The sequence below is a fragment of the Streptomyces mutabilis genome (genome assembly GCF_046628145.1).
GTDB classification, from domain to species: domain Bacteria; phylum Actinomycetota; class Actinomycetes; order Streptomycetales; family Streptomycetaceae; genus Streptomyces; species Streptomyces mutabilis.
This window is the reverse complement of record NZ_CP176874.1, coordinates 4,918,493-4,975,729: the sequence shown is the minus strand read 5'-3', so window position 1 is coordinate 4,975,729 and position 57,237 is coordinate 4,918,493. Positions and strand designations below refer to the sequence as shown.

The 57,237-nt window shown below is 71.5% G+C and carries 48 protein-coding genes (2 of these 48 only partly in view); 21 read left to right on the top strand and 27 right to left on the bottom strand.

The window, feature by feature from the left end; translation table 11 throughout:
• From ACLIN4_RS22545 to ACLIN4_RS22535, 3 genes are all read left to right on the top strand, one after another.
• Window positions 1–90: the final stretch of a hypothetical protein gene (locus ACLIN4_RS22545; protein WP_107476151.1), read on the top strand. 102 nt of this gene lie to the left of the window's left edge; only the last 90 of its 192 coding nucleotides appear in the window; its start codon lies beyond the left edge, outside the window; the stop codon is at window positions 88–90.
• An 86-nt stretch (window positions 91–176) separates the two neighbouring features.
• On the top strand, window positions 177–686 hold the full coding sequence (locus ACLIN4_RS22540; protein ID WP_043380475.1) for a SigE family RNA polymerase sigma factor: 510 nt from the start codon (window positions 177–179) through the stop codon (window positions 684–686).
• Window positions 687–771: 85 nt separating this feature from the next.
• Complete coding sequence (locus ACLIN4_RS22535; RefSeq protein ID WP_107476152.1) at window positions 772–2,043, top strand: hypothetical protein; 1,272 nt, start codon at window positions 772–774, stop codon at window positions 2,041–2,043.
• Between the two features lie 113 nt (window positions 2,044–2,156).
• Here ACLIN4_RS22535 and ACLIN4_RS22530 read toward each other — a convergent pair whose 3' ends face one another.
• From ACLIN4_RS22530 to ACLIN4_RS22500, 7 genes are all read right to left on the bottom strand, one after another.
• Entirely contained in the window at window positions 2,157–3,731 is a 1,575-nt protein-coding gene (locus ACLIN4_RS22530; RefSeq protein ID WP_289904342.1) for a CBM35 domain-containing protein, read from the bottom strand.
• 204 nt (window positions 3,732–3,935) lie between these two features.
• A complete protein-coding gene (locus tag ACLIN4_RS22525) occupies window positions 3,936–5,279 on the bottom strand; it encodes an Nramp family divalent metal transporter (RefSeq protein ID WP_289904343.1) in 1,344 nt (447 codons plus the stop codon).
• 67 nt (window positions 5,280–5,346) lie between these two features.
• Entirely contained in the window at window positions 5,347–5,925 is a 579-nt protein-coding gene (locus ACLIN4_RS22520) for a hypothetical protein (protein WP_289904344.1), read from the bottom strand.
• A gap of 87 nt (window positions 5,926–6,012) precedes the next feature.
• The gene (locus ACLIN4_RS22515) at window positions 6,013–7,500 is read right to left on the bottom strand and encodes a GntP family permease (RefSeq protein ID WP_107476156.1); all 1,488 of its coding nucleotides are present in this window, start codon (window positions 7,498–7,500) and stop codon (window positions 6,013–6,015) included.
• Between the two features lie 135 nt (window positions 7,501–7,635).
• The gene (locus tag ACLIN4_RS22510) at window positions 7,636–8,046 is read right to left on the bottom strand and encodes a RidA family protein (protein WP_052839635.1); all 411 of its coding nucleotides are present in this window, start codon (window positions 8,044–8,046) and stop codon (window positions 7,636–7,638) included.
• Window positions 8,043–8,807 carry an IclR family transcriptional regulator gene (locus tag ACLIN4_RS22505; RefSeq protein ID WP_107476157.1) on the bottom strand — a complete coding sequence of 255 codons (765 nt, stop codon included), beginning with the start codon at window positions 8,805–8,807 and terminating at the stop codon, window positions 8,043–8,045. The genes ACLIN4_RS22510 and ACLIN4_RS22505 overlap by 4 nt, the downstream gene beginning before the upstream one ends.
• Window positions 8,804–9,871 carry a sugar kinase gene (locus tag ACLIN4_RS22500; protein ID WP_290013606.1) on the bottom strand — a complete coding sequence of 356 codons (1,068 nt, stop codon included), beginning with the start codon at window positions 9,869–9,871 and terminating at the stop codon, window positions 8,804–8,806. Before ACLIN4_RS22500 ends, ACLIN4_RS22505 begins: the two co-directional genes overlap by 4 nt.
• A gap of 136 nt (window positions 9,872–10,007) precedes the next feature.
• On the opposite strand from ACLIN4_RS22500, the gene ACLIN4_RS22495 reads away from it, so the two are divergent.
• The 4 genes from ACLIN4_RS22495 to ACLIN4_RS22480 all read left to right on the top strand — a co-directional run bounded on the left by ACLIN4_RS22495 (window position 10,008) and on the right by ACLIN4_RS22480 (window position 14,734).
• Complete coding sequence (locus tag ACLIN4_RS22495) at window positions 10,008–11,291, top strand: amino acid deaminase (protein ID WP_107476159.1); 1,284 nt, start codon at window positions 10,008–10,010, stop codon at window positions 11,289–11,291.
• Window positions 11,292–11,312: 21 nt separating this feature from the next.
• Window positions 11,313–12,923, top strand: a complete 1,611-nt coding sequence (locus ACLIN4_RS22490) for an N-acyl-D-amino-acid deacylase family protein (RefSeq protein ID WP_289904351.1) — start codon at window positions 11,313–11,315, stop codon at window positions 12,921–12,923.
• Window positions 12,924–13,021: 98 nt separating this feature from the next.
• Entirely contained in the window at window positions 13,022–14,233 is a 1,212-nt protein-coding gene (locus ACLIN4_RS22485) for a pyridoxal phosphate-dependent aminotransferase (RefSeq protein ID WP_100047378.1), read from the top strand.
• A gap of 78 nt (window positions 14,234–14,311) precedes the next feature.
• Entirely contained in the window at window positions 14,312–14,734 is a 423-nt protein-coding gene (locus ACLIN4_RS22480; RefSeq protein ID WP_107476160.1) for a hypothetical protein, read from the top strand.
• Window positions 14,735–14,870: 136 nt separating this feature from the next.
• On the opposite strand, the gene ACLIN4_RS22475 is transcribed toward ACLIN4_RS22480, so the two are convergent.
• Window positions 14,871–16,622: an Ig-like domain repeat protein gene (locus tag ACLIN4_RS22475; RefSeq protein WP_307652190.1), complete on the bottom strand. Its 1,752-nt coding sequence runs from the start codon at window positions 16,620–16,622 to the stop codon at window positions 14,871–14,873.
• A gap of 248 nt (window positions 16,623–16,870) precedes the next feature.
• On the opposite strand from ACLIN4_RS22475, the gene ACLIN4_RS22470 reads away from it, so the two are divergent.
• Genes ACLIN4_RS22470 through ACLIN4_RS22455 form a run of 4 tightly spaced genes read left to right on the top strand, consistent with a single transcriptional unit; the run spans window position 16,871 to window position 21,333 of the window.
• Window positions 16,871–17,950, top strand: coding sequence for a substrate-binding domain-containing protein (locus ACLIN4_RS22470; protein ID WP_107476161.1), 1,080 nt, complete (start codon window positions 16,871–16,873; stop codon window positions 17,948–17,950).
• Window positions 17,947–19,167, top strand: coding sequence for a toxic anion resistance protein (locus ACLIN4_RS22465; protein WP_290013610.1), 1,221 nt, complete (start codon window positions 17,947–17,949; stop codon window positions 19,165–19,167). Before ACLIN4_RS22470 ends, ACLIN4_RS22465 begins: the two co-directional genes overlap by 4 nt.
• A complete protein-coding gene (locus ACLIN4_RS22460) occupies window positions 19,164–20,723 on the top strand; it encodes a vWA domain-containing protein (protein ID WP_290013611.1) in 1,560 nt (519 codons plus the stop codon). The genes ACLIN4_RS22465 and ACLIN4_RS22460 overlap by 4 nt, the downstream gene beginning before the upstream one ends.
• The gene (locus ACLIN4_RS22455) at window positions 20,710–21,333 is read left to right on the top strand and encodes a hypothetical protein (protein WP_179342242.1); all 624 of its coding nucleotides are present in this window, start codon (window positions 20,710–20,712) and stop codon (window positions 21,331–21,333) included. Before ACLIN4_RS22460 ends, ACLIN4_RS22455 begins: the two co-directional genes overlap by 14 nt.
• A gap of 195 nt (window positions 21,334–21,528) precedes the next feature.
• Here ACLIN4_RS22455 and ACLIN4_RS22450 read toward each other — a convergent pair whose 3' ends face one another.
• Window positions 21,529–23,358: a phosphoenolpyruvate carboxykinase (GTP) gene (locus ACLIN4_RS22450; RefSeq protein WP_290013613.1), complete on the bottom strand. Its 1,830-nt coding sequence runs from the start codon at window positions 23,356–23,358 to the stop codon at window positions 21,529–21,531.
• A 297-nt stretch (window positions 23,359–23,655) separates the two neighbouring features.
• Between ACLIN4_RS22450 and trhA the strand changes: the two genes are divergently transcribed.
• Window positions 23,656–24,360: a PAQR family membrane homeostasis protein TrhA gene (gene trhA, locus ACLIN4_RS22445; protein WP_107476166.1), complete on the top strand. Its 705-nt coding sequence runs from the start codon at window positions 23,656–23,658 to the stop codon at window positions 24,358–24,360.
• A 71-nt stretch (window positions 24,361–24,431) separates the two neighbouring features.
• Window positions 24,432–25,163 (top strand): Mut7-C RNAse domain-containing protein, encoded by a 732-nt coding sequence (locus tag ACLIN4_RS22440; RefSeq protein ID WP_382022280.1) that lies wholly within the window; start codon window positions 24,432–24,434, stop codon window positions 25,161–25,163.
• Here ACLIN4_RS22440 and ACLIN4_RS22435 read toward each other — a convergent pair.
• From ACLIN4_RS22435 to ACLIN4_RS22415, 5 genes are all read right to left on the bottom strand, one after another.
• Window positions 25,160–27,532 (bottom strand): galactose oxidase-like domain-containing protein, encoded by a 2,373-nt coding sequence (locus ACLIN4_RS22435; RefSeq protein WP_411576147.1) that lies wholly within the window; start codon window positions 27,530–27,532, stop codon window positions 25,160–25,162. The two genes, ACLIN4_RS22440 and ACLIN4_RS22435, sit on opposite strands and share 4 nt — an antisense overlap.
• A 62-nt stretch (window positions 27,533–27,594) precedes the next feature.
• Window positions 27,595–28,824: a glycosyltransferase gene (locus ACLIN4_RS22430; protein ID WP_411576146.1), complete on the bottom strand. Its 1,230-nt coding sequence runs from the start codon at window positions 28,822–28,824 to the stop codon at window positions 27,595–27,597.
• Window positions 28,821–30,470, bottom strand: coding sequence for an ArnT family glycosyltransferase (locus ACLIN4_RS22425; protein WP_289904374.1), 1,650 nt, complete (start codon window positions 30,468–30,470; stop codon window positions 28,821–28,823). Before ACLIN4_RS22425 ends, ACLIN4_RS22430 begins: the two co-directional genes overlap by 4 nt.
• Window positions 30,467–31,729: a glycosyltransferase gene (locus tag ACLIN4_RS22420; RefSeq protein ID WP_107476172.1), complete on the bottom strand. Its 1,263-nt coding sequence runs from the start codon at window positions 31,727–31,729 to the stop codon at window positions 30,467–30,469. The genes ACLIN4_RS22425 and ACLIN4_RS22420 overlap by 4 nt, the downstream gene beginning before the upstream one ends.
• Before the next feature lie 207 nt (window positions 31,730–31,936).
• A complete protein-coding gene (locus tag ACLIN4_RS22415; protein ID WP_382022286.1) occupies window positions 31,937–33,967 on the bottom strand; it encodes a thioredoxin domain-containing protein in 2,031 nt (676 codons plus the stop codon).
• 206 nt (window positions 33,968–34,173) lie between these two features.
• Here ACLIN4_RS22415 and ACLIN4_RS22410 point away from each other — a divergent pair, with 206 nt between their 5' ends.
• A complete protein-coding gene (locus ACLIN4_RS22410; RefSeq protein WP_107476173.1) occupies window positions 34,174–34,722 on the top strand; it encodes a DUF1062 domain-containing protein in 549 nt (182 codons plus the stop codon).
• Between the two features lie 73 nt (window positions 34,723–34,795).
• Here ACLIN4_RS22410 and ACLIN4_RS22405 read toward each other — a convergent pair whose 3' ends face one another.
• From ACLIN4_RS22405 to ACLIN4_RS22390, 4 genes are all read right to left on the bottom strand, one after another.
• Window positions 34,796–35,299, bottom strand: coding sequence for a nucleoside deaminase (locus ACLIN4_RS22405; protein ID WP_290013616.1), 504 nt, complete (start codon window positions 35,297–35,299; stop codon window positions 34,796–34,798).
• 244 nt (window positions 35,300–35,543) lie between these two features.
• Window positions 35,544–36,353, bottom strand: a complete 810-nt coding sequence (gene xdhC / locus ACLIN4_RS22400; RefSeq protein WP_289904377.1) for a xanthine dehydrogenase accessory protein XdhC — start codon at window positions 36,351–36,353, stop codon at window positions 35,544–35,546.
• Window position 36,354: 1 nt separating this feature from the next.
• Window positions 36,355–38,775 carry a xanthine dehydrogenase molybdopterin binding subunit gene (gene xdhB, locus ACLIN4_RS22395; RefSeq protein WP_381911713.1) on the bottom strand — a complete coding sequence of 807 codons (2,421 nt, stop codon included), beginning with the start codon at window positions 38,773–38,775 and terminating at the stop codon, window positions 36,355–36,357.
• On the bottom strand, window positions 38,772–40,247 hold the full coding sequence (locus tag ACLIN4_RS22390) for a xanthine dehydrogenase small subunit (protein ID WP_381938939.1): 1,476 nt from the start codon (window positions 40,245–40,247) through the stop codon (window positions 38,772–38,774). Before ACLIN4_RS22390 ends, xdhB begins: the two co-directional genes overlap by 4 nt.
• 543 nt (window positions 40,248–40,790) lie before the next feature.
• Here ACLIN4_RS22390 and ACLIN4_RS22385 point away from each other — a divergent pair.
• Window positions 40,791–44,000, top strand: coding sequence for a tetratricopeptide repeat protein (locus ACLIN4_RS22385; protein WP_269956358.1), 3,210 nt, complete (start codon window positions 40,791–40,793; stop codon window positions 43,998–44,000).
• Between the two features lie 41 nt (window positions 44,001–44,041).
• On the opposite strand, the gene ACLIN4_RS22380 is transcribed toward ACLIN4_RS22385, so the two are convergent.
• Window positions 44,042–44,284 carry a hypothetical protein gene (locus ACLIN4_RS22380; protein ID WP_071528875.1) on the bottom strand — a complete coding sequence of 81 codons (243 nt, stop codon included), beginning with the start codon at window positions 44,282–44,284 and terminating at the stop codon, window positions 44,042–44,044.
• Entirely contained in the window at window positions 44,277–45,137 is an 861-nt protein-coding gene (mca, locus tag ACLIN4_RS22375) for a mycothiol conjugate amidase Mca (RefSeq protein ID WP_179342246.1), read from the bottom strand. Before mca ends, ACLIN4_RS22380 begins: the two co-directional genes overlap by 8 nt.
• A 200-nt stretch (window positions 45,138–45,337) precedes the next feature.
• Between mca and ACLIN4_RS22370 the strand changes: the two genes are divergently transcribed.
• Window positions 45,338–45,736 (top strand): DUF4307 domain-containing protein, encoded by a 399-nt coding sequence (locus ACLIN4_RS22370; RefSeq protein ID WP_043380552.1) that lies wholly within the window; start codon window positions 45,338–45,340, stop codon window positions 45,734–45,736.
• Window positions 45,737–45,916: 180 nt separating this feature from the next.
• On the top strand, window positions 45,917–46,414 hold the full coding sequence (greA, locus tag ACLIN4_RS22365; protein ID WP_100045974.1) for a transcription elongation factor GreA: 498 nt from the start codon (window positions 45,917–45,919) through the stop codon (window positions 46,412–46,414).
• An 88-nt stretch (window positions 46,415–46,502) separates the two neighbouring features.
• Here the strand turns inward: greA and ACLIN4_RS22360 are convergent, their stop codons facing one another.
• The 3 genes from ACLIN4_RS22360 to ilvA form a co-directional block, all read right to left on the bottom strand.
• Window positions 46,503–47,369 (bottom strand): ABC transporter permease, encoded by an 867-nt coding sequence (locus ACLIN4_RS22360; protein WP_289904391.1) that lies wholly within the window; start codon window positions 47,367–47,369, stop codon window positions 46,503–46,505.
• Window positions 47,366–48,373 carry an ATP-binding cassette domain-containing protein gene (locus ACLIN4_RS22355; RefSeq protein WP_107476182.1) on the bottom strand — a complete coding sequence of 336 codons (1,008 nt, stop codon included), beginning with the start codon at window positions 48,371–48,373 and terminating at the stop codon, window positions 47,366–47,368. The genes ACLIN4_RS22360 and ACLIN4_RS22355 overlap by 4 nt, the downstream gene beginning before the upstream one ends.
• Window positions 48,374–48,576: 203 nt before the next feature.
• Window positions 48,577–49,806 (bottom strand): threonine ammonia-lyase, encoded by a 1,230-nt coding sequence (ilvA, locus tag ACLIN4_RS22350; protein WP_100045976.1) that lies wholly within the window; start codon window positions 49,804–49,806, stop codon window positions 48,577–48,579.
• 162 nt (window positions 49,807–49,968) lie between these two features.
• On the opposite strand from ilvA, the gene ACLIN4_RS22345 reads away from it, so the two are divergent.
• The 3 genes from ACLIN4_RS22345 to ACLIN4_RS22335 all read left to right on the top strand — a co-directional run bounded on the left by ACLIN4_RS22345 (window position 49,969) and on the right by ACLIN4_RS22335 (window position 51,671).
• Window positions 49,969–50,478, top strand: coding sequence for a MarR family winged helix-turn-helix transcriptional regulator (locus ACLIN4_RS22345; RefSeq protein ID WP_179342243.1), 510 nt, complete (start codon window positions 49,969–49,971; stop codon window positions 50,476–50,478).
• A gap of 283 nt (window positions 50,479–50,761) precedes the next feature.
• Complete coding sequence (locus ACLIN4_RS22340) at window positions 50,762–51,265, top strand: sigma factor-like helix-turn-helix DNA-binding protein (protein WP_100045977.1); 504 nt, start codon at window positions 50,762–50,764, stop codon at window positions 51,263–51,265.
• A gap of 148 nt (window positions 51,266–51,413) precedes the next feature.
• Window positions 51,414–51,671 (top strand): hypothetical protein, encoded by a 258-nt coding sequence (locus tag ACLIN4_RS22335; RefSeq protein ID WP_289904395.1) that lies wholly within the window; start codon window positions 51,414–51,416, stop codon window positions 51,669–51,671.
• A 10-nt stretch (window positions 51,672–51,681) separates the two neighbouring features.
• Here ACLIN4_RS22335 and ACLIN4_RS22330 read toward each other — a convergent pair whose 3' ends face one another.
• A complete protein-coding gene (locus tag ACLIN4_RS22330; protein WP_269956363.1) occupies window positions 51,682–52,836 on the bottom strand; it encodes a cystathionine gamma-synthase in 1,155 nt (384 codons plus the stop codon).
• 96 nt (window positions 52,837–52,932) lie between these two features.
• On the opposite strand from ACLIN4_RS22330, the gene ACLIN4_RS22325 reads away from it, so the two are divergent.
• Entirely contained in the window at window positions 52,933–54,051 is a 1,119-nt protein-coding gene (locus ACLIN4_RS22325) for a hypothetical protein (RefSeq protein ID WP_107479862.1), read from the top strand.
• An 80-nt stretch (window positions 54,052–54,131) separates the two neighbouring features.
• Here the strand turns inward: ACLIN4_RS22325 and msrA are convergent, their stop codons facing one another.
• From msrA to ACLIN4_RS22310, 3 genes are all read right to left on the bottom strand, one after another.
• Window positions 54,132–54,644, bottom strand: a complete 513-nt coding sequence (gene msrA, locus ACLIN4_RS22320) for a peptide-methionine (S)-S-oxide reductase MsrA (RefSeq protein WP_100045980.1) — start codon at window positions 54,642–54,644, stop codon at window positions 54,132–54,134.
• Window positions 54,645–54,926: 282 nt separating this feature from the next.
• Window positions 54,927–55,616 (bottom strand): hypothetical protein, encoded by a 690-nt coding sequence (locus ACLIN4_RS22315; RefSeq protein WP_307652196.1) that lies wholly within the window; start codon window positions 55,614–55,616, stop codon window positions 54,927–54,929.
• 57 nt (window positions 55,617–55,673) lie between these two features.
• Window positions 55,674–57,237 carry the 3' portion of a restriction endonuclease gene (locus ACLIN4_RS22310; RefSeq protein ID WP_411576774.1) on the bottom strand. The gene runs 497 nt beyond the window's last position, so only the last 1,564 of its 2,061 coding nucleotides appear in the window; its start codon lies off the right edge, out of view — the gene reads right to left on this strand; it ends in the stop codon at window positions 55,674–55,676.

The following is a 57,237-nucleotide window of genomic DNA, read 5'->3' as shown; positions in this document are numbered from 1 at the left end:
GAGGAGGACGCCCCCCTCACCGACAGCCGGGACGCGCTGCGGCGCATGATCCTCGACATCAAGGCGGGGAAGGCCGACCACCTGCTGTGAGACTCGTGTGAAACATTTCCCGGGCCCCACCGCATCAATGAGGTGAAGGCAGTACGCGGCAGTGGTGGGCACGGGGGAGCGGGGACATGAGGCAAGCGCGGGCGGACGAATACGCCGAGTTCGCGGTGGCCCGGGCCGGGCATCTGTACCGGTCCGCGTGTCTGCTCACCGCCGGGGACACGCATCTGGCCGAGGATCTCGTGCAGGAGACCTTCGGACGGCTGTACGTGCGGTGGGGACGCGTCTCCCGGGTGGGGAATCCCGCCGGGTACGCGCAGACCGTGCTCACCCGGACCTTCCTCGCCCACCAGCGGCGGCGCAGCAGCCGGGAGCGGGCGACGGACGTGTTTCCCGACCTGCCCGGCTCCGGGGACGGGGACGCCTCGCTGCGGCTGACGCTGTTGGACGCGCTCGCGCGGCTGCCCGCCAAGGACCGGGCCGTCGTCGTCCTGCGGTACTGGGAGGACCGGTCCGTCGAGGAGACCGCCGACGTCATGAACGTCAGCTCGGCGGCCGTGCGGACGCGGTGTTCCCGTGCCCTGGGGCGGCTGCGTGAGCTGCTCGGCGAGGATCTCGCGGAGTACGCCAGACCCTGACGGTCGCCCCACCCCCGTTCACACGTCCACTCCCCCATTCACTTCGGCTCTCACTTTTCTCACCTTGCGGAAAGGGTGGTTCGCCATGCCCGGAGAACAGCACCAGACTCCCTTCGAGGAGCGGCTCTCCGCCCTCCTTCACGACACCGGCGGCGGCTTCGACGCCGACCGTACGGCTCTCGTCACCGGTGGGCGCACCCGTGGACGGCGGGCGCTGACCCGGCGCCGGGCCGGGGTGGTCGGCGGGGCGGTGGCCGGTGTCGCGCTGGTCGGGGTGGGCGGGGCGATGCTCCTGCCGCAGGGGAAGTCCGACGGCCCCGACGTCTCCGCCGCGTCGTCCAGCACTTCCTCCCGGCCGTCCGCCCCCGCCTCGACGCCCCCTCCGGAGCCCGTCTCCGGCGACACCATCCTCGGTGAGTTCAAGAAGCTGCTTCCGGAGGGGAAGTTCAGCGAGGAGGACGCCCGCGGATCGGCTGACGCGCCGTACGCGTACCTCGTGTACGACGACGGCGAGGGCGCCGCCGCGATGAACGTGAGCTTCCAGCGGGTCGAGCCGGGCAGCCCGCACGTCCGGGAGCTGACGCGGTGCCCCGACAGGACGTTCACCCCGTACGACGACTGCTCCTCCACCCGGCTGCCCGACGGCTCGCTGCTGCGGCTGCTCAAGGGCTACGAGTATCCCGACAAGCGCGTCGACACGAAGTACTGGTCGGCCGACCTGGTCACGACCGAGGGGCAGCACGTCAGCGTCGGCGAGTGGAACGCCCCGGCGCAGAAGGGCGCACCGGTCTCCCGTGCCGAGCCCCCGCTGTCTGCCGAGGAGCTGAAGGAGGTCGTCACGGCCGAGGTGTGGCGCAAGGTGGTGGACGCGATGCCCGCGTCGCCGACGCCCCCGGCCGCCGCCCCGTCCGACACCGTGCCGCCGGCCGTCTCCGGCAAGGACATCACCGAGACGCTGACAGGGCTGCTGCCCGAGGGGCTGGACGTGGTGCGCAAGGGCGGCCAGGAGACCGAGTACACGTACGTCGTGGTCGACGACGGGCGGGGCGAGAGCATGGTCCAGGTCAACGTCCAGTACGGCATGGCCGATGTCGCCCACCAGCTCTACGCCGACGGCGAGACGCTTCCCGACGGCACCCGCGTCGCCATGCAGGAGGGGAACGGGGACGACCGTGTCGCCGGGGTCCTGATGTGGACCGCCGACACGCTGCGGCCCGGCGAGGCCGGCTTCCGTGTGGTGATCAGCGCCTTCAACAACGGTGCCCCGCATGCCGAGCCGTCCCGCGGCACTCCCGCGCTGACCACGGATCAGCTGCGGGAGATGGCACTCAGCCCGGAGTGGGACGAGCTCCGGTAGAGGGCCGGCCCCCCGGCCCGGTCCGCCGCCCGCTGTGGCGCGGCGGACCGGGCCAGGGCGCGGGGCGGACGGCGGCACCTAGGCCGACGGGCCTCCTGCCCGGCGGACGGGGCCTAGCGGGTCACGGTCACCCCGCCGAAGGCCACCACCAGACGTCCGTCCGCGGCGAAGGACCAGCGCAGGGCCCCGGCGTAGGAGGAGCAGCGGGAACCGTTCGAGCCCGACCAGAACTGGTTCGAGCCGTCGGCGTCGCCGATGATCCGGTCGTTCGAACCGCTGTCGCAGGAGGTGTTGTTCCGGAACACCGAGTCACCGTCGTCGAAGTTGAAGTTCCGCTGCTCGTTCCCGATGCTGATGTTGTCCGACACCCGCATCGTGCCGGGGTTGCTGTTGTAGGTGAAACCGTGCTTGCCGTTCTGGTAGGCGATGCTGCGTCGGACGACGTGGTCGACCGCGATGTCCTCGCCGCCGAGTTTGTAGCCGTTGCGGTCGCCGTTGCCGGCCTGGGAGCCGTCGCTGAGTGTGCCGTTGTCGAGTGCGAGGGAGTCCTCGATGGTCACCGCGCCGATCGCGCCGGTGTCGGACTTGGTGTAGAGGTCCCAGCCGTCGTCGATGTTGTTGTGGGCCACGGTGTGGCGGAAGACGTTCCCGGGGCCGGAGGTGAGCTTCGCGGCGAACCCGTCGGCGTCCTCGCCGTCGGAGTCGGCGTTGTCGTGCGAGACGGCGCTCAGGATGAGGTTGTTCGAGGGCCAATCGGCCTTGGGCGTGCTGGAGAGCATCCGTGAGAGCTGCAGGCCGGTGTCGCGGTTGTAGCGGGTCACCGTGCGTTCGAAGATGTTGTTGCTGCCGCCGACGAAGATCCCGTTGTCGCCCGCGCGCTCGACGACGACGCCCTTGATGTGCCAGTACGAGCCGTTCACCGCGAGCCCGCGGTTGGCCGAGTTCTCGCTCTGTGCCGAGAAGTTCAGCACCGGCGTCTCACCCGGGTAGGCGGCCAGTGTCTTGCGGGCGGACGAGCTGCCGTCGTTGCCCTGGGGGATGGTGACCGTCTGGGCGTGGCGGTAGGTGCCGCCACGCAGGTAGATCGTGCCGCCGGGGGCGACTCGGGTGATCGCCGACGTGAGTGTGGTGGGGTCGGACTCCGTGCCGGTGGCACCGTCGGTGCCGTTCGGGGACACGTAGAGCGTGCCGGTGACGGGTGGCGGGGTGGTGGTGCCGCCGTCCGTCTCCACTTCCACGTAGTCGACGTTCGGCAGACCGGCCGACGTGGTCGGGGTGAGCCGGACCGTGTTGGCGCCCGCCCTCAGCGTCACCGTCAGCGTTCGGGTCGCCCAGGTGCTCCAGGCACCGGTGCCGTCGAAGGGGGCCGATGCCGCGGTGGAGCCGTTCACGAGGATGTTCGCGGGACGTGCCGTGCCGGTTCCGTTGGCATAGCGGATCCGCAGGGTGGCCGTGCCCGCCGCCGGGGCGTTCACGGTGAACTGGGCGTGTGCCCCGGTGGCGTTGGTGCCGTTGCAGAAGCCGGTGCCCGAGTACCCGGACCAGTCGGAGTCGATCGTGCCCGTGCAGCTCGCGGGGGAGGATTCGGCTTCGTACCGTTCGGTGGCGGCCTGTGCGGGGTTGCCGGACAGGGTGACGAGCGTGCCGGCCAGCAGGCCGACGCAGGCGATGAGGGGTCTGCGTTGCATCGGTCGGTCTCCAATTCGTCGGTGGAGCCACGGGTGGGCCGCGCCGAAGGACGGAGGGAAGCGTTCGGCCCACGGGACGGAGAAAGCGCTTTCCCGCAAGCTAAGGCCGTGTTGCGGACACGTCAATGACTGTGTACGTGATTGGTGTTCAGAATCTTGAACTGCGTGGGACCGGGTCTCCCCCGGTCCCACGGCCCGTCGACCTCAGAAGAAGTCCGCCCACGGCTGGTCCCAGATCTCCTTCACGCACAGCACCAGGAACAGCAGGCCGGCGACCGCGAGCACGCTGTTGCTGAGCCAGCCGTTGCGCCACTCGGCGGGCGTGCGGGAGGAGTTGAGGAGCCAGATCAGGGTCAGGGCGAGGAAGGGCATGAAGGCCGCGCCCAGGACGCCGTAGATGATCACGAGACGGAAGGGCTCGCCCTGGAAGAGCAGGATGACGGGCGGGAAGGTCAGCCAGAGGAGGTACACGCGGAAGGGCCATGAGCGTTCGTGCTCGCCGGAGACGATCTCCCTGGCCTTGTCGGCCGTCCCGACGGCCGCGCCCGCCCTCCTCTCCCGCAGCCGGGCCACGAAGTCCGCGAACATCAGGCTCACGCCGTGCCACACGCCGATGAGGGAGGTGAAGGACGTGGCGAAGAAGCCGATCAGGAAGAACTTCGCCGTCGCCGTGCCGTACTCGTCCTCCAGGATGTCGCCGAGCTGCACCAGCCCCTTGCCGCCGCCGGAGAGCGCGATGTTCGCGGCGTGCAGCAGCTCGGCGCCGACGAAGAGCATCGCGACGACGAAGACGCCGGTCGTGATGTAGGCGACCCGGTTGTCGAGCCGCATCACCTTCATCCAGCCGGTGTCGGCCCAGCCCTTGGCGTTGACCCAGTAGCCGTAGGCGGCCAGCGTGATCGTGCCGCCGACGCCGCCGATCAGACCGAGGGTGTTGAGGACGGAGTCCTCGCCGTCGGGGATGACGGGGAGGAGACCGGCGAAGGCGTCGCCCAGGTTGGGGGCGACCCGGATCGCCAGGTAGACCGTCACCACGAACATGACGCCCACCAGGACCGTCATGACCTTCTCGAAGACGGCGTACTTGTTGAACCAGACGAAGACCAGGCCGACCACACCGCAGGCCACGCCCCACCATTCGAGGTCCATCACGCCGGGGAACAGGGCCTGCAGCGGCAGGGCGCTGGACGACATCGCCGCCGCCCCGTAGGAGAAGCCCCAGACAACGACGTAGACCGCGAAGAACCAGGTCGTCCAGCGGCCGAGGCTCGCCCAGCCGTCGAAGAGGGTGCGGCCGGTGGAGAGGTGCCAGCGGCCCGCCGCCTCGGCCAGGGAGATCTTGACCAGGCAGCCGAGGACCGCCGCCCACAGCAGGGTGTAGCCGAAGTTGCTGCCCGCGATCAGCGTGGCCACGAGGTCGCCGGCGCCGACCCCGGTCGCGGCGACGACGATGCCGGGGCCGATGTAGCGCCAACTGGATTTGCGGGGTGCCGAGTCGGTGTCGCGTAGTGCACCGGTGTCACTGGTGTTTCCCGTGGTGTCCGCCATGCGGATCAACCAAGCCCAAAGCCGCCGGTGCGACAAGAGGGCGTGCCGGGATCTTCACGCGAGGTACCTACTCGGCGTCGGCCGGCTCCTTGTCCTCGGCCGGCGTCTTCTCCTCGGACGGCTCGGGCTTCTCCTCGTCGTCCTCGAAGTACGCGTCGAGGACCTCGTCCAGGGCGGCTTCCCACTCCTTGAAGCGGCTCCTGGAGGTCGCCTCGATCTCGATCGGGTACCAGCGGCGGTCCGGGGTGTGCACCGTGACGGTGAACCGCTTGCCGAAGCGGCCCGTCTCCGTCTCGACGGCGCCCACCTCGTCCCAGCGGAACTCGCAGCTCTGGTCGTCGAGGGAGAGTCGTACGCCCTTGTGGTCGGCCACGATCCGGGCACGGCGGTCGGCGGCCTCGAAGACGGGGCCGTCGGGGGCCTCGTCCTCTTCCTCCTCCGGTTCCCCGGCCTGCTGGTCGGCGGAGTCCGCGGCCGTGGCCTCGTCCGCGTCACGGACGGCCTCGGTCTCCTCCTCCGTCTCGTCCTCCGCCGGTCTCGCGCCCTCGGGCTCACCGGTCACGGGCGCGGTGAGCCCGGGGATGAAGGCCGGGTCGAATCCGGCGCCTTCCAGGGGCTGGCTGGTCGATCCTCTGCGCTGCTCCACAGCGGGCAGTATGGTCGACGAACCTGTGCCGGACACAGCCAGCCCCGTCATCGTTATCAGACGACTATCAGGCGACCGCTCGCGTATCTACACGAACAGGCTCAGTACCGCCGCGACCACGAACCCGGCGGCCGACAGGACGCTCTCCAGCACGGTCCACGTCTTGAGCGTGTCCCGTTCGCTGATGCCGAAGTACTTGGCGACCATCCAGAAGCCGCCGTCGTTGACGTGCGAGGCGAAGATGGAGCCCGCTGAGATGGCCATGATGACCAGGGCGACGAACGCCTGCGAGTGGTCCCCCTCGGCGAGCAGCGGCGCCACGATGCCCGCCGTCGTCACGATGGCCACCGTCGCCGAGCCCTGCGCGACCCGCAGCACCAGGGAGATCAGGTAGGAGAGGACGATCACCGGCAGGCCGACGTCGTTGAAGGTGTCGGACAGGGCCTGGGCGACACCGCTGGCCTTGAGGACGGCGCCGAAGACACCGCCCGCGCCGACCACCAGCAGGATGTTGCCGACCGGCTTCAGCGAGGCCGTCGAGACGGTCTCCAGGGACTTGCGGGACCAGCCGCGCCGGATGCCGAGCAGGTAGTAGGCGAGGAACAGGGCGATCGTCAGGGCGACGAACGGGTTGCCGAAGAACTCGATCACCGAGCGCAGCGTGGACTCGTCCAGGGCGATGGAGGAGAAGGTCGCGGCGAGGATCAGGACCAGCGGGGTGCCGATGATGCCGAGGACGGTGCCGAGCGCGACCGGGGTCTCGCGCGGCTCGACGCCGGACGCCCGCTGCTCCTCGATGACGGCCTGCTTGGCCTCCTCGGCGGCCTCGACCATGTCCTGCGGCACGGGCACGAAGATGCGGCGGCCGATCCAGGCGGAGAACGCCCAGGCGGCGAGCACGGCGGGGACGCCGCAGACGATGCCCATGAGGATCACCCAGCCGAGGTCCACCTTCAGCAGTCCGGCAGCGGCCACGGGACCGGGGTGCGGCGGCAGGAAGGCGTGGGTCATCGACAGACCGGCCAGCAGCGGCAGGCAGTAGAGCAGGACCGACTTGCCGGAGCGCTTGGCGGCGGCGTAGACGATGGGCGCCAGGACGAAGATGCCGACGTCGAAGAAGACGGGGATGCCGAAGATGAGGCCGGTGAGGCCCATGGCGAGGGGGGCGCGCTTCTCGCCGAAGAGGCCCAGCAGGCGGGAGGCCAGTACCTGGGCGCCGCCGCTGACTTCGAGGATCGCGCCGAGCATGGTGCCCAGGCCGATGATGATGGCGACGTGGCCGAGGATGCCGCCCATGCCGGACTCGATGGTGGAGACGGCGTCGGACTTCTGGACGGTGCCGAAGAGTTCGGTGACCGAGAGGCCGGCGAGCAGGCCGACGGCTATGGATACGGCGAGCAGGGCGACGAAGGGCTGCAGCCGCACCTTGATGATCAGGTAGAGCAGGAGCGCGATGCCGATCGCGGCGACGGTCAGCAGGCCCGCCGTGCCGTCGATCAGGGTGAGCAGGCCGCCGGTGTGCGGCGGTGTCTCCGGGGCGGAGGAGGCGGCGAGCTGGAGGGGCATAGGGGACATTCGGGGGTCCTCTGCGTAAACACATACAGCTTTCGGGCACGGCGGGGCGCGGCACGGCGCCCCCGGGGGGTGAGGGGCGCCGTGCCGTGCGACAGACAGGCGGAACGGAAAAGAGACCGGGGACCGGGGAAGGGGTCAGCCGAGGACGGCCAGCGCGTCGATCTCGATGAGGAGTCCGGCGGGCAGACCGACGTAGACGGTCGTGCGCGCGGCGGGCGGCTGGGTGAGGCCCTGCTCCTCGAAGTAGGCGTTGTAGATCTCGTTCATCTCGGCGAAGTGGTCCACGTCCGTGAGGTAGACGCGGATCATCATCACGTCGTCCCAGGAGGCGCCGCCCTCCTCCAGGATCGCCTTGACGTTGGCGAGGGTCTGGAGGGTCTGCTCGCGCAGGGTCGGTCCGGCCGGGGTGGGGGCCTTGCCCTCCTCGTGGGGGAGGAAGCCGACCTGGCCGGCGACCTGGAGGATGTTGCCCTTCTTGACGCCGTGGGAGAACTTCGCCGGGGGGACGGTGTGGGTCGCGGGGGTGAGGGCGATCTTGTCGGTCATGCGGTGACTTCCTTGACTGGGGTCCTGCCGGAGTACTCGCCGCTGATCGCGTCCGCCGTACGGCGCACCAGCGGGAGCAGGGTGAGGAGTTCGTCGGCGGTGACGACGACGTTCGGCGCGGAGACCGACATCGCGGCGACCACCCTGCCGTCGGCGCCCCGGATGGGCGCGGCGACGCAGTTGATGGACTCCTCGTGGCCACCGAGGTCGGTGGCCCAGCCCTGTTCGCGCACCTTGGCCAGCTCCTTGAGGAAACCGTCGGCGTTCGGTGTCGAACGGGGCGTGTACATGGGGTAGTCGAGCTTCTCGACGACTGCTCGGCGCTCGTTCTCGGGGAGGTCGGCGAGCAGGAGTTTCGCCACGGCCGCCACCGTGATGGCGACGGGCTTGCCGATCCGCGAGTACATGCGGACCGGGTAGCGGCTCTCCACCTTGTCGATGTAGAGGACCTCGTTCTCCTCGTAGACGGCGAGGTGGACGGTGTGTCCGCAGTGCTCGTTGAGGCGTACGAGGTGGGGGTGGGCGATCTCGCGGACGTCCAGGTTCTCCATCGCCTCCTGGGCGAGGGCGATGAGGCGGGCGCCGAGGCGGTAGCGCTGGTCCTCCTGGCGGTAGACGAAGCCGTGTTCGTGGAGGGTGCGCAGCAGGCGCAGGGCCGTGGACTTGTGCACGCCGAGGCGGTCGGCGACCCGGCCCAGGTCGGCGGGGCCCTCGGCGAGCAGCGGCAGGATGCTCAGCGCGCGGTCGACGGTCTGGCTCATGGGGTGCGTACCTCCTCCTCGGCCCGTTCCTCGGCCTGTGTCCAGCCGGGGCCGAGTCGAAGTGTCCCCCACGCGTCGTCGTCGAGGGCGGCCAGGCGGTCGGCGTGGTCGCGGGCCGGGGGCGCGGCGAGGTCGCCGGGGACGGTGAGGGCGGCCGCGGCCGTCAGGTGGCCGTGGCGCAGGCGCTCGCGCACGGGCAGTCCGCGCAGGGTGGCGGAGAGGAACCCGGCGGCGAAGGCGTCGCCCGCGCCGACTGCTGCGACGACGTCGACGGCGAGGGCGGGGACGGAGGTGACCTCGGTGGCCTCGGCACCGTCCGCGCCGACGGTCCGCTGGAAGGCGGTGGCGCCGGCCGCGCCCTGCTTGACGACGAGCAGTTCCGGCTCGGGCAGCGCGGCGCGCACGGCTTCGGGGCCGCCGAGCCCCCAGGCCTCGTCCTCGCCGACGAAGACGATGTCGGCGCCCCGGGCCAGGTCGAGCAGCACCCGCGCGCCGTCGGCCTCCCCGCGCCACAGGCCGGGGCGGTGGTTGACGTCGAAGGAGACGAGGGGGCGTCCGGGGCGGCGGGCGGTCAGCTCGCGCATCAGCTCCAGGCAGTCAGCGGAGAGCGCGGGCGTGATGCCGGACAGGTGGAGCACGCGCCCGGAGCGGACGGCGTCGAGGTCCATGTTCCGGACGGACATCGCGGAGGCGGCGGAGCCCGCGCGGTAGTACGCGACCTCGTGGGCGTCGGTGGCGCGGTCCCCGGCGGTGCGGAAGTAGACGCCGGTGGGGCGGTCGGGGTCGCGGCGCACGGCGCAGACGTCGACTCCGTAGGCGCCGATCGCCTCGACGAGGTGGTCGCCGAAGCCGTCCGCGCCGACCCGGCTGATCCAGCGGGCGGTGTGCCCGGCGGCGGCGAGGACGCAGGCGACGTTGGACTCGGCGCCGCCGATGGCGCGGTCGAAGGAGGGGACGTCGGCGAGGCGGCCGGGTCCGGAGGGCAGGAAGGTGACCATGGACTCGCCGAGCGCGACGACGTCCACGACGTCGGGGGTGGTGCTGCGGGGTCCTTCGACGGTCACGATGGTCTCGGCTCCTGGTCGTGTCTCGCGGGCGGGGGCTCCGTTGACCCCGCGTTCGCCGAGATGTTAGACAGCAGTAAGCGATATACGCAACGATCGTTGCAGGTGTTGCAACGCATCAGATCAGGGAGGCTCCATGGCCCTCGACTCCGGCACCGATGCCCTCGCCAAGCTGGCCGAGGAGCACGTCGACCACCGCTTCAAGGGCCTCCCGCCCAACGCGTACGGCCTCACCGTCGCCGAGCTGGCCGGACAGCGCCGCAACCTCTTCACCGGCGGTTTCACCACCCCCGTGCTGGCCCTGTCCGCCGAGCGCCTGGAGCACAACCTGAAGCTCATGGAGACGTACTCCGCCCGGCACGGCCTCGCCTTCGCGCCGCACGGCAAGACCTCCATGGCCCCGCAGCTCTTCCACCGACAGATCGAGCACGGCGCCTGGGGCATCACCCTCGCGGTGCCGCACCAGGTGCGGGTGGCGCGGGCCTTCGGCGTCCAGCGGGTCTTCCTGGCCAACGAGCTGGTCGACGCCGCCGCTCTGCGCTGGATCTCCGCCGAGCTGGACGCCGACCCGGACTTCCGCTTCGTCTGCTACGTCGACTCCGTGCGCGGCGTCGGGCTGATGGACGCGGCGCTGACCGAGGCGGGCGCCGGCCGCCCGGTGGACGTCGTGGTCGAGCTGGCCGCCGGTGAGGGCGCCCGGACCGGCGTGCGCACCGAGGCGGAGTGCGCCGCGGTCGCGGACGCGGTGGCCGGCACGCGGACGCTGCGGCTGGCCGGGGTCGCCGGGTACGAGGGCGAGGTGCCGGACGCCGACCCGGAGAAGGTGCACGCCTGGCTGCGGCGGCTGGTGGCGCTCGCCGTCGACTTCGACAAGGCCGGGCGGTTCGACGGGCTGGAGGAGATCGTGGTGAGCGCGGGCGGCAGCGCCTGGTTCGACGCGGTGGCCGACGTGTTCGCCGAGGTCCCCGCCCTGTCCCTGCCGGTGCTGAAGCTGCTGCGCTCGGGCGCCTACGTCTCCCACGACGACGGCCACTACCGCGAGCTGACCCCCTTCAACCGGGTCCCCGAGGAGGGCGCCCTGGAGCCCGCCTTCCGCCTGTGGAGCCAGGTCGTCTCCCGCCCCTCCCCCGAGCAGGCGTTCACCAACGCGGGCAAGCGGGACGCGGCCTACGACCTCCACCTGCCCTTCGCCCAGGTCGTCCGCCGCGACGGCGCCGAGCGCCCCGCCACCGGCATCGAGGTGACCGGCCTGTCCGACCAGCACGCCTGGCTGCGCACGACCGCAGAGGCGGACCTGGAGGTGGGCGACTGGCTCGGCACGGGCCTGTCCCACCCCTGCACGTCCTTCGACAAGTGGCAGCTCATCCCGGTCGCCGAGGCGGACGGGACAGTCGTCGACTACATCCGCACGTTCTTCTAGAGGAGCCGGGAGAAGCTGGACATGGAAGAGCTGGTCATCAGGGACGCGGACGTCGTCGACGGCTCTGGCGCCGACGCGTACCGCGCGGACGTCGTGGTCGACGGCGGCCGGATCGTCTCGATCGTCAAGGAGGCGGCGGCCGCCGGCTGCCAGCGCCCCGAGGCACGCCGCGAGCTGGACGCCGAGGGCCTGGTCCTGGCCCCCGGCTTCATCGACATGCACGCCCACAGCGACCTGGCGCTGCTGCGGGACCCCGACCACAGCGCCAAGGCCGCGCAGGGCGTCACCCTGGAGGTCATCGGTCAGGACGGGCTGTCGTACGCGCCGGTCGACGACCGCACCCTGGCCGAGGTGCGCCGCGCCATCGCCGGGTGGAACGGCCCCGGCGACGACGTCGACTTCGACTGGCGGTCGGTCGGCGAGTACCTGGACCGGCTCGACGCGGGCATCGCCGTCAACGCCGCCTACCTGATCCCGCAGGGCACGGTGCGCGCCCTCGCCGTCGGCTGGGACGACCGGGAGGCGACCGACGCCGAGCTGGAGCACATGCGGCGGCTGGTCGCCGAGGGCATGGAGCAGGGCGCGGTCGGCATGTCGTCCGGGCTGACGTACACGCCGGGCATGTATGCGAAGGACGCGGAGCTGACCGAGCTGTGCCGGGTGGTGGCGTCGTACGGCGGCTACTACTGCCCGCACCACCGCTCGTACGGGGCCGGGGCGCTTCAGGCGTACGAGGAGATGGTGGAGCTGACCCGCGAGGCGGACTGCCCGCTCCACCTCGCCCACGCCACCATGAACTTCGGCGTCAACAAGGGCCGGGCGCCCGAGCTGCTGACCCTGCTCGACGACGCGCTCGCCGCCGGCGCCGACATCACGCTCGACACCTACCCGTACACCCCCGGCTGCACCACCCTCGTGGCACTGCTGCCGAGCTGGGCGAGCGAGGGCGGCCCGGACCGGATCATGGAGCGGCTGGCGGACGACGACACCGCCGAGCGCATCCGGCACCACATGGAGGAGATCGGCTCCGACGGCTCCCACGGCGTGCCCATGGAGTGGGAGACGATCGAGATCTCCGGCACGGGCGACCCGGCCCTCGCGGAGTACGTCGGCCGTACGGTCCTGGAGTCGGCGCGGCTGCGCGGCGAGAGTCCGTGGACGGTCGCCCGGCACCTGCTGCTGGCCGACCGGCTGGCGCCGACCATCCTCCAGCACGTCGGCCACGAGGAGAACGTCCGCGCGATCATGCGGCACCGCGTGCACACCGGCGGCTCGGACGGCATCCTCCAGGGCGCCAAGCCGCACCCGCGCGCCTACGGCACCTTCCCGCACTACCTGGGGCACTACGTGCGCGAGCTGGGCGTGCTCTCGCTGGAGGAGTGCGTCGCCCACCTCACCTCGCGCCCGGCGGCCCGGCTGCGGCTGCCGGACCGGGGGCTGGTGCGCGAGGGGTACCGGGCCGACCTGGTGCTCTTCGACCCGGCGACGGTCGCGGCGGGCAGCACGTACGAGAGCCCGCGCGTGCTGCCGACGGGCATCCCGTACGTGCTGGTCGACGGGCGGTTCGTGATGGAGGACGGACGGCGCACGGACGTACTGGCGGGGCGGTCGGTGCGGCGCGCTCCGCGGTGACCCGCCCGGGGGCGAGTGACGAAACCCACCCAAACCACACGTCTCAAGTGGCGGATAACACGACCCGGGGAACGTAACCGGGTCGTAAGCTCACGGACATGCAGGTGATCCAGTCGACCAAGCTCGCCAACGTCTGTTACGAGATCCGGGGCCCGGTGCTCGAGGAGGCGATGCGGCTGGAAGCGGCCGGGCACCGCATCCTGAAGCTGAACACCGGCAACCCGGCCGCCTTCGGCTTCGAGTGCCCGCCGGAGATCCTGGAGGACATCCTCCGCAACGTCTCGTCGGCCCACGGCTACGGCGACGCGAAGGGCCTGCTGGCCGCGCGCCGGGCCGTGGTCATGCACAACCAGACCCTCGGCATCGAGACCGACGTCGAGCACGTCTACATCGGCAACGGCGTCTCCGAGCTGATCGTGATGGCGATGCAGGGCCTGCTGGACGACGGCGACGAGGTCTTGGTGCCGGCGCCCGACTACCCCCTGTGGACGGCCGCCGTCTCGCTGTCCGGCGGCACGGCGGTGCACTACCGCTGCGACGAGCAGTCCGACTGGATGCCCGACCTCGCCGACGTCGAGCGGAAGATCACCGACCGCACCAAGGCGCTCGTGATCATCAACCCGAACAACCCGACGGGCGCCGTCTACGACGAGGCGGTGCTGCGCGGCCTGACCGACATCGCCCGCCGCCACAACCTGCTGGTCTGCTCCGACGAGATCTACGACAAGATCCTGTACGACGAGGCCACGCACACCCCGACCGCCGCGATCGCCCCCGACCTGCTCACCCTCACCTTCAACGGCATGTCGAAGGCGTACCGGGTGGCCGGCTACCGCGTCGGCTGGATGTCGATCTCCGGGCCGCGCGCGCACGCGGAGTCCTACATCGAGGGCCTGACGATCCTGGCCAACATGCGGCTGTGCGCCAACATGCCGGGCCAGCACGGTGTGGTCGCCGCGCTCAGCGGGCGGCAGACCATCAACGAGCTGGTACTGCCGGGCGGGCGGCTGCGGGAGCAGCGGGACGCCGCGCACGAGGCGCTGACCAGCATCCCGGGCGTGACCTGCGTCAAGCCGAAGGGTGCGCTGTACCTCTTCCCCCGGCTCGACCCCAAGGTGTTCAAGATCAAGGACGACCGGCGGATGGTCCTGGACCTGCTGCGCCAGGAGAAGATCATGGTCGTCCAGGGGACCGGATTCAACTGGCCGGAGCCCGACCACTTCCGGGTGGTGACCCTGCCGACGGCCGGGGACCTGCGCGAGGCGATCGGGCGGATCGGCAACTTCCTGGACGGGTACGGCCAGCCGTGATCCACTCCCCCGACCGCTATCAACTTTAGATTGAATCTAATGTAGGATGGTTTCCTGAAGCACTCAGGAGGCCATCCCATGTACGAACCGATCCGCACCAAGTCGGTCCACAGCACGATGGCCGGCAACACCTCGGACTTCCCACACCGGTCCCGGGAGGAAGAGCTGGACATCCAGCTCGCGGGCCACCTCGCCGCACTGCTCGCCGTCACGGACGAGCTGCGCGCGCAGGCACCCGACACCGACCTGGACACCGCCGCCGACCGGCTCGCCGAGCAGGTGTCCCGGCTGCGGGGAGGACAGGCGCCGGTCCGTGTGCCGGTGACCGCGGTCCGCCCCTCGCCGCACCTGGCGGCCCTGCACCGGCGGGCGCACACCCTGGCGGGCCGCGCCCTGGTGGTGGCGGCCTCCCGCGCCGACACGGCGGTCGCGATCCTGACCGCCGAGCGCATGGACGCGCACGCCGCCGCCCTCGAGCCGCGCGAACTCGCGTCCCGCTGAGCCTCCGGGCTCCCCCCTGACGGCCCCGGCCCGCGCGCACCCGCAGCGACGCGCGGGCCGGGCGCCATTCACCCCGCAGGACGGACGGGGCACCCCGGGCAGGCCGCCCGGAGTGCCCCGTCCCGCTGTGCGGTGATCAGCGGGTCACGCGGACCGTCGCCGACGCGGTCGCCCCGGTGTGCAGGTCGTCGCCGGACCAGCTGACCGTGTAGGTCGTGTCCCGGCGGGTGCGCGGCAGGTCGTCGATCGTGAAGGTGCCGTCGGCGGCGACCGTCACCGACGACAGGGTGCCGGTGCCGAGCCGGTCGGTGCGCTCCACCTTCAGCACGGCCCGCTCGGGCAGCGCCTTCCCCTGCGCGGTGAACGTGCCGGTGATGTGGACGCCGGTGCTCATCGACGCCTCCGCCGGAGCCGTCAGCGCGATCGAGCTGACCGCCTTGCCGACGGACACCGTGTGGGTCACGTCGGTGGCCGGGCGGCGGGTGAGGTCGCCGAGGAACGACACGGTGTACGCGGCCTCGCCGATCAGGTCCGGCTCGTCGAGCACGGTGAAGGTGCCGTCCGCCTTGACGGTGGCGGTGCCCAGCTCGTGCGTACCGGCCGCGTCGGTGCGGGTCGCCGTGACCTTCAGCGGTTCCGCGGGCGCCGGGCCGTCCAGCTCCAGCCGGCCCCGCACCGCCAGCGCCTCGCCCGCGACCGCCTGGGCGGGGCTGTGGGTCAGGGCGCCGGTGAAGCGGGTGTCGTACTGGACGGCCGGCGGCTGGACGACATGCAGCCAGTACTGGTTCCCCGCGGTGTTGGTGGTGACCGCGAACAGCCGGGAGCCGTCGGCGGACCACTCCAGCCCGCGCGGCGCCACCCGGTCGCCGTCGAGGCTGCCCTCGAAGACGAACTCCAGCGGCGCGGTCGCGTCCCCGGGATCGGCGGGCGACAGTAGCAGGTCGGGCGTCGCGCCGGAGGCCGAGGCGCCGCGCGCGAGGTACTTGCCGTCACCGCTGAAGGCGACGGCGGACGCGGAGGAGCCGGCCGGCAGCGCCGGGTAGCCGGTCGGGGCGTCGGACAGGTCGGCGGTGTTCAGCAGCCGGGTCCCGGCGGCCGCGTCGGCGACGGCGACCTTGCTGCCGTCCGCGGAGAACGCCATGTCCTTGAGGTTCAGGGCGCCCTTGCCCTCACCGTCGGCGAAGCGGCGTCCGGCCGTGCGCACCAGGGTCGTGCCGCTCGCGTCGAACACCGAGACGAACGGGTCCGGCGCCTTGGCGTTCGCGGGCTGGCCCATCATCAGCCGGTCGCCGGGGCCCGCCTCCAGCTGGAGCCTGCCGTGGTCCTGCCATCCGCTGCGCTGCCAGGTGTTGTCGGTCTGGCTGTAGTCCAGGTACGTCAGCGTCGTGTCGCACTCCGCGGCGTAGCTGGCGTACGGCGCGGTGTGGTACGCCCTGCCTCCCGCGAAGGCCAGGCTGCGCCCGCAGATGTCCGTGCTCGCCACCCCGGCGGTGAGCGGCAGGTACGTGGTGGTGTCGTACCGCAGGATTCCGTCCCGGCCGCCGACGTGGAGCACGCTGCCGTCCGCGTTCAGCGCGAGACCGGAGACGTGGCGCGCGGTGGTGATCGTGGTGACGCGTTCGCCGGAGAAGTCGTAGACGGCGATGAGCCCCTTGTTGTCGTAGTAACCCAGGTTGCTGTCGGCGACGTACACGCGCTGGTGCGCGGAGTCGACCGTCAGCGCCGAGAACGAGGAGATCGGCAGCTTGGCCACGACGTCGGAGGCCGCGGCGTGCGCGGCGGGCGCGGCGGCGACGGTCAGGCCGCCGGCGGCGAGCGCGGCGGCCAGCAGCGTGGCCGCGAGCCGTCCGGTACGTCTGGCCGATCCGGTGCCTCGATCTGTATTCAACTGTGCCCCCCACAGGCTGTGTCGGCGGCCCTGGCGGAACGGCGTTCCCCTCTCCCCACTGGACGGGGAACGGCCGTTCGGGCCGTGCAAGATCGGGAGCGTACACCGCCGTGTGCCGCCTCGCGGTGGAGTTCCCGCGGCGGGTCGGTGCGGAGTGGCTTGTTCCCGTTGCATACCGGTATGGCGCGGCCACCTCCCGTTCACCCGGGGCGCCGGGGAACGTAGGGTTCCGCAGGGATGCTCCACGGGTGAGACGAATCGTGGGAATAGTCCTCGCGGTCCTGCTGATCGGCGGAGTGGTGGCGGCCGTCGTCGCGGGCCGGGAACCGGAGGACGAGAGCACGGCAACGAAGACCGTGCGCGCGGTGATCGGGTCGGAGAAGGCAGCGTTCTTCGCCGACCGCGAGGTGGTGGACGCCCTGGCCGCCAAGGGCTACACCGTACGGGCGGAGGCCTCCGGGTCATGGGCGATGGAGGAGCTGGACCTCAAGGGCTACGACCTCGCCTTCCCGTCCAGCCAGGCCCCGGCCGACGAGCTCGCCGACAAGCACGGCGCGCGCAAGCCGCTGCCCCGGCCCTTCTACTCGCCGCTGGTCGTGGTGGCCCACCGCAGCGCCGCCCAGGTGCTCGCGGCCAACGGGCTCGCCACGCTCGACCGCAGCCGGGGCGGCACCCTGAAGATGGGCGCCTTCCTGGACGCGGCCCGTGCCGACCGGACCTGGCAGCAGCTCGAGGGCGCCGAGAAGCACGGCGAGCTGACCGGGACGCTGTACGTCTCCACCACCGACCCGGTCAGTTCCAACTCCGGCGCTCTCTACCTGGCCGCCGCCTCCTACGTGGCGAACGGCAACCGGGTGGTCGCGAGCCAGGCCGACCTGGACCGCAGCGCGCCGCTGACGCGCAAGCTGGTGCAGGTGCAGGGCGCCCAGAAGTCCAGCTCGGACGCGGCGTTCCGGGACTTCACGAGCGGTGTCGGCGAGCCGCTGGTGCTGGTGTACGAGTCGCAGGTCGCCGCGCTGCTCAAGGAGGGTGTCGGGAGCGTCGGCGACCTCACCGTCCTGTACCCGGACACCACCGCCACCAGCGACCACACCGTCGTACCGCTCACCGGCGAGGGCCGCGCGCTGGGCGAACTCCTCGCCACCGACCCGGAGCTGCGGCGCCTGGCCGTGGCGCACGGCTTCCGGCCGCAGGGCGCGACCGCCGAGTTCGCCGAGGCGACCGAAGCCGACACCGCGTATCTCAACCAGCAGCTGACCGGCGTCCGGCAGGCGCCCGTGCCCACCTCCGAGGTGCTGCGCGAGATGGCCCGCCGGGCGCGCGGATGACAGCGGACGACAGGGGGACCGTCCAAGTGACCGACACCGGCAACGACTTCACACTCACCCTCACCCCGCCCGAACCCGTGGCGCCCGTGCCCCGGGAGAGGGCCGGCGGACTCGTCCCCGTCGACGAGGAGACCCGCGCCGACACGGCACGCAGGGCCGCCGCCTATGTCGAGGACCTCGCCGCGCTCGACGCCCGCTCGCCGGAGTTCGCCGGCAAGGTCGGCGAGATCACCGGGCTCGGCGCCGCCGAGATGCGCACCGCCGCCGCGCAGTCCAACCGGATGCTGGAGCGGACCGTGCGCAGCCTGCCCGACCGGGGCGACGACGCCCAGGCGCGGGTCGCGGGCTCCCTGGTGGAGCTGCGGCGCGTGGTGGAGGACCTGGACCCGCGCGAGCTGCCCGCGAGCAAGGGCCGCAAGCTCCTGTCCCGGCTGCCCGGCGGCAACCGGCTGCGCGACCACGTCGCCAAGTACGCCTCCGCCCAGGGCACCCTCAACAGGATCGTGGGCTCGCTGCGCGGCGGCCAGGACGAACTGCGCCGCGACAACGCGGCGTTGCAGACCGAGCGGGTCCGCCTGTGGGAGACCATGGGCAAGCTCCAGGAGTACGTCGTGCTCACCGAGGCCCTGGACACGGCCGTCGAGCGGCACGTCGCCGGTCTCGAGGCGGCCGACCCGCAGGCCGCCGACGCGCTGCGCGCCGACGTCCTCTTCCCGGTCCGGCAGAAGCACCAGGACCTGCTCACCCAGCTCGCGGTGTGCGCGCAGGGCTACCTCGCCATGGACGTCGTACGCCGCAACAACGAGGAGCTGATCAAGGGCGTCGACCGGGCGGCCACGACCACGGTGTCCGCGCTGCGGATCTCCGTGATGCTGGTCTCCGCGCTGGACCACCAGAAGAAGGTCGTCGAGCAGGTCAACGCGCTGCGCGGCACGACCGAGGAACTGATCCGGGGCAACGCGGAGATGCTGGCCACGCAGAGCGGGGAGATCCAGCGCATCGCCGCCGACCCGGCGGTGGGCGCGGAGACCCTGCGCACCGCCTTCCAGCAGATCTACCGCACCCTCGACGCCATCGACACCTACAAGGCGCAGGCGACGGAGGCGATGGCGGCGACCGTGGAGTCGCTCACGGGAGAGCTGCGGCACGCGAGCGCGTACCTGGAACGCAGCCGCGCGCAGGGGCGGCTGGAGTCCCGCGAAGGGGGCCTCGCATGAGACGCCGCGCCCTGGCGGGGTGCCTCGCCGCACTCGCCCTCCTCACCGCCTGCACCTCGCAGGAGGACGACCGCACGGACGGTCCGCCGGCCCCCGGAGCGTCCGGCCCCGCCGAGCCCGGCACCCTGCGGGTCCTGGCCTCCAGCGAGCTGACCGACATGGCCCCGATCCTGGAGCAGGTCCGCGAGGACACCGGCGTCACCGTCCGCCTCACCCCCATCGGCACCCTCGACGCCGTGGACCTGCTGGCGAAGGGCGGGACGGACGGCCGGTACGACGCGGTGTGGCTGTCGTCCAACGACTCGCTGCGCCTGCGCCCCGAGGCGGCGGAGCGGGTCGTCTCCGAGACGCCGGTGATGTCCAGCCCCGTCGCCATCGGCGTGAAGGACGCCACCGTGCGGAAACTGGGGTGGCGGCCCGGGCAGGTCACCTGGTCCGACGTGGAGCGGGCCGTCACCGCCGGCAGGCTCACCTACGGCATGACCGACCCCGCCCGCTCCAACTCCGGCTTCGCCACCCTGGTCTCGGTCGCCTCCGCGCTCTCCGGCGCCCAGTCCGCGCTCACGGACGCGGACGTGGCGAAGGCGACGCCCCGGCTGAAGGAGTTCTTCGCCGGGCAGAAGCTGACCTCGGGCTCGTCGGGCTGGCTGGCGTCGGCCTACGAGCGGCGCGGGACCGTGGACGCGCTGCTCAACTACGAGTCCGTCCTCAAGGGCATCGACGGCCTCACCGTCATCCGCCCCGCCGACGGCGTGCTCACCGCCGACTACCCGCTCTCCACGCTCGCCTCGACGAACGCCGCGACCCGCGAGGACGTCCGCCGCGTCGCCGAGGCGCTGCGCAGCCCGGAGACGCAGCGGGAGATCACGGCCCTCACCGACCGCCGCCCGGTCCTCGCCTCCGTGCCGCCCGCCGCCGGCCTGGACACGAGCCGACGCCGCGAACTGCCCTCCCCCGGCAGCCGGTCCGTCGCCGACGGCCTGCTGGACTCCTACGAGAACGACCTGCGCCGCCCGTCCAGGACGGTGTACGTCCTGGACACCTCCGGCTCGATGGCGGGCGAGCGGCTGAGCCGCCTGAAGCAGGCGCTCACCGCGCTCACCGGCGACTTCCGCGACCGCGAGGAGGTGACGCTGATGCCCTTCGGGTCGGACGTGAAGCGGGTCTCCACCCACGTCGTGGACCCCGCCGACCCGCGTTCCGGGCTGGACGGCATCCGCCGGGACACCGAGCGCCTGACCGCCCAGGGCGACACCGCGATCTTCACCTCGCTGGAGAAGGCGTACGACCACCTCGGCGGCGGCGGGGACACGTTCACGTCGATCGTGCTGATGACGGACGGCGAGAACACCACCGGCGCCGACGCGGCCGACTTCGACCGGTTCTACGGCTCGCTGGCCGAGGCCCGGCAGGAGATCCCGGTCTTCCCGATCCTCTTCGGCGACTCCGACCGCGCCGAGCTGGCACACATCGCGGAACTGACCGGCGGCCGTCTCTTCGACGCCCGGCAGGGCTCACTGGACGGCGCCTTCGAGGAGATCCGTGGCTACCAGTAGGGGCGGGGGCGTCTGGGCGTATCTGGAGTCCCGCAAGAACCTGACCGGCAGCGCCTGCGGACTGGCGGGCGTGGTGCTGACCCTCACGGGGGTGGCGGGGCCGTACTGGCCCGTGGTGGTGGCCGGCCTGTACGGGGCCGGCGCGCTGCTCGCCCCGCCGGAGCGGCCCGCGCCGCCCGACTTCCCCGACCCGTCGGCGCAGCTGTCGGCCCAGCTGGAGGAGGTGCGCGGCGACTTCGGGCGGCTGCGCGCCTACCTGGCCGACGTCGAGCTGCCGCCGGCCGCCGGGGAGCGGCTGGGCGATCTGACCGGCCTGCTGGGGGCGCTGCTGGAGCCGGGCTGGGTCGCCGAGGTGCTGGCGGCCGACCCGGACGGCGTGCACGCGGTGTCGCGGGCGGTGCGGCAGGACGTGCCCGAGGCCGTGGACGCGTATGTCCGGGCCCGCTGGTGGACGCGGCTGGCGCCGGGGCAGGAGCCGCCGGAACGGCACCTGGAACGGCAGCTCACGCTGCTCCACGAGGAGGCGGAGCGGCTGGCGGCGCAGCTGCGGGAGACCGAGGCGCGGCGGCAGGAGTCCCACACGCGGTACCTGGAGGACCGCTCGGGCTGACGGGCGCCGGGACGGAAGGCGCAAGAGTCAGGGCCGGGTCCTCCGCACGCCGTTGTGCGGTGACCCGGCCCGGGGCGGGACCTCCCCGTGCTCCGGGACATCGAGCTACTGGAGCGTGAGAAGGTCCCTCGCGGCCGGCCTTCGTGACGACTTCGCGGGTCAGGGCTAGCCGGACCGGCCGCGAAACCAGGGGGATCAGCCCAGGCGCTGCACCAGCGCGCGGTACTGGTCCCACAGCTCGGCGGGCGTGTGGTCGCCGAAGGTGTTCAGGTGCTCGGGGACGAGCGCCGCCTCCTCGCGCCACACCTCCTTGTCGACGCTGAGCAGGAAGTCCAGGTCGGCGTCGGCGAGGTCGAGGCCGTCGGTGTCCAGGGACTCCTTGGTCGGCAGCACGCCGATCGGGGTCTCGACACCGTCCGCCTTGCCCTCCAGGCGCTCCACGATCCACTTCAGGACGCGGCCGTTCTCACCGAAGCCCGGCCAGACGAACTTGCCCTCGTCGTCCTTGCGGAACCAGTTGACGTAGTAGATCTTGGGCAGCTTGGACTGGTCCTTGTCCTTGGCCACGTCGATCCAGTGACCCATGTAGTCGCCCATGTTGTAGCCGCAGAACGGCAGCATGGCGAACGGGTCGCGGCGCAGCTCGCCGACCTTGCCCTCGGCGGCGGCGGTCTTCTCGGAGGCCACGTTGGCGCCGAGGAAGACGCCGTGGTTCCAGTCGAAGGACTCGGTGACCAGCGGCACGGCGGTGGCGCGGCGCCCGCCGAAGAGGATCGCCGAGATCGGCACGCCCTTGGGGTCCTCCCACTCCGGCGCGATGATCGGGCACTGCGCGGCGGGGGTGGTGAAGCGGGCGTTGGGGTGGGCGGCCGGGGTGCCGGACTCGGGCGTCCAGTCGTTGCCCTTCCAGTCCGTGAGGTGGGCCGGAATCTCCTCGGTCATGCCCTCCCACCACACGTCGCCGTCGTCGGTGAGGGCGACGTTGGTGAAGACGGAGTTGCCCCACAGGGTCTTCATCGCGTTGGCGTTGGTGTGCTCACCGGTGCCGGGCGCGACGCCGAAGAAGCCGGCCTCGGGGTTGATGGCGTACAGGCGGCCGTCCTCGCCGAAGCGCATCCAGGCGATGTCGTCGCCGATGGTCTCCACGGTCCAGCCGGAGATCGTGGGCTCCAGCATGGCGAGGTTGGTCTTGCCGCAGGCCGACGGGAAGGCGGCGGCGACGTACTTGGGCTCGCCGGTGGGCGGGGTCAGCTTCAGCACGAGCATGTGCTCGGCGAGCCAGCCCTCGTCGCGGGCCATCACGGAGGCGATGCGCAGGGCGTAGCACTTCTTGCCGAGCAGGGCGTTGCCGCCGTAGCCGGAGCCGTAGGACCAGATCTCGCGGTCCTCGGGGAAGTGCGAGATGTACTTGGTGCTGTTGCACGGCCACGGAACGTCCTCCTGGCCCTCCTCCAAGGGGGCGCCGAGGGTGTGCACGGCCTTGACGAAGAAGCCCTTGTCGCCCAGCTCGTCCAGGACCGGCTGTCCCATGCGGGTCATGGTGCGCATGGAGACGGCGACGTACGCGGAGTCGGTGATCTCGACGCCCAGCGCGGAGAGCGGGGAGCCGAGGGGGCCCATGCAGAAGGGCACGACGTACATGGTCCGGCCGCGCATGGAGCCGCGGAACAGGCCGCCCTCGCCGCCCGTGCCACGGAAGATCTCCCGCATCTCGGCGGGGTCCTTCCAGTGGTTGGTGGGGCCGGCGTCCTCCTCCTTCGCGGAGCAGATGAAGGTCCGGTCCTCGACGCGCGCGACGTCGGAGGGGTCGGAGGCCGCGTAGTACGAGTTGGGGCGCTTGATCGGGTCGAGCTTGCGGAAGGTGCCCTTCTCGACGAGCTCCCCGCACAGGCGCTCGTACTCGGCCTCGGATCCGTCACACCAGACCACTTCGTCCGGCTGGGTCAGTTCGGCGATCTCGTTCACCCACGAGATCAGCTCCTGGTGGTCGGTGGGGACGGGGGGAGCAGCGATGTCGCGCGCCACGATTGCTCCTAAATGAGGGGTTTTTTTGTTGGGGGCCCCGTGGGGGCTGCGACCCGGATGCGTGACGTTGTCCTCTTGGGCGCTCATCCGGTGTCGACCGCACTCATTTGATCATCCGACGTGAGCGCCCATCTGTCCAGAGGGCGTCACACCTGAGCGGCGTGAGGATCGCCACGTGTCCGCGTCGGTGATTTTTGAGGGATGCGCGGCCGGGTACCCCGTGAGACGATGACCACTCAGGATCGACGAGCCTCCGTACTGATACGTAACTTACGGTCCCGTAGGTACGATGCGCCCATGACTGCGTCCGTCCCCGACGCGCACGAGGACACACCGGCCGCCGGCCGCGGTCCCGTGGCGCTCTCCCTTCCGCATCCGGTCAAGCCCAAGCTGCGGGGCTGGCTGCACCTCGGCATGTTCCCGGCCGTGCTCATCGCCGGCCTGGTGCTCACCGCCCTCGCCGAGACCACCGAGGCGCGTGTCGCCTGCGGGATCTACGTCCTGACCGCCTGCCTGCTGTTCGGCGTCAGCGCCCTCTACCACCGGGGCAACTGGAGTCCGCGCATGGACGGCGTGCTGCGCCGTCTCGACCACGCCAACATCTTCCTGATCATCGCGGGCACCTACACCCCGCTCACGATGCTGCTGCTGCCCGACTCCAAGGGGCAGTGGCTACTGTGGGGCATCTGGGCCGCCGCCGCGGCGGGCATCGTCTTCCGCGTCTTCTGGGTCGGCGCCCCGCGCTGGCTGTACACCCCCTGCTACCTCGCCATGGGCTGGGCGGCCGTCTTCTACCTCCCCGAGTTCATGCGGACCGGCGGCATCGCCGTGCTGGTCCTGGTGATCGTCGGCGGCCTGCTCTACAGCGCGGGCGGAGTGATCTACGGCATCAAGCGCCCCAACCCCTCACCCCGCTGGTTCGGCTTCCACGAGGTCTTCCACTCCTTCACCCTGGCCGCCTTCATCGCGCACTACGTGGGGATCTCGCTGGTCGCCTACTAGGACCCGCGGCAGCACACGGGGCGTACGGAAAAGCCCAGGCCGCGCCCCTCGCCCCGTGGCATCCTGACCGCGTGAACGGACCCGAGATCCACGTCGAATTCGCGCCCGAGCTGCACCTGTTCGTCCCGCGGGCCCGCCCGACCGGCGCCACCCGCGCCGTCACCGACGGTGTCTCCACACTCGGGCACGTCGTCGAGTCCCTCGGCGTCCCGCTGACCGAGGTCGGCGCGCTCCTCGTGGACGGCCGCGAGGTGCCGCGCGGACACGTGCCCACGGGCGGCGAGTCGGTGAGCGTGCGGGCCGTCGAGCGCCCGCAGCGGGTGCCGGGCGCTCCCCTGCGCTTCCTGCTCGACGTGCACCTGGGCACCCTCGCCCGCCGGCTGCGGCTGCTCGGCGTGGACACCGCCTACGAGTCCACCGACCTCGGCGACCCGGCGCTCGCCGCGCTGTCGGCCGCCGAGAAGCGGGTCCTGCTCAGCCGCGACCGGGGCCTGCTGCGCCGCCGCGAGCTGTGGGCCGGCGCCTACGTCTACAGCACCCGCCCCGACGACCAGCTCCGCGAGGTGCTGGACCGGTTCCGGCCCGGGCTGCGCCCCTGGACGAGGTGCACCGCCTGCAACGGCCTGCTGAAGCAGACCACCAAGGAGGAGGTGGCGGACCAGCTCAAGGGCGGCACCCAGCGGTCGTACGACGTGTTCGCGCAGTGCCGGGACTGCGGGCGGGCGTACTGGAAGGGCGCGCACCACGAGCAGCTGGTGGCCATCGTGGAGCGCGCCCTCACCGAGTCCGGGCAGGAGCGTTAGCGCTTCCCGCGCACGTCCCCCTTCCCGCAGGCGACGCCGTCGCGGTTGCGGTCCAGCTTCAGCGGGTCGTCCTTGCCGTTGACCTCCAGGCGGCCGTAGTCGTGCTCCTTCAGCCAGGTGCAGCGGTCGGCCGTCGTCGCCTCCACCTCGGCCGGGAACGCGGTCGGCACGCACACGTTGGCGGAGCCGTAGTGCCGGTCGCAGCCGGAGACCGTGGGGCTGACCGGCTGCGAGGCGCGCTTCTCGCCCGCCTCGGTCACCTCGCCCCGCGGGGCGTCGGCGAAGGAGTGGACGTGCGCGGAGGCGTCCTTGGTGCTGAGCGCCTGCGGGCCGTCGAGGTGCACCCACTTCGCCACCGAGGGCACGCCGTTGGCGTCGACCGCGAAGAGCATGTACCAGCCGGGCGGTGCCAGGTTGGGGTTGCTGGTGACGTTGAGGTCGACGTTGTCGCCGTCGACGGACAGCGGCAGGTCGACGAAGCGCTGGTTCGGGTCGGAGGAGTGGGTGACCGCGGCCGGGCGGATCAGCTCGGCCTTGGCGATGGGCCGGTCGACGGTGATCCGCTGGGTGTCGCCGTAGTTCCACTCGGTGTCGATGACCGAGGTGATCGTCGGGCGCTCGCCCTTGAGCAGGTAGGGCGGGGTGTAGATCGACACGTCGTGGTTCCAGGAGCCGTTGCCCGGGTTGTCGCCGGTCGTCATCACGCGGCCGTCGGGCAGCAGGAACGCCGAGGAGTGGTAGCCGCGGGCCTCGGGGTCGACGGCCACCGGGTCGAAGGTCTCGGTCGCCGGGTCGAAGATCGACGTCTCGAAGACCGGGTTGGCCCGGTTGTGCAGCGCGCCGCCGGTCTCCAGCACCTTGCCGTCGGGCAGCAGCACCGCGGAGACGTACATCTTGCCCTGGTCACCGGTCTGCGGGACCGGTCCGTTGCCGAGGTCGACGGTGCCCTGCGGGAGGGGCGGACCGGCGACGTACGTCGGGTCGGGCTGCTTGAGGTCGATGATGTCGGTGAGGCGGTTGGCGTCCGGGTTGGAGTCGATGTTGCCGCCGCCGATGGTCAGCACCTTCTGGTCCTGCGCCGGGGGCAGCAGCACGCTCATCGACTGGTCCCGCTCGTCCTTGCGCTGGAGGCCGGGCACCTCGGTGATGGTGTTGGCCCCGTAGTCGTAGATCGCGGAGCCGGTGCCCGGGATGTTGTTGCCGAAGACGTGGCTGCCCGAGTAGAAGAGGCGGCCGTCCTGCATGAGGATCATCGACGGGTACAGGCCCCAGTACGACCAGGTCTGGTTGACCTGCCAGGTCGGCAGCCACTTCTGCTGCTCGTCCGACCACAGCTCCGCCGTCACCGAGCCGGTGGAGTCCTCGCGCAGGCCGCCGAAGGAGATGACGTCGCCGTTGCCGAGGATGGTCGCCGACGGGTACCAGTGGCCGTCGTTCATGTCGTTGGTCTTGAGGTAGGTCTCGGTCTCCGGGTCGAAGACGTACGAGTCCTTGTAGCCCTGGTAGCCGATCGTGCCGTCCGCCGAGGGGTAGCCCAGGTTGCCGCTCATGACGAGCACGCGGCCGTCCTTGAGCTGGACGTGCCCGGCGCAGAACATGTCCTTCGGCGTCGGGATCGTCTTGTAGTCGCCGGTCTGCGGGTCGTAGACGGCGGAGGTGAAGGTGCCCGCCTCGAACATCTCCGGGTCGTTGCCGGAGCCCGCGATCAGCAGCACCTTGCCGTTGTGCAGGACGACCGAGTGCATGGAGCGGACCGGGTTCTCCGTGGGCAGCACGTCCCAGCGGCCGTTCGCGCACTCCTCGGCGGTGCCCGTGCACTCCGGGTCCGGGATCGGGTCGGCGACCTGCTCCATCGTGTAGTCGTCGGTGGTCGCCGAGCCGGTGCCGTAGACGGAGACGCCCCAGCTGATGCGGTCGGTGCCGGCCGGGACCTCGGGGGTGCGGACGCTCGCCTGAGTCCAGTCGGCCGCCAGGTCCAGGGTCTTCAGGTCGGTCCAGTACTGCCAGCCCGCGGTGGCGTCGTGCCGGAAGAGGGTGAGGGAGGCGTCCGGCGTCGTCGTCCTGTACCAGAGCGACAGGTCGTACTGCTTGCCCTCCGTCACCACCGGCGCGCACTCGGCGGACTCCGTGATCAGAGCCTTGCGGTCGCCGTCGACGCGGCGGGTCAGCTCGACCTTCATGGCCCTGTCGCCGGAGTGGGCGTCGGCGACCGTCTCGAAGGTGAAGTCGTTGTCGCCCCAGCCGGACTTCTCCCAGCAGTACGGCATGTCGCCCGTGCCGGCGGTCTCGAAGCCGGGGTTGGTGATCAGGTTGGCGGCGGAGGCGGGCTCCGGCGCGGTCAGGAGGAGGCCCCCGGTGAGGGCGGACACCGCCAGGAGCGCGGACGTTCTCCGTCGGGAAATCGCGCGAAGGCTTCTTCGCGGTCTGCTTCTCATGCCTCACTCCTTGCTGTGCGGGCCGTACGGCGTCGGCGCGGGAGGTACACGAGCGCCTCCGTCCCGGCGAAGCGCAGGACGAAGGTGATGACGAGGGCCAGCGCGGTGGCCGGCAGCACGGCCAGCCCGAACTGGCCGACGAGCAGGGCGATCAGCGGGATGCGCAGCACCAGGTCGGCGTTGGCGATCAGCGCGAACCTGACGGTCCGGTCGGCCCAGTGCCGGTGCCGGCGCCGGTCGCGGAAGAGCAGCCGCTCCAGGAGCAGGAAGTTCCAGGCCACGCCGAACTGGTTGGCGGCGATCTCGGCGGGCAGGTAGTGCAGGCCCGCCTCGGTGAGCGCCCACAGGGCGGCCAGGTTCGGCACGAAGCCGCTCAGCCCGATCAGCCCGAAGACGACCATGCGGGCCAGCGGCGAGGCGGTGCGCAGTCCGGCCAGGTGGCGCAGGAAGCGCATGCCCTCCTGGGCCGTGGACTTGGACTCGCCGGCGAACCGCTCCTCGAAGACGAAGGGCACTTCGGTGACGGCCTGGGGGCGGCTGCGGACGGCCAGCTCCAGGAGGATCTTGTAGCCCAGCGGCTTGAGCACGTCGGCGGTGACCTCGCTGCGGCGGATGGCGAAGAAGCCGCTCATCGGGTCGCTGATGCCGTGCAGGCGGCGCGGGAAGAGCGCCTTGGTCAGCCAGGTCGCCGCGCGGGAGACGGCGATCCGGTAGCTGCCCGCGAGCCCGGCGCGGCTGCCGCCCTTGACGTAGCGGGAGGCGACGACGAGCCCGGCTCCGGTCCGTTCGCCGGTGGCGACCAGTTCCGGCACCAGGGAGGGCGGGTGCTGGCAGTCGCCGTCCATGACGACGATCCAGTCCGACCCGGCCGCGCGCATGCCCTCGACGACCGCGCCGCCGAGCCCGCCGGAGGGTTCGTCGCGGTGCAGGACGGTGACCGGGAAGGGGCAGTCGGGCGCCGCCGCGCGGATCACGTCCGGGGTGTCGTCGGTGGAGTCGTCCACGAAGACGACCTCGCAGGGCAGCCGCGCGGGCACGGACTCGGTGACGAGGCAGAGCAGCCGCCGTACGTTGCCGGACTCGTTGAAGGTCGGTACGACGATGGTGACGGCGCCCGGCTCGGGGACCTCCGAGGCGCCTACGGCCGGATCGCCCAGCTCGCCGGGGACGGAGGCGCCTACGGCCGGATCGCCCAGCTCGCCGGGGACGGTGGACTCGTGACTCATCGGGCGGCTCCGGAGGGCTGGACGCGGCGGATCTCGATACGGTCCGCACCGGTGCCGAAGACGGCGACCGGGGCCGAGTGGTTCATGGCCGCCTTCACGTTGGGCAGGTCGACCGCGTCGCGCCGCACCGTCGGGGAGGCGACCACGTAGTCGATGTCCCGCCAGCCGCCCGGCATCGTCTCGGTGACGGCCGGGTCGAGGTCGGCCTTGTAGAACCAGATGACGCCGAGCCCCGGTTCGTACCCGGCGTGCACCAGGTCCAGCCAGAGCGCGTCGTCCACGAGGACGCGGGTGTCCTCCGGGTTCGGCACCTCGGTCGCCATCCAGTCCGCGGCGGCCTCGTAGGGGGCGTTGGCGTCGGCGGTGACGGCGGTGCGGTCGCCGTCGTACCAGCGGGGTACGACGTAGGCGCCGGCGGCGAGCACCAGGACGCCGGCGAGGGCGTACCGGCCCAGGGTGACGCCCCGTTTCTCGGCCTCGGTGCGCCATCTGCGCAGGATGGCGTGGGCGACGCTCGCCGCGCCGCCGGCCAGCACCAGGGCGAGGTAGGGCAGCGCCTGGATGACGTACATGGCGGGCAGGTAGCCGCTGGGACGCAGGGCGAGGGCGGCGAGGATCGCGACGGTGAGGGCCGGTCCGGCCAGGGCGCGGGCGGTGACCGACCAGCGCCAGGTGGCGAGCAGGAGCAGCGCGCCCGCGAGCCCGCCGAGCGGGAGGACCCGGTCGTAGTACAGCCAGGACTGGAGGACGCCCCACGAGCCGGAGCCCTCGTCGAGGATGAAGCCGGAGCCGGGGCGGGTGAGCTGGTACTCGATGCCCTCCCACAGGGAGACGTGCCCGTCGCCCGGCAGCAGCTCGCCCTTGAGCAGGGCGAAGAGCGGATACGAGAAGCCGATGAGCGCGCAGGCCGTGACGGCGCCGGTCAGCGCGAACTTGCGGGTGTCCTTGTGGCTGTGCCGCCAGGCGGTGACGAAGAGGGCGGGCAGGACGACGAGCATCGTCTCCTTGGTGAGCACCGCGGTGGCGGCGGCGATGCCCGCGCCGAAGTGGTGCCACAGGTGTCTGCTCGGGGAGGCGGCCAGCGCGAAGGCCAGCAGCGTCCACATCACCGCGAGGTTGTCGAGGAAGATCTCCCGCTGGAGGACCACCGACAGCGGCGAGAAGCCGAAGAGGGCCATGGCGAGCCCGGCCGCCCAGCGGGGCAGGGACAGGCGGCGGGCGATGACGTAGACGAGGACGGCGGACACCGCGCTGATCAGCAGCATCACGCCGCGCATGGTGCCGACGGTCATCGACTCGGGGCTGAGCAGCGCCGGTATCCAGGTCAGCACGGCTATCTGGATCCAGCCGAGCGGCGGGTGGTCGTACCAGTACGTGTAGTGGGCCAGGCCCTCGCCCTGCTGGACGGCCCAGGCCTGGGCGAGGTAGGTGCCCTCGTCGTCGCTGAGGGTCGGGTAGGCGGAGATGTTCCAGCCCTGCACGAGCATGATCGCCACGAGGAGCGTGCCGCAGAGCAGGAGGTCGGGGCGCGAGGAGCGCAGCCGGCCCGGTGGTGCCGCTCGGCGGGCGGGCGGGTCGGTGTCGTGGGCAGGCCGACGTTGCGCGGGGACCTGGGTGCCGGTCGCCGCGGGGAGGGTGGAGGTCACGCGGGAACGTCCTCTCGGTCCACCGGCGCGAGATGGGCGCCGACATGGCTGGTCAGCTCCCAGTCGGTGCGGCCGCGTTGCTCGCGCCACACGGCGCGGACGGCGGCTCCGGCGAGGAGGACCTGGTAGAAGGGGCCGCCGACGATCAGCTTCAGGTAGTGGGAGAAGCGGATCCGCAGGCCGTACTGCTTGCCGAAGTCGTGCAGGCCGACGACCTCGAAGACGAAGGTGACCAGGGCGGTGACGGCCGGCAGGAAGGTGATGAAGGCGATGCCGACGGGCACGTCCAGGAAGAGCGTGACGGCCACGTTGAGCGGGATGATCACGCCGGTGAAGGCCTGGAAGAACGGCGTCATCAGGGTGTAGCGGGCCAGCAACCGCTGGGTGAAGGTGGGCAGTTGCTTCCAGTCCTTCTTCCGGTACACCTGGAGGAAGCCCTGGTTCCAGCGGGTGCGCTGCTTGAGCAGGGAGATCAGCGTGCCCGGGGTCTCCTCGCGGGTGACCATGTCGGAGTCGTAGGCGACGACGACCTTCTTGCCGATGCTGGAGAGCCGGACGCCGAGGTCGCAGTCCTCGGCCAGGCAGTCGGGGTCCCAGCCGTCGGCCGCGCGGAGCACGTCCGTGCGCACGAAGACGGTGTTGCCGCCGAGCGGGATGAACCCCTTCTGCGCGTGCAGGTGCAGCCGGGAGCGGAACCAGAAGAAGTACTCCAGGCAGTTGCGCAGGCTGTACCAGCTGGAGTGGAAGTTGATCAGCTGGACGCCGCCCTGCACGACGTCGGCGCCGGTGGTGCGGAAGGCGTGGTCGACGTGGGCGAGCAGTGCCGGGTGGACCTGGTCCTCGGCGTCGAAGACCCCGACGACGTCGCCGCGGCAGTGCGGCAGCGCCGTGTTCATGGCCCTCGGCTTGTTCTTCCTCTCGTGGGTGTCGACGACGACCCGCACGCGCGGATCACGGCCGGCGGCCTTCTCGGCGACGGCGGTGGTCTCCGGATCGTCGTGCCCGACGATCACGATGATCTCGAAGTCGGTGTGGGTCGAGGTCAGCAGCCGCTGGATGGTGTGGTCGAGCACCGCCTGCTCGTGCCGCGCGGGCAGGAGGAGCGAGAACGACACGTGCTCGTCCCCGTCCGGCGGGCTGAACCGGGTCGAGGCCAGGACCTCCGGCGTACGCCAGGCGTGCATCTGCCACCACAGCGTGAACGCGGCCATCCCGAAGAGCGCCAGTGAAACGGCAGCGATGAAGACGGACGTCAGCAAAAAGATCCCCCCAGATCTTGAACTCCCCCTGCCGCGGCGGCGCGCCCGAACCCGGGCGACCACTCCGCCGCGTCACGGTGAAGAGGCTAGGGGCAATCTGTGAAACACATAAGGTGGTTGAGTGAAGAGCGTGTTTCCTCACAACGCGGACCGGGTCTGAACATTTCACCCACCGGTCGCGTTCCGGTTGTTTCTCTTTATGTCGTTTCAGCTGTTCAGGCTGGCGCGGAGACGTTCCGGATCGGTGGTCGGCGCGTCACAGGTGAAGTTCCGGCAGACGTACGCCGCCGGTGCCCCGCCCACCAGTGGCCGGTCGGCGAGCAAGGGGAATTCGTCGCTCCCCTCGGTACCGAAGGCGACGACCGCCCCGGGCGCCGTGCCCAGGAGCGCCGTACGGTGCAGGCCCTCGGCCGCGGCGTCGCCCGACGCGGGCCCGACCACGGCGACTTCGCGGGGACCGTCGAGCAGCGCCTCGGCGGCGGCCAGACCCCAGCCGACGAAGCGCGGGACGCGCGGACCGAGCGCCTTCACCACGCCGAGCGCGTGCTCGGCGGCGGTGCGGTGGGGCTCGGAGCCGGTGTGGGCGGCGTAGGACAGGAGGGCGCCGGCGGCGGCGGTCCAGCCGGACGGGGTGGCGTTGTCGGTGGGGTCCTGCGGGCGGCGGATCAGCCGCTCGGCGTCGGAGGCGGTGTCGTAGAGGGACCCGGACTCGTCCGTGAAGCGGGTGAGGACGTGGTCGAGCAGCAGCCCGGCGAAGTCCAGCCAGACGCCCTCCCCGGTGACCGACGCCAGCGCGAGGAAGCCCTCGGCCACGTCGGCGTAGTCCTCCAGCACCCCGGCGTGGGTGCCCGCGCGGCCGTCCTTGCTGGTGCGGAAGAGCCGGGCGTGGTCGTCGAGGTGCAGCCGCACGAGCAGGTCGGCGGCGGCGCCGGCGGCCTCCACCAGGTCGGGGCGCTCGAAGTAGGCGCCGGTCTCGGCGAGCGCGGCGATCGCGAGGCCGTTCCAGGCGGCGACCACCTTGTCGTCCCGGCCGGGGGCGGGGCGGCCGTCCCGGGCGGTCAGCAGCCGCTCCCGGACGGAGGCGATCCTGCCGGCGTCGAAAACGCCCTCCTGCTGCGGCAGTTGCAGTACGGAGGAGCCGTGTTCGAAGGTGCCCTCCTGGGTCACGCCGAAGTACTGCGCCGCGAGCTCGGCGTCCTCTTCCCCCAGGACCTCGGTGAGCTGCGCGGGCGTCCACACGTAGTAGGCGCCCTCGACGTGCCTGCCGGTGCCGTCGTCGCTGTCCGCGTCCAGCGCGGAGGCGAAACCGCCCTCGGCGGTGCGCAGTTCGCGGACCATGAAGTCGGCGGTCTCCAGGGCGACCCGGCGGGCGAGCTCGGAGCCGGTGGAGCGCCACAGGTGGGCGTAGACGCGGCACAGCAGGGCGTTGTCGTACAGCATCTTCTCGAAGTGCGGCACGACCCACTCGCGGTCGACCGAGTAGCGGGCGAAGCCGCCGCCCAACTGGTCGTAGATGCCGCCGCGCGCCATCCGCTCGCAGGTGTCGGACGCCATCTGGAGCGCGCCCTCGGCGCCGGTGCGGGCGTGGTGGCGCAGCAGGAACTCGATCACCATGGACGGCGGGAACTTCGGCGCCCCGCCGAACCCGCCGCGCTGCGGGTCGTACTCCCGGGTGAGCCCGAGCAGCGCCTGTCCGAGCTCGGCCTCGCCGGGGGGCCGGGCGTCGCCGTAGGAGATCTCCCGCCCCGCGAGGTCCCGCACGATCTTCCCCGCGACCTCCGTGACCTCACCGCGCCGCTCCGCCCAGGCCTGGTGCACGCCCTGGAGCACCTGCCGGAAGGACGGCATGCCGTGCCGGGGCTCGGGCGGGAAGTAGGTGCCGAAGTAGAAGGGCTCCGCGTCCGGGGTGAGGAAGACGGTCATGGGCCAGCCGCCCTGCCCGGTCGCCGCCTGTACGGCCTCCATGTAGACGGCGTCGACGTCGGGGCGTTCCTCGCGGTCGACCTTGACGGACACGAAGTGCTCGTTCAGGTACGCGGCGGTGGCGTCGTCCTCGAAGGACTCGTGCGCCATGACGTGGCACCAGTGGCACGCGCTGTAGCCGACGCTGAGGAGGACGGGGACGTCGCGCCGCCGGGCCTCTTCGAACGCGCCGGCCTCCCACGGCCACCAGTCGACGGGGTTCTCCGCGTGCTGGAGGAGGTACGGGGACGTCGCCTGCGCAAGTCGGTTGGCCATGCCTCCATCCTCGCGCACCCGCCCGCGAAAACCTGTGGAAGGGCGCCGCCGCGCGCCCTTACCGTGCTGCCTGACCGAGTCGTCTGGGCAAGGACGTGCCGTTGTACACCGTGTGAGACCTCCCGAGCGCTGAATCGTCGCGCGTCGCGCCTGTGCGCCGCGCCCCTTTTTGCTGCGGAATTTCTCACTGAAACCGGTGTACTTCTGTGCTCGACAACTGGGCGGTCGTTCCCGCCTGCCTGCCTCTCGTCCGCCGTCGTTGCCACGCGTGCGCGTCCGACCGCTTCCGGGCGAACGGCAAGTTCCGCGTCAACGCCAACCACAAGCGCATCGACGCCTGGCTCCTCGTCCTCTGCGCCACCTGCGGGGACACCGCGAAGATCACCGTCCTGGAGCGGACGAACGTGCGTTCCGTACGGCCCGAGCTGCTGGACCGGATGCACGACAACGACGCCGCCCTGGCGGCCGAGCTGCTCCAGGACCCGGTCCTGCTGCGCCGCAATCGCATCGCCCTCGACTGGGAAGGCGCCTGGCGCCTCGACACCGGCGGATCGGATCACCTGGACCGCGAGGTGATCGACGTGTCGGTCCGCTTCGAGGCGCGGATACCCGTCCGCCCGGTGCGCCTGATCGCCGAGGGGTGCGGTCTCTCGCGGGCCGAGGTGGAGAGACTGATCACGGAGGGGAAGCTCGTGTCGGCGGTCCGGCTGAGCGGCAGGATCTCCGGCGACTTCACCTTCACGCTCAAGCGCTGAGCCCCGGCTCGGCGCCCGGTGGCCGCACGTGGCAGGACGTGCGGCCCTCACTCCGTGCAAGGGAAACAGCCGGTCAGTAGTCGATGCGGTCCGTCTTGGCGATCCAGGCGTCGAACGGCTGGGTGCGGTGGGGCAGGTCGAGGTGCTCGACGGACATGGGCCACAGCTCCTGCGGACGCTTCTCGAACAGGTCGTAGAACTTGCGGTCGTCGAAGCCGGCCACGGCGGCGTCGTGGCGGTCGGCGGAGTAGATCAGCCGGTCGACGCGGGCCCACAGGGAGGAGGACAGGCACATCGGGCAGGGCTCGCAGGAGGTGACGAGGGTGCAGCCCTCCAGGCTGAACGTGCCGAGCTTCTGGCAGGCGGCGCGGATGGCGCTGACCTCGGCGTGCGCGGTGGGGTCGAGGCTGGAGGTGACCTTGTTGTTGGCGAGCGCCACGATGTCGCCGTCCTTGGCGATGAGCGCGCCGAAGGGGCCGCCGCCGTTCGCGACGCTGGTGGTGGCCAGCTCGATCGCCTGGTTCATCCAGGCGCGCTCGTCCTCGCGGATGCCGGACTCGGCGGTGTGGGTGGTCATGGCGGCTCCTCGGCTGGTGTATGGGCGGAACGACGGCTGCAACCTGTAGGGAGTACACAGGCTGCTGACCGGAACCGGCCAGAGGCCGAAGGCACGAACAACGAGCAGGCTGGTACCGGCGCTTCGTAGACTCCTACGAAAGCCATTCAGGCATGCGGCACCGCCGGCCCGGGAGCATGCCGAAGGGGTGCCCCGCCCGCGTGGACGACGCGGGCGGGGCACCCCTGAAGGCCGTTCCGGAGGGTCAGTCGCCCGCCGATTCGAAGGTGCGCAGCAGATCGGCCGCGACGCTCACGGCGATGGTCGCGGGTTCCTTGCCGGCGATGTCGGGCAGCCCGATCGGCGTCTTGATCCGGCCGATGACGGTGTCGTCGTGTCCGCCCTCGGTGGCGAGGCGCTTGCGGAACCGCGTCCACTTCGCCGCCGACCCGATCAGCCCGATGGAACCGAGGTGGTCGGTGCGCAGGGCCGCGTCGCACAGGGCCGCGTCCTCGGCGTGGTCGTGGGTCATGATCAGGACGTGGGTGCCGGGCGGCAGCTCGGCCAGCACCTCCTCCGGCAGCAGCGGTGTGTGGTGCACGTGCACCTGCGCCACCGCGTCGGCCAGCACGCCGAGCCGCTCCTCGGTGAGGAGGTCGGCGCGGCTGTCGATCAGGTGGAGGTCGAGATCCTGGCGGGCCAGGATGCGGGCCAGTTCGAGCCCCACGTGCCCGACGCCGAAGACCGCCACGGCCCGGACCACCGGGAGCGGTTCGAGCAGTACCGAGACCGTGCCGCCGCAGCACTGCACTCCGTGCTGGTTGGTCACCTTGTCGTTCAGCGCGAAGTCGATCAGTTCCGGTTTCGGCTCGGACGCGGTGATCATCTCCCGGGCCCGGTCGATCGCCACGGCCTCGACGTTGCCGCCGCCGATCGAGCCCCACGTCCCGGTCCGCCCCACGACGAGCTTCGCACCGGCGTCGCGCGGGGCGTGGCCGCGCACGGTCGCGACGGTCACCAGCACGCCGGGCTCCCGGCGTGCCCGCAACCGCGCGACCGCGGCGACCCACGTCATGTCAGGCACCGCTCAGCGCTGCCGCGCCGGTGCGGGCCTCGCCCCCGTCGGAGGCGGCTTCGTCGCGGGCCCGGCCCTCCCCGGCGGTGCCACCTTGCCGGGCCGCCTGGACCGCCCAGTACACCGCCTCGGGGGTCGCGGGTGAGGCGAGCTCGACGCTCACCCCGTCCGGCCCGAACGCGGCGGCGGCCTGCCGCAGCGCCTCGCGCACCGAGAACGCCAGCATCAGCGGCGGCTCGCCCACCGCCTTGGAGCCGTAGACCGCGCCCTCCTCGGTGGCGTTCTCCAGCAGGGTGACGTTGAACTCCTCGGGCATCTCCGAGAAGCTCGGCAGCTTGTAGGTGCTGGCGGCCTGGGTCAGCAGCCGGCCGCGGTTCGGGCCGTCGCCGGTGTCCCAGCGCAGGTCCTCCAGCGTCAGCCAGCCCGCGCCCTGCACGAAGCCGCCCTCGACCTGGCCGATGTCGATCATCGGGGAGAGGCTGTCGCCGACGTCGTGCACGATGTCCACGCGCCGGATGCGGTACGCGCCGGTGAAGCCGTCCACCTCCACCTCGGTCGCGGCGGCACCGATCGCGAAGTACTTGAACGGCGAGCCCCGGAAGGTCTTCGCGTCCCAGTGCAGCCCCTCGGTCCGGTAGTAGCCGGCCGCCGACAGCTGGACCCGCTGGAAGTACGCGGTGCGCACCAGGTCGTCCCAGGCCAGCTCGGCGTCGCTGCCCAGGGCGCGCGCGACGCCCTCGACGATGCGCACGTCCGAGGCGTTGGCGCCGAACTGCGAGGCGGCCACCTGGAGCAACCGCTCGCGCAGCTGCTCGCAGGCGTTCTTGATCGCCCCGCCGTTGAGGTCCGCGCCGGAACTGGCGGCGGTGGCCGAGGTGTTGGGCACCTTGTCGGTGCGGGTCGGGGCGAGACGCACCTTGTGCAGCGGGATGCCCAGCGTGGTCGCGGCCACCTGGATCATCTTGGTGTGCAGGCCCTGGCCCATCTCGGTGCCGCCGTGGTTGATCAGGACGGAGCCGTCCTTGTAGATCAGCACCAGCGCGCCGCCCTGGTTGAAGGCGGTGAGGTTGAACGAGATGCCGAACTTGACGCCGGTGACCGCGAGCGCCCGCTTGGTGTGCGGGTGCGCGGCGTTGAAGGCGGCGATCTCGCGCCTGCGGTCGGCGATGCCGCCGTTCTCCCGCACCTGCTGCCAGACGGTGGTGATCCGCTCGGGCTGGGTGACCGGCTGTCCGTACGGCGTCGTCTGGCCCTGGCCGGGCCGGTAGAAGTTGCGTTCGCGCAGCTCCATGGGGTCCAGGCCGAGCCGCGGCGCGCAGCGGCCGAGGATGTCCTCGATCACCAGCATGCCCTGCGGTCCGCCGAAGCCGCGGAAGGCGGTGTTGGAGACCGTGTTGGTCCTGGCGATGCGGCCGGCGACGCGCGCGTTGGGGATCCAGTACGTGTTGTCGATGTGGCACAGCGCCCGCGCGAGGACCGGCTCGGACAGGTCCAGGCTCCACCCGCCGTCCGCGGTCAGCGTGGCGTCCAGGGCCTGGATGCGGCCCTCGGCGTCGAAGCCGATCTTCCAGGTGGCGTGGAACCCGTGCCGCTTGCCGGACATGGTCAGGTCCTGGGTCCGGTTGAGCCGGAACCGGACGGGCCTGCCGGTCAGCTTGGCGCCCAGCGCGGCGACGGCCGCGAAGCCGTGCGGCTGCATCTCCTTGCCGCCGAAGCCGCCGCCCATCCGCAGGCACTGCACGGTCACCTCGTGGGAGGGCACCCCGAGCACGTGCGAGACGATCTCCTGGGTCTCGGACGGGTGCTGGGTGCTGGACTGGATGAACAGCTGCCCGTTCTCGTCGACCTGGGCGAGCGCGGCGTGGGTCTCCAGGTAGAAGTGCTCCTGGCCGGAGAACTGGAACTCGCCGGTGAACACGTGCGCGGAGTCGGCGAAGCCGGCGTCGACGTCGCCGTGCGTCATGACGGGGCGGGCGCCGTGGTAGCTGTCCGCCTCGATCGCGTCCCGCAACGTGATCACGGAGGGCAGTTCGTCGATCTCCACCTCGACGGCCGCCGCGCCGAGCCGGGCCGCCTCCAGGGTCTCGCCGAGCACCCAGGCGACGGCGTGGCCGTGGAACATGACCTCGTCGGGGAAGAGCGGTTCGTCGTGCTTCATCCCGGCGTCGTTGACGCCGGGCACGTCGGCGCCGGTCAGCACGCGGACCACGCCGGGCACGGTGAGCGCGGGCGCGGTGCGCAGCGCGGTGATCCGCCCGTGGGCCTTCATCACCTGGACCGGGTAGGCGTGCAGCACGTCCTTGGTGCGCTGGACCAGGTCGTCGGTGTAGAGGGCGGTGCCCGTGACGTGCTGGTAGGCGCTCTCGTGGGGCAGTGAGAGGCCGACGGCCGGCTTCTCGGGGCGCTCGGACAGGTGGCTCATGACGGCACCGCCTCGGTGGTCTGGGCGTACAGCTTCAGCAGGCTCTGGCCGAGCATCGCGGAACGGTAGAGGGAGCTGGCGCGATGGTCGTCCATCGGCGTGCCCTCGCCCCGCAGCACCCGGGCCGCGGCCTCGGCGGTCCCGGCCGACCACGGCCTGCCCTCCAGGGCCGCCTCGGTGGCGAGTGCGCGGACCGGGGTGGCGGCCACGCCGCCCAGGCCGATGCGCGCCTTGCGGACGGTCCCTTCCTCGATGTCCAGCGCGAAGGCGACCGCCACGCTGGAGATGTCGTCGAAGCGCCGCTTGGCGATCTTGTGGAAGGCCGTGACCGGCGACAGCGGCAGCGGGACGCGCACCGCGCGGATCAGCTCGCCGGGGCGGCGCACGCTCTGCCGGTAGCCGGTGAAGTAGTCCGCCAGCGGGACCTCGCGCTCGCCGTCGGCGTCGGCGAGCACCACCGACGCCTCCAGTGCGAGCAGCACCGGCGGGCTGTCGCCGATGGGCGAGCCGGTGCCGAGGTTGCCGCCCAGGGTGGCGCCGTTGCGGATGAGCCGGGAGGCGAACTGCGGGAACAGCTCCGCCAGCAGCGGGACGGTGCCGTCGAGACGGCGTTCGATCTCGGTGAGAGTCAGCGCCGCACCGATCTCGATGTGGTCGGACTCGACGCGCAGCGCCCGCAGTTCGGGCAGCCGGTCGACGGCGACCACGCAATCCGCCCGGCGGGAGCGGATGTTCACTTCCACGCCCCAGTCGGTGCTGCCCGCGACCACCACCGCGTCGGGCCGCTCGCGCAGCAGCCGCAGTGTTTCGGCCAGGGTGTCCTTGCGCAGGAACGCGCGGTCGTCCTGGGTGTATTCGGTGGCGACCGGCGCGGGCGGAGCCTGGTCGCGGCGCCGCGCCAACGGGTCGTCGCCGGTGGGCGCGCCGACGGCGAAGGCGGCGTCGCGAATGGGGCGGTAACCGGTGCAGCGGCACAGGTTCCCGCTCAGCGCGTGCAGGTCGAACCCGTTGGGGCCGTGCTCGGCGTCGGTGCCGTCGGCCGCCCCGGCGCCCGGGTCCGCGTGCGCGCAACGGTCGGGCCGGTAGTACTCGGCGGCCATGCTGCACACGAATCCCGGCGTGCAGTATCCGCACTGGGAGCCGCCGCGGACCGCCATCTCCTCCTGCACCGGGTGCAGGACGGCCGGCGTGCCGGGCTCCGCCGCGGTGGCGAGGCCCTCCGAGGTGACGACCTCCTGGCCGTCGAGCGCCGCGGCCGGGACCAGGCAGGCGTTGACCGCCACCCAGTCGGTGGGCTTGTCCACGCCGGGGCGGGCCACCAGGACGGAACAGGCGCCGCACTCGCCCTCGGCGCAGCCCTCCTTAGTGCCGGTCAGGCCTCGCTCGCGCAGGAAGTCCAGCACCGTGGTGTGGGGCGCGAGGGGCGCGATCGGTTCTTCTTTCCCGTTGACCGTGATCCGTGCCGCTACCATGACGGGCCCTCGATTCGGCTCGAGGCAGGTCGATTCATCATGTTCGCCAATTTCAGGCAGCTTTCTGTGCTCGGGCGCGCTCAGAGGCGCCACGAAAAGGAGCGAGCGCAAATCGGCACGCGACGGCGGCATGCCGTGAAGTGGTGGGGTGAGGGACCGGGAAATCCGGATATCCCAGAATGTGCCACCTGTGGGCACAGGAGAAACGGCGTGCTCAGCAGCCGTGCGCGACCCGACCCGGAACCCACGCCGTGCGGCGGGCGAGGCGACCGAGATCAGAGTTCGTGTACATCCGCCGGTCGCCTCCTTTCGAAAGTCATGGATCTGCTTCCATCGCAAATTAGTGGGTGGGGTCACCGGGGTCAAGAGGTGAACCGGCCGATTGTCCGGAACCGATGAACGACAGACCTCTCCCCAGGGTCTCCCCACAGCAGGACACTTGACCGACGCACAACCGGGGAAGGACCCGGGAACGGGCCGGGAGAACTCCAGAGTGGTCTGGGGACACCCGGGGGGCACCGATGCCGCCGGAGGGGGCGCGACATGCGGGACAGTCATCGGTCGGAGGCCGAGCGGCTACTGAGGCGGGCCGTGGAGGAGGAGGTCCGGCGCTCGGGCGGGCGCACGGACGGGAACGTGCTGCTCTCCCGGGCGCGCGGGGCGCTCGACGCGATGGCGGACACGGCGGCGGAGGAGTACGAGGCCTACACCCGCGCCCTCGACGAGGCGACGGCCGGTCAGCTCACCTTCCGGCAGCGCTACGCCCGGGAGGGCGCCGGCACTCCCCTGCTGGTGGCCGCGGTGGCGGCGGTCGCCGCGGTGGTGGCCGACATGGCCCTCGGCACCGGCACGGGCACCGCGGTGGGCGCTGGGGTGACCGTCGGGATCGTCGGCGCCGCGGCGACCGTGGTGAAGGTGGTCGGATCCCACCTGCCGGCCGCCCACCACCGCGCGGGTGCCGTCAGCCAGCCCGGCGGGCCCGAGCAGTTGCGGCTGCAGTGGCTGACGGCGCTGGAGGTACGCGGCATCCGGCCGTTCCTGGACCAGCAGCGGATGCTCGCCGCGTCCACCGGGCCGAAGAAGGCGGGGCCCAAGCTGCGGGGCGCCGACAAGAGCGCGGCGGCCCGCGGGCGCAACGCGCTGGAGCAGTCGTTCGCGCAGCTCCCGGAACCGGAGGGCACCTTCGCGGGCCGGCGGCAGGAGATGGCGCGGCTGCGGCAGTGGGTGCAGGCGGCCCGCGCGAGCACGCAGACCCAGCCGACGGTGGTCGTGCTGCACGGGGCGCCGGGCAGCGGCCGTACGACGCTCGCGGTACGGGCCGCCCACGAACTGCGGGACTACTTCCGCGGGGCCTGCGTGGTCGACCTGCGCGGGGACGGACCCGCCTCGGACGGCGAGTCGCCGCTGAGCACCCGGGACGCCCTGCTGCACCTGCTGAACCGGCTCGGGGCGCCCCGCGAGCAGTTGCTGTTCCGCGAACGGTCCTCGGCGGCCCAGCAGGTCAAGCGGCTCAGCGAGCTGTACCACCAGCATCTGACGGGCGTGGCGGTCACCGTCGTGCTGGACGACGCCTCGGACCCCGAGCAGGTGCGCGCGCTGATCCCGGAACGGTCGGACAGCCTGGTGCTGGTCACCGCGCGCGAGCCGCTCCGGCTGCCGCCCGACCTGCCGGCGCGGGTGTACGACCTCCCCGTCGAGGCGCTGGACGAGGCCGGTGCCGAGGAGCTGCTGGCCGCCTGCGCGCAGGACACCTCGGGCCCTTACGACGCCGACTCCGGCGACCGCGTCCGGGAGCTGTGCGGCGGGCTGCCGCTGGCCCTGCGCATCGCGGGGTCGTCGCTGGGCCCGCGTTCGCCGCGCGCGCTGGCGACCGACCTGGGCGCCTACGGGCCGGTGGAGCCGGTCGAACGGGCGCTGTGGCTGCGCTACACCGACCAGCCGGAGCCCGCCCGTCGGCTGCTGCGCCGGCTGGCGCTGGCCGGGCGCACCTCGCTGGGCCCCCCGGCCGCCGCCGCGCTGCTGGCCACGGACGAGACGGAGGCGGCCCGGCAGCTCGCGGAACTGTCGCGGGCGGGCCTGCTGGACCACGTGCGGGGCAGCCGATACCGGCTGCACGACGTGGTGCGGGCCTTCGCCCGGGCCCGGCTGGCCGACGAGGAGGAGCCGGGCGAGCGGGCGGCGGCGCAGGAACGGCTGATCGCGAACTACGCCGAGCTGGCCGACTCGGTGCTGCGCCTGGTCGACGGCAACATGTCGACCCGCTCGGACCGGTTCGGTCAGTACGGCTTCACGTCCCTGGACGAGGCGCTGCGCTGGCTGGACGACGAGTCGAGCTTCATCACGGCGGCGCTCCGGCACGCGGAGGGCGTCGACCAGGGCGCGGTGCTCAACCTGCTGGGCGCGCTGTGCGACTACTGCCTGCTGCGCGGCGACCTGTACCGGCTCGGTGAGATCAGCGAGCTGGCGCAGTCCGTGGACCAGGGGCTGCTGGTGCGTTCGGTGCAGTGGCGCACCGGCATCGCGGCCCGGCAGCTGGGTGAGCTGGACACCGCGCGGACGACGCTCACCTCCGTGGTCGACCTGTACATGGAGGCCCACCACGACGCCGGCGCGGCGCGTGCCCTGTGCTCGCTGGGCATCACGCTCCACCACCAGGGCAACCTGACCGAGGCGGCGGCGAAACTGCGGGAGGCGCTGGACCTCCAGGCCTCGCCCGAGCTGGCCACGGACCGGGCGTGGACGCTGCACGCGCTGGCGGCGGTGCAGCGCGACCGGGCGCGGCTCGCCGAGGCCATGGACCTGCTCACCGAGTCACTGGTACTGCACCGCGCGGGCGAGTCGGTGCACGGCCAGGCGTGGGCCCACTTCCAGCTCGGCCAGCTGCACCTGCGTATGGGGGACGTACCGCGGGCCGAGACGGACCTGCGCACGGCCCTGGAGCTGTACGGCCGCACCCAGGACGCCCGCGGCGAGGCCTGGGCACTGACCCAGCTGGCGCGGGCCCGGCTGGTGGACGGTGACGTGTCCGCGGCGGTGGAGGAGCTGCGGCTGGCGGCGACCCGGCACCGCGAGAACGAGGACGCGCGCGGGAAGGCGTGGAGCATCTACTACCTGGGCCAGGCGCTGGAGGAGACTGGCGCCCTGGACCAGTCGGTACGTGCGCTGGAACGCTCCCGCACGATGTTCTCCCGGATGCGGGACGTGTACGGGCTGGCCTGCGCCCGGCACCACTCGGCCCGGGTGACCCGCGACCAGCGGGCCGCCCAGACGGGTTCGCTGCGCAACTCCGGTTTCGCCCGGCAGCTCCTGGTGGACGCCCGCGCCGACTTCCAGCGCATCGGCGTCGGCCACGGGGAGGCGTGGACCTGCCTGGAGCTTGCGGTCGTGGACGCGGGCAACGCCCGTACGCCGCAGGCACTGGCCCTGTGCGACGAGGCGGCGGCGCTCTTCGCGGCCTACGGCGACCGGCGGGGTGACGACTGGGCCCGCTTCCTGCGCTGCACGCTGCTGCCGTATGCCGCTCCGGGCGGTGTGGAGGTCGGCACGGCGGTGGCGCAGGAGGAGCTGGCCCAGCTGGCCCGCGCGCCTCATCCGGCCCGGGACACCAAGCTGGACGACTACATCGAGGCCTACCAGCTGCTCCTGGAACGCGGGGTCCAGCTGGAGTCCGGCTGGCAGGCCTGGCGTCTGGGCATGGTCCCGAACCGCCAGGCCCGGGAGGTGATGGGGGTGGCGGTGACGGCGAAGCCGTGACGGCGGGCGCCCCACCCCAGCGCCGGGTCACAGGCCCGGCGTCACCCCTTCTGCGGCTCCACCCGGCCGGAGGTCTCCGTCTCGGCCCCCGGCTCCGGCGCCTCCTTGAAGTCCACCTTGCCCATGTGCCGGCTCATGGACCGCATCAGCCCCCACACCGCCAGGGCCATCACCGCGAAGACGATGAACCCGAGGACACCGGGCGTGACCTTGTCCTCGTCGAGCTCGGCGAGAGTGACGAGGTGCGTCATTGCCATGCTTGCGCTTGCACTCATGTCAGGCATTGTCCCGGACGCCCGCGAAGAGGTCGTCCTCGGGGAGGGAGGTTTCCACGAGGGACTTCGCCAGCTCGTACTCCTCGGTGGGCCAGACCTCCTTCTGGATCTCCATCGGCACCCGGAACCAGCCCCCGTCGGGGTCGATCTGCGTGGCGTGCGCGATCAGCGCCTTGTCGCGGATCTCGAAGAAGTCGGCGCAGGGCACGTGCGTGGTGAGCGTGCGCTCCTTGCGCTCGAACTCCGACCACCGCTTGAGCCAGTCCTCGTAGGGCGACTCCAGGCCGCGCTCCAGCAGCGCGTTGTGCAGCGCCTCGGTGCGGGGACGGTTGAAGCCCTGGTTGTAGTAGACCTTCAGCGGCTGGTACACCGCCCCGTACTCGGCCTCCGGGTACTTCTCGGTGTCGGCCGCGCCCTCGAAGGCCACCATCGTGATCTTGTGGGTCATGATGTGGTCGGGGTGCGGGTAGCCGCCGTTCTCGTCGTAGGTGGTGATCACCTGGGGACGGAAGGAGCGGATCTTCCGCACCAGCTCGCCGGCCGCCTTGTCGACGTCCTCCAGGGCGAAGCAGCCCTCCGGCAGCGGCGGCAGCGGGTCGCCCTCGGGCAGGCCGGAGTCGACGAAGCCGAGCCACTCCTGCTTGACGCCCAGGATCTCCCGGGCCTCGTCCATCTCCTTCTTGCGCACCTCGTGGATGTGCTCCTCGATGTACGCGTCGCCCTGGAGCTTGGGGTTGAGGATGGAGCCGCGTTCCCCGCCCGTGCAGGTCACCACCAGCACGTCCACCCCCTCGGACACGTACTTCGCCATGGTGGCCGCGCCCTTGCTCGACTCGTCGTCGGGGTGGGCGTGGACGGCCATCAGTCGCAGCTGGTCAGTCAAGACTCAATCCTCGGTCAGTCGGCGCCCGTGTGCATCGGCGCAATCCAATAGGTGCCGCCCGCAGGGGCGTCCGTGAGGGGCGGCGGTCGGGTGGCGGGTGGGAGGCTTCTATAGTGACCGAATCGGGCGCGGAATAATTCCGCGGCCCGGGAAGACCGGCTCCCGCCGAGAGGACGATCATGAGTACGGCGAGCACACGAGCGCCCGAGAGCCGCTACGGCCGCTCCTCGGACGAACGGGCCGACCGCACACTCAAGATCGTCGGTGCCGTGCTCGGCGCCGTCCTGCTCGCGGTGATCGGCTGGTTCGGCTACCACTACGTCGGCCAGAACAAGATCAGCGGCGAGCTGATCGGCTTCGAGCTCGCCGAGGACTCGGTGCAGGTGCACCTGGAGGTCCGCAAGGACGCCGGGGTCACCGGCTACTGCACGGTGCGCTCCCAGGCCGAGGACGGCGACGAGGTGGGCCGGGCCGACTTCCGCTTCGACGGGGACGACACGCGCGTCGACAAGGTGGTCACCCTGCGCACCAAGGCCGCGGGCACCACGGCCGAGCTGCTCGGCTGCCACGCGGACTGACCCCGCGGCGCCCGCCGGAGCCAATCCACCTGCTCTGACCTGCGGTGTCAGGAATCTGGTGGCTTATGTCCTCCCCCTTTGGCCACTCAATTGTTAGGCTCGTGGTTTCGCCCTTCCGTGAAGGAACATCCTTCTGGGTAGGGCGTTGATTTGTATTCCCAGTACCAACGAGGAGCACCCGTGACCCAGACCAGCGAGAACGTCACCTGGCTGACCCAGGAGGCGTACAACAAGCTCAAGGAGGAGCTTGAATACCTTACTGGTCCTGCGCGCACCGAGATCTCTGCCAAGATCGCCGCGGCGCGTGAGGAGGGGGACCTGCGCGAGAACGGCGGGTACCACGCGGCGAAGGAGGAGCAGGGCAAGCAGGAGCTCCGCGTGCGCCAGCTGACCCAGCTGCTCGAGAGCGCCAAGGTGGGTGAGGCCCCGGCCGCGGACGGCGCGGTCGCGCCCGGCATGGTGGTCACGATCGCCTTCGACGGTGACGAGGACGACACGCTGACCTTCCTGCTCGCCTCCCGGGAGTACGCGAGCTCGGACATCGAGACCTACTCCCCGCAGTCGCCGCTGGGCTCGGGCGTCATGGGCCACAAGGTCGGCGAGGACGCGGAGTACGAGCTGCCGAACGGCAAGATGGCCTCCGTGAAGATCCTCAAGGCCGAGCCGTACAACGGCTGACCGGGCAGCCGGCCCGGGCCGGTGCGCCCGGCCGTCCGTCCTGTTCGAGCTGCATGAGCCCCGGCGTCCTGATGACGCCGGGGCTCCGTCATGCGGTGGCCGAGCGGTACTTGCGCACCGCCAGGGTGCGGAAGACCGCGATGATCAGCACGGACCAGATCAGCGAGGCCCAGACCGGGTGCTCCATCGGCCACGCGCCGGTGACCGTCTTCGGGACGCCCGGCATCGTGTTCCCGAAGAGTTCACGGGCGCCCGCCACCGTCGCGCTGAAGGGGTTCCACTCGGCGACGTGCTGGAGGAACGTCGGCATGCCGGTGACCGGCACGAAGGCGTTCGAGATGAACGTCAGCGGGAACAGCCAGATCAGTCCGCCCGAGGTGGCCGCCTCCGGAGTGCGGACGGAGAGGCCGATCAGGGCTCCGATCCAGGAGAACGCGTAACCGAGCAGGAGCAGGAGCAGGAAGCCGCAGAGCACCTTGCCGATGTTCTCGTGGGCGCGCCAGCCGACGATCAGGGCGACCCCCGCGAGCACGACGATCGTGATGGTGGTCTGCACGAGGTCGGCGATGGTACGTCCGGTGAGGACGGCCCCCCGTGCCATCGGCAGCGACCTGAAGCGGTCGATCAGCCCCTTGTGCATGTCGTCCGCGATGCCCGCGCCCGCACCGGCCGTGGCGAAGGTGACGGTCTGCGCGAAGATCCCGGCCATCAGGAACTCTTTGTACAGCTGCGGATCGGTGGAACCGCCGATGCTGATGGAGCCACCGAAGACGTACGTGAACAGCACGACGAACATGACCGGCTGGATGACCCCGAACAGCAACATCTCGGGGATCCTGCGCATGCGGATCAGGTTCCTGCGGGCGATGACCAGCGAGTCCCGCACGGACTGGCCGACGGAGGTCCCGGAACCGGCGGGTGCCGCGCTCTGCGCGGCGTCGGTGGCGGCGCTCACTTGGCGGCCTCCTTCTCGGACTGGTGACCGGTGTCCGCCTCGAGATCGTCCCCTTCGGCCTCGGTCTCGGCCGCGTGGCCGGTGAGGGAGAGGAAGACGTCGTCGAGGGTGGGGCGGCGCAGGCCGATGTCGTCGATCTCGATGCCGCGTATGTCGAGCTCGCGGATGACCTCGGCGAGCAGCTTGGCGCCGCCGGTGACGGGGACGGTGAGTTTGCGGGTGTGCTCCTCGAGGGTGGTGGAGCCCTTCCCGAAGCCCGCGAGGACTTCGGCGGCCGTCGCCATGTGCTCGCGCTCGTGGACGACGACCTCGACGCGCTCGCCGCCGGTGCGGGCCTTGAGCTGGTCGGAGGTGCCACGGGCGATGACGTGCCCGCGGTCGACGACCGCGATGTCGTGCGCGAGGTGGTCGGCCTCCTCCAGGTACTGCGTGGTCAGCAGCAGGGTCGTGCCGCCGGAGACCAGTTGCTTGATGACCTCCCAGAGCTGCTGGCGGTTGCGCGGGTCGAGACCGGTCGTCGGTTCGTCCATGAACATCACGGGTGGGGAGACGACCAGGGCGGCGGCCAGGTCGAGTCGTCGGCGCATGCCTCCCGAGTAGGTCTTCGCGGGACGGTCGGCGGCGTCCGAGAGGTGGAACTGTTCGAGCAGCTCGACGGCGCGGGCCTTCGCGGGCTTGGCCCGCATCTGGTAGAGCTGGCCGACCATCTGGAGATTCTCACGGCCGGTCAGGTACTCGTCGACCGCGGCGAACTGGCCGGAGAGGCCGATCGAGCGCCGGACCTCATTGGGGTGTCTGAGGACGTCGATGCCCGCGACGACCGCCTTGCCGCTGTCGGGGCGCAGCAGGGTCGTCAGGCAGCGGACGGCGGTGGTCTTGCCCGCGCCGTTCGGCCCGAGCAGGCCGAGAACGGTGCCCTCGGGAACGTCGAGGTCGACGCCGTCCAGAGCCTTTACGTCACCGAAGGTCTTCACCAGGCCTTCGGCATAGATGGCGCCTGGCATATGAGTCTCCACGTCGTCGGGGATTCTTCGGAAAGCCTAGGTTTGTACGTTTCGCTCTGCCCAGCGAACGATTTACGGCGAGCGATCCACGACACACCATAACGCGATGTATCGCGTCCCACAATGCGGTTGCCCGCACGTTTGCCCGAACGGGTGAGAACGAGTGACGACGGGTGACAAGGAGCCCTGAAGGGGCCGCCGGCTCAGCCGATGACGGGATACCCCGCCTCGTGCAGCGCCCGGCCGACCTCGGCACAGTGCTCCGGACCCTTCGTCTCAAGGTGCAGCTCGACCTCCGCCTCCGTGAGCCCGAGCCGTGGATCGGTCCGGACATGGCTCACGTCGAGGACGTTAGCGTCCACCACTGACAACACCCCGAGAAGTGTGGCGAGGGCGCCGGGCCGGTCCGTGAGCCGCAGCCGGACCGCCAGGTAGCGGCCCTGCGCGGCCATGCCGTGCCGCAGCACGCCCTGCATCAGCACCGGATCCACGTTGCCGCCGGACAGCACCGCCACCACCGGTCCCGCGAAGGCGCCGGGCTCGCTCAGCAGCGCCGCCACCGGGCTGGCACCGGCCGGCTCCACGACCAGCTTGGCCCGCTCCAGGCACAGCAGCAGGGCGGTGGACAGCTCGTCCTCGGACACCGTGCGCACCTCGTCCACCAGGTCGCCGACGATCCCGAACGGCACGTCACCGGGCCGCCCCACCTTGATGCCGTCGGCCATCGTCGACGGATTCTCCACGGCCACCGGGCGGCCGGCTGCCAGCGAGGGCGGGTACGCCGCGGCTCCCTCGGCCTGCACGCCCACGATGCGCACATCCGGCCGCAGCGCCTTCACCGCGACCGCGATCCCGGCCACCAGCCCTCCCCCGCCGATGCCCACCACGACGGTCCGCACCTCGGGGCACTGCTCCAGGATCTCCAGCCCGACCGTGCCCTGCCCCGCGATGATGTCGGGGTGGTCGAAGGGGTGGATGAACACCGCGCCCGTCCGCTCCGCGTACTCCTGCGCCGCGGCCAGCGTCTCGTCGACCACGTGGCCGTGCAGCCGCACCTCCGCGCCGTAGTCGCGGGTCGCGCTGATCTTGGGCAGCGGGGCGCCCTTCGGCATGAACACCGTCGAGTGCACCCCGAGCAGCGACGACGCCAGCGCCACGCCCTGCGCGTGGTTGCCCGCGCTCGCCGCGACCACACCGGCGGCCCGCTGCTCGGGCAGCAGCCCCGCGATACGGACGTAGGCACCGCGCAGCTTGAACGAACCGGTCCGCTGGAGGTTCTCGCACTTGAGGTGCACCGGCGCACCGACCAGATGGGAGAGGTGCCTGCTGCCTTCCATCGCGGTCACCCGCGCCACGCCCGAGAGCATCTTCTGCGCCCCGCGCACGTCGTCGAGGGTGACGGGGGCGACACGGGCGGCCGTGCTGTAGCTCATCTCTCCAGCATCGCAGTTCACAGGCGCCCGGGGCCGTTGTGACCAACCTCCGAGACCCGCTTTGCCGAGCGCAGGTACGGTCGGCCGCCCGGCCGCGTACCCTGTCCCCCAATTAGCAGCCCTCCACGAAGTGAGCCCCCGGCCATGCCCACAACACCTGAAATGTCGATGGACATGACGACCGCCGGTGACACCGGTCTTCTCGAGACGCTCCAGCACGAGGTGGCGCTCTTCGCCCGTCGTGCCGAACAGACCCGGCTCGGCGGCGTCGGGCAGGTGCGCAACACGATGGACCGCGCCGCCTACCTGCTCCTCAACCGCCTCGACAAAGAGGGCCCGATGGGCGTGAAGGCGCTCGCCGCGAGCATGGGGATCGACTCCTCCACGGTCACCCGGCAGGTGGCCCCGCTCGTCGACACCGGCCTCGTCAAGCGGACCTCGCACCCCGAGGACGGCCGCGCGGTGGTCCTCCAGCTGTCCCCGCGCGGTGTGTCGCGACTGGAGGAGGTCCGGTCCTCCCGGCGTCAGCTCATGGCCGAGCTGACACACGACTGGGCGCCGGAGGAGCGCGAGGCCTTCTGCGCGCTCCTCGCGCGCTTCAACGGCGCCCTGTCCGCCCGTATGGCCCCGTCGGGCGTGTCGGCGGGCCAGGAGTCGCCGACGTCTTCCTGACCCGGCGGTCAGGACTTCCGACACGGCCGTCGGGACTTTCGGATACGGCTGTCCGGGCTTTCCGCCACAGCCGTCAGGGCTTTCCGCCGCGGCCGTCAGCGGTTTCTGGCACAGCCGTCAGGGCTTTCCGCCACGGCCGTCAGCGGTTTCCGACACAGCCGTCAGGGCTTTCGCGAGCGGATCGCACCGGACTCTTGACCGGCGGGCCACCCCTGGCCTGATATGAGACCTCAGGGGTCGTCGTCGAGTCCCGGGGGCCGTCGCCCTCCGGGCGGGAGGCGCGGTGCGAGACAGGCAGGCGTCCCACAACGCCCGCCGGGCCCGGGAGTTCCAGGCGTTCGTCGCGGGCGCGGCAGGGCGACTGCTGCATGCCGCCACCCTGCTCACGGCCGAACCACCGGACGACAATCCGCGCGCCCGGCGCCTGCTCGCCCTGTCCCTCGCCCACACGTACGCGTACTGGGACCGGCTGCACGGCGAGGACCCGTACGACCGCGCCCGCCAGTACCTGGCCACCCGCTTCGCCCGCGGGGCCTGGCACCGGTACGGAGGTCCCGGCCGCACCCGCAGGCGCCCCGTCGGCCCGCTGAGCGGGCTCACCCCGCAGGAGCGCCTGATCTTGGTGCTCAGGCTCTACGAGGGCGTCGCGGAGGAACAGGCGGCGGCCCTGCTGGGCCTGCCCGTGGAACGCGTACGGACGATCTGCGAACGCGCGACGGCCACCCTGCTGCGCCCGCCCGCCGACCGGTCCCGCCCGGTGGCCGAACCGAAGGCGGCGACGCCGTGACGGGCACGCGCGCGTGGAGACCTGCGGTCACGCGCGCGGAGGCGGAGGCCGAGGACGTGGAGTACGCCGGGCACGCGCGCGCGGAGGACGCGGGACGTGCTCTCTCGGAAGGCGCGGGCGTGCTCGCCCGGAGTGCGGGGAGGCGCCGGTGAACCGGCTGCAACGTGAGGCGGCGGCCCGGCGGATCATGGAGCAGTCGCCGCCGCGGGTGCCGCCCGAGCTGTACGCGGACGTCTTGCGCCGCGGCGGCCGCATGCTGCGGCGCAGGACCGCCGTACGCCGCCTGATGTGGGTGCTGCTGGGCGCCGCGGCCGTGGCGTTCACGGTGTGGTCGCTGACCGTCCAGCCGTGGGTGGAGCCGCCGTCGGAGACGACCCCACCCGTGACGGGATGGGAGGGCTGGTGAGCCGTCCGGGCTAGCCCAGCGCCTGCTGGAGGTCGGCGAGCAGGTCGTCGACGTTCTCGATGCCGACCGACAGGCGCACCAGGTCGGCGGGCACCTCCAGGGCCGAGCCGGCCGCGGAGGCGTGCGTCATGCGGCCCGGGTGCTCGATCAGCGACTCGACGCCGCCCAGGGACTCGCCGAGCGTGAACACCTTCGCGCGGTTGCAGACCTCGACGGCCGCCTCCTCGCCGCCCTCGACGCGGAAGGACACCATGCCGCCGAACGCCTTCATCTGCTTGGCGGCCACCTCGTGCCCCGGGTGCTCCGGCAGCCCCGGGTACAGGACGCTGGTCACGCGCGCGTGCCGGGTGAGCATCTCGGCGACCCTGGTCGCGTTCTCGCTGTGCCGGTCCATGCGCACCGCGAGGGTCTTGGTGCCGCGCAGCACCAGCCAGGAGTCGAAGGGCCCGGCGACCGCGCCCATCGCGTTCTGGTGGAACGCCAGCTCCTCCCCCAGCTCCTGGTCGTTCACGATCAGCGCGCCGCCGACGACGTCCGAGTGACCGCCCATGTACTTGGTCAGGGAGTGCACGACGACGTCCGCGCCGAGCGCCAGCGGCTGCTGGAGGTACGGCGTGGCGAAGGTGTTGTCGACGACGAGCCGTGCCCCCGCGTCCCGGGCGACCTGGGCGACGGCGGCGATGTCGGTGATGCCGAGCAGCGGGTTGGACGGCGTCTCCACCCACACGGCCTTGGTCCTGGGCGTGATCGCCGCCCGGACGGCCGCGGGGTCGCTGGAGTCCGCCACCGACCACTCCACGCCCCACCGCGTGGCGACCTTGGCGAACAGCCGGAAGGTGCCGCCGTACGCGTCGTTGGGGATGACGACGTGGTCGCCGGGGCGCAGCAGCGCGCGCAACAGGCAGTCCTCGGCCGCCAGTCCGGACGCGAACGCGAGGCCGCGGCGGCCGCCCTCCAGGGCGGCGAGATTCTCCTCCAGGGCCGTGCGCGTCGGGTTCGCGCTGCGGCTGTACTCGTATCCGCCGCGCAGCCCGCCGACGCCGTCCTGCTTGTACGTCGACACCTGGTAGATCGGCGGGACGACCGCGCCGGTCTGCGGATCGGCGGTGTTGCCCGCGTGGATCGCGAGCGTCTCGAAGTGCTGACTGATGTGCCTGTCGCTCATGGGGCCCGAGCGTAGCGGCGCGGACGGCTCCGTGCGTTTTCCACAGGCCCGGGCACAGGTTGGCCAATTGTCGGCGCGGTCTGGTTCGCTTGAGACATGGAGATTCTCTGGGTCCTGATGGCACTGGCCATGCTGGCCGTGGTGCTGGTCCCCCTTCTGCGGCGCCGGCGGGGCGCGGTCGGCCTGGTCCCGCCCGGCCATCCCGACGCGGCGGATCCCGCGAACTACGGCTTCGCCCGCGAGGAGGAGCTCGACATCCGCATGCCCGGTCCCGACCACGACCTGCTGGAAGTCCTGGACCTGGTGCAGCGCACCCAGGACTACCGGGGAGCCCAGCAGCTCCTGGCCGGCACGGAGGCCGAGGGCGAGCGGCGCTGGCAGCGCGTGCAGGCCTTCGCGGGCGCGGCGTCGCTGGAGCTGGCGCAGCGGCCCGGCGGCGTCGGTGAGACGCCGGGCGGCCAGTGGCTGCGGGTGTGGCGGGCCGAGGCCCCCAAGGACGCGGGCGGCGCGGCCGTGCAGGCCGAGTTCCTGGTGCAGCAGGCGTGGCGGACGGCGACGCCGGGCACGGACGAGTTCCGGATCATCATGGAGGAGGCGAAGGAGGCCTGCTCACAGGCGGCACTGCTCGCCCCCGGCGACCCGATCCCCTACATCGTCGAGCTGTCGGTGGCCCGCGGCCTCGGCTACCCGCGCGAGGAGTTCGAACAGCTCTGGCTGAAGATCCTCGACCGCGCCCCGAACCACATGGGGGCGCACCTGGCCGCCCTGCACTACTGGTGCGAGAAGTGGCACGGCTCCCGCGACCTGGCGTACTCCTTCGCGGAGGCCGCGGCCGCTCGCGCACCGCGGGGTTCGCTCCTGGCGGCGATGCCCCTCTTCGCGGTCTTCGAGCACCTGCCCGAGGTCAACATGGTCAGGGGCTTCTACCAGAGCGAGGTCGTCACCAAGGCGGTCCACGGTGCCCTGCACGCGGTGCACTCGGCCCGCCCCGACGACCCGATGCAGGCGCACGTCCGCCATCTGCTGGTGTTCTTCCTGGTCCGCGGCGAGCGCTGGGCCGAGGCCATGAACCAGCTGATAGTCATCGACGGCCACGTGGGCGCGCTGCCCTGGACCCTGTCGCACGACCCCGCGGCAGAGTTCGCCGTCTACCGCGCGCTGGCGGTGGCGGGCTACGAGGCCAACGGCGGCAGTCCGGCGACGCTCCCCCACTGACATCCCGGCCCCTCGGGGCCCGACGACACAGGACGGCCCGGCGGGGGATTCCCACCGGGCCGTCTCGCGCGGTCGTACCGTCAGCCCTCGGAACGGGCCGGCAGCCGCCACCCCGGGCGCGGGAAGTGGCAGGTGTAGCCGTCCGGGTACCGCTGAAGGTAGTCCTGGTGCTCGGGCTCGGCCTCCCAGAAGGGTCCGACCGGCTCCACCTCGGTGACGACCTTGCCCGGCCACAGCCCGGAGGCGTCCACGTCCGCGATGGTGTCCTCGGCGATCCGCTTCTGCTCGTCGTCCACGTAGTAGATCGCCGAGCGGTAGCTCATGCCGATGTCGTTGCCCTGGCGGTTCTTGGTGCTCGGGTCGTGGATCTGGAAGAAGAACTCCAGGATCGTGCGGTAGTCGGTCTGCTCGGGGTCGAAGAGGATCTCGATGGCCTCCGCGTGCGTGCCGTGGTTGCGGTACGTCGCGTTCGGCACGTCGCCCCCGGTGTATCCGACCCGGGTCGCCGTCACGCCCGGGAGCCGCCGGATCAGCTCCTCCATCCCCCAGAAGCATCCGCCCGCAAGCACGGCCCTCTGCGTCTGCGCGGCCATCGCGGCCCTCCAATTCCATCGCTCTGATCACTCGGGCTACTCGGCTCGCACACCGACATCCCACGTCCACTCCCCTCAACACACGAGGGTTCCGCGCGATTCCGTGCCGTCCGGGGTCATGCGGCCGTCGGCGAGGCTCTCGCCCGGACGAGGCGCATACATCACCCGTACGGCGGCGCGGAGGGAGACGCCAGCAGGACGGACGCCGCGCTGCTGTCCGTGGTCCGGTGGCGGTGGTCTCCGGCGGGTCGTCCGCCTGCGGGGGGCGTCCGGCTCCCTTCCCTATGTGACTGCGCCGGACCCGCCGTCGGCCGGTGGGCTGACGGTCACCGCCAGCCACCGAAACTCTCCGCCGGGTCCGGCGTGCTTGGAGTACGGCTCCCAGGACAGGGAGTAGGCGCCGGTCAAAGTGCAGGTGTTCGGCTCGTACCTTCCCTCGGCCCAGAGCAGCGTCCCGGCAAGCTCACGTCCCTCGTGAATTCTGAAGTCGCGGTCGCGGGTGGGCGGGCGGCCGGGGTCCGGCGGAGCCCACAGGGACGGCTCGTTGGTCAGCATGAGGGCAAGGCCGTTCTGCGCGGTCCGGCCGCAGAACCGCTCCAGCCTGGCTATGTCGCGCACGAAGTGCAGGCGGGCGAGATCCGTGGCGCCATGTGCTTTCAACGCGTAGTCCTCGGCCGGAGTGCCGACCGTGCCGGTCCAGTTCCGGGTGAAGTATTTGAACTCGACGGCGGTCCGCGCGTCCGGCCCGATGCACAGCAGGTCCAGGTACTCGGTTCTCTTGGAGAGTCGCTGCGGGACCTCGAGCCGGGACTCGACCTCCGGAGCCGCCTCCCACAGCACCCGAGCGAAACTGTGCTGGAGATCGGCCTCTGAGTGGAAGACAGGCCTGTAGCGGCCCAACCGGGCCATGACCCCTCGCAGCGGGATCCGTCCGGCGATGCTTCCCGAACCGTGCACTGATGCTGTGGTCACAACAGCATCGAAGTGACCGTGGACCGAATATGCAAGACGCCGTACGTCGCGGGGAAGCTACTCCACTGCGATGCCGAAGTCCCGGACGAGTTCCTCCAGGCCGCCCGTGTAACCCTTGCCGCCCAGGACGAAGTCCCAGTCTCCGTTCGGCCTGCGGCGGAAGGAACCGAGGACCAGCGCAGTCTCGCGCGGACGGCCGTCCGAGACTTCGAGCTGTCCGAGCTCAGCCATCCCCGGGTCGAGCAGGCGGATGCGTGCGTTCGTGAAGCCGGAGAGGTCTGCGGTGGGATTGGCCTCCGGGTCGACGGCCGCAACGAGTACGAGGCGGTCGGCCTCAGCGGGCAGCCCGTCGAACGAGACACAGATCGCGGCCTTGTCCGGTGCCTCGGCAGGCAGCGTACGCACTGAGCCGTCCGGCAGCTGTGGGTTGTTGAAGAAGACGAAGTGATCGTCGCTGAGGACCCGGTTCCCCCGGCAGACGAGAGCGCACACGTCCAGGGCGACGCCTCCCGCCCACGTCATGCCCAGGACGTTGTAGTCGTCGGGCAGCGGAGCGTCCCGCGTCGCGGACGCCGACTGCGCCGTGGATCGGCGAGTGCCGTCGCCGAGCCGGCCCCGCAGTCCGTGGCGGTGCAGCAGGTCCACCAGTTCCCCGCCCGAGACGAGCTCCAGCGGCTTGCCGTTGGCAAACGTGTGCGAACCCGGACCGAAGCCCGACGTCGTCACGAGTACGCCCTTGTTGGCACCGGCGCCCTGCACGGTTCCGTACAGGTCGCGGACGGCGGTGGGCGGCACCGTGTTGCGGTAGCGCTTCACCTGGACGACGATCTTGCCGCCTCGGATCGGGGTCGGATCCAGTGCGTCGACGTCCACGCCGCCGTCGTTGGAACGCTGGGTGGTCACCGCCTGCATCCCCATCGCCCGGAAGAGGTCAGCGACGAGCCCCTCGAAAGTGATCGGGTCCATGGCGAGCAGATCCGGTTCCTCGCCGTCGCCATGGGAGACGACGCTGTCGGCGACGTCCAGGGGCCGCCTGCCCGGTCGTACCGGGGCGAGCTGGTCCGGGCGGGCCGAGAGCTGTCCGCGAAGTGCGTCGGCCAGGCAACTCACGGCCTCCACCTGCGCCAGGTGCAAGTCGCGGAACGAGGAACGCGAGGCCATCACGGTCGCGAGGAAGATGTGGCCCGGCCGGCCCGTCGTAGGGTCGTGCCCGTCGACGAACCCGTTCAGAGCCACTGACTCAAGAGCCTCCGCCTCATCCGCGGCGAACAAGTCGTGCAGGACCAGAAGCATGCATTGGGCCAGGATTTCCCTGTACAGCGCACGGCGCTGGCTCACGGGACGCGGGGTCTCCTTGTCCTGGTCCACGCTGGGCATGTATCGGACCGACTTCACATCCGGTACGACGTCGTAAGCGGGCAGCTCCCAGTCGAGTACCAGTTGCCGGGCCGCGGAGTCGTAAGCAGCCGCCACCTGGCGCGGGAACCCCTCCGGCCATGCCGTCGAGGCGTAGAGAGCCGCGGAGAAGTACTCGATCACGGAATCGGGATCCTGACGCCTGACGCCCTCGGCAACCGCCGACACACCGGCGTTGTGCCGCCGTACGTCTGCCAGTTGGGCA

Excerpts from the sequence above, each read along its gene's own strand:
- ACLIN4_RS22540 (WP_043380475.1), top strand. The coding sequence starts at position 177 with ATGAGGCAAGCGCGGGCGGACGAATACGCCGAGTTCGCGGTGGCCCGG.
- ACLIN4_RS22535 (WP_107476152.1), top strand. The coding sequence starts at position 772 with ATGCCCGGAGAACAGCACCAGACTCCCTTCGAGGAGCGGCTCTCCGCC.
- ACLIN4_RS22530 (WP_289904342.1), bottom strand. The coding sequence starts at position 3,731 with ATGCAACGCAGACCCCTCATCGCCTGCGTCGGCCTGCTGGCCGGCACG.
- ACLIN4_RS22525 (WP_289904343.1), bottom strand. The coding sequence starts at position 5,279 with ATGGCGGACACCACGGGAAACACCAGTGACACCGGTGCACTACGCGAC.
- ACLIN4_RS22515 (WP_107476156.1), bottom strand. The coding sequence starts at position 7,500 with ATGTCCCCTATGCCCCTCCAGCTCGCCGCCTCCTCCGCCCCGGAGACA.
- ACLIN4_RS22510 (WP_052839635.1), bottom strand. The coding sequence starts at position 8,046 with ATGACCGACAAGATCGCCCTCACCCCCGCGACCCACACCGTCCCCCCG.
- ACLIN4_RS22505 (WP_107476157.1), bottom strand. The coding sequence starts at position 8,807 with ATGAGCCAGACCGTCGACCGCGCGCTGAGCATCCTGCCGCTGCTCGCC.
- ACLIN4_RS22495 (WP_107476159.1), top strand. The coding sequence starts at position 10,008 with ATGGCCCTCGACTCCGGCACCGATGCCCTCGCCAAGCTGGCCGAGGAG.
- ACLIN4_RS22490 (WP_289904351.1), top strand. The coding sequence starts at position 11,313 with ATGGAAGAGCTGGTCATCAGGGACGCGGACGTCGTCGACGGCTCTGGC.
- ACLIN4_RS22485 (WP_100047378.1), top strand. The coding sequence starts at position 13,022 with ATGCAGGTGATCCAGTCGACCAAGCTCGCCAACGTCTGTTACGAGATC.
- ACLIN4_RS22480 (WP_107476160.1), top strand. The coding sequence starts at position 14,312 with ATGTACGAACCGATCCGCACCAAGTCGGTCCACAGCACGATGGCCGGC.
- ACLIN4_RS22465 (WP_290013610.1), top strand. The coding sequence starts at position 17,947 with ATGACAGCGGACGACAGGGGGACCGTCCAAGTGACCGACACCGGCAAC.
- ACLIN4_RS22460 (WP_290013611.1), top strand. The coding sequence starts at position 19,164 with ATGAGACGCCGCGCCCTGGCGGGGTGCCTCGCCGCACTCGCCCTCCTC.
- trhA (WP_107476166.1), top strand. The coding sequence starts at position 23,656 with ATGACTGCGTCCGTCCCCGACGCGCACGAGGACACACCGGCCGCCGGC.
- ACLIN4_RS22430 (WP_411576146.1), bottom strand. The coding sequence starts at position 28,824 with ATGAGTCACGAGTCCACCGTCCCCGGCGAGCTGGGCGATCCGGCCGTA.
- ACLIN4_RS22415 (WP_382022286.1), bottom strand. The coding sequence starts at position 33,967 with ATGGCCAACCGACTTGCGCAGGCGACGTCCCCGTACCTCCTCCAGCAC.
- ACLIN4_RS22405 (WP_290013616.1), bottom strand. The coding sequence starts at position 35,299 with ATGACCACCCACACCGCCGAGTCCGGCATCCGCGAGGACGAGCGCGCC.
- xdhC (WP_289904377.1), bottom strand. The coding sequence starts at position 36,353 with ATGACGTGGGTCGCCGCGGTCGCGCGGTTGCGGGCACGCCGGGAGCCC.
- xdhB (WP_381911713.1), bottom strand. The coding sequence starts at position 38,775 with ATGAGCCACCTGTCCGAGCGCCCCGAGAAGCCGGCCGTCGGCCTCTCA.
- ACLIN4_RS22390 (WP_381938939.1), bottom strand. The coding sequence starts at position 40,247 with ATGGTAGCGGCACGGATCACGGTCAACGGGAAAGAAGAACCGATCGCG.
- ACLIN4_RS22385 (WP_269956358.1), top strand. The coding sequence starts at position 40,791 with ATGCGGGACAGTCATCGGTCGGAGGCCGAGCGGCTACTGAGGCGGGCC.
- ACLIN4_RS22380 (WP_071528875.1), bottom strand. The coding sequence starts at position 44,284 with ATGCCTGACATGAGTGCAAGCGCAAGCATGGCAATGACGCACCTCGTC.
- mca (WP_179342246.1), bottom strand. The coding sequence starts at position 45,137 with ATGGCCGTCCACGCCCACCCCGACGACGAGTCGAGCAAGGGCGCGGCC.
- ACLIN4_RS22370 (WP_043380552.1), top strand. The coding sequence starts at position 45,338 with ATGAGTACGGCGAGCACACGAGCGCCCGAGAGCCGCTACGGCCGCTCC.
- ACLIN4_RS22355 (WP_107476182.1), bottom strand. The coding sequence starts at position 48,373 with ATGCCAGGCGCCATCTATGCCGAAGGCCTGGTGAAGACCTTCGGTGAC.
- ilvA (WP_100045976.1), bottom strand. The coding sequence starts at position 49,806 with ATGAGCTACAGCACGGCCGCCCGTGTCGCCCCCGTCACCCTCGACGAC.
- ACLIN4_RS22345 (WP_179342243.1), top strand. The coding sequence starts at position 49,969 with ATGTCGATGGACATGACGACCGCCGGTGACACCGGTCTTCTCGAGACG.
- ACLIN4_RS22330 (WP_269956363.1), bottom strand. The coding sequence starts at position 52,836 with ATGAGCGACAGGCACATCAGTCAGCACTTCGAGACGCTCGCGATCCAC.
- ACLIN4_RS22325 (WP_107479862.1), top strand. The coding sequence starts at position 52,933 with ATGGAGATTCTCTGGGTCCTGATGGCACTGGCCATGCTGGCCGTGGTG.
- msrA (WP_100045980.1), bottom strand. The coding sequence starts at position 54,644 with ATGGCCGCGCAGACGCAGAGGGCCGTGCTTGCGGGCGGATGCTTCTGG.